Here is a 56,923-nt window from a genome sequence, read left to right on the forward strand (position 1 = left end):
GCGGGGTCGTCGAGCGGGCGGTGGCCGCGCCGGCCGGTCGTCGCGGTGTTCGGCGTCGGAGCGGGCGGAGGGCCGGCGTCAGGTCTTCTTCCGCGCACCCGCCCCGGTGCGCGAGGTTCCGGCCGCGGCGCTCTTGGCGGTCCGCCCGGACGAGCGGGCCTTGGCCGTGCTCGTGGTGCTCGCAGACTTGGGCGCACGGGTCTTCGCCGTCACCGAACCGGCCTTACCAGGACGGGACTTCGCCTTGCCGGGACGGGACTTCGCCTTGCCGGCGGGGGCCTTCGCCTTGCGGGTTGCAGTCGACGCCTTGGCCGACTTGGCGGTGCGTTTCGTCGACGCCCCCTCGGCACGGCTCTCGCCGGCCGTCCGGACCGCCGCGGCGTCCTTGGGACGCTGCTGCGTGAGCCACACGGCGGCGGCGCCCGCCGCGGCCACCGGCCATTCGACCACACCGACCACACCGAGCAGCCCGGCACCGGCGTACGCCGCGACGCGCCGTGCGTGGGGCGAGACGATCCCGACGGAGTCCAGCACACCGTCGACGAACTCCTTGGCCCGGTCGGCACCGGGAACCCTCTCCACCGCCGTCGTCGCCATCTGCATGGGGTGCGCCAGCGTCTCCTGAACGGGATGCCGCGCCTTCGTGTCCCCTGAGCCGTGCGCATGGGAACTGCCAGTCATGGTCGATCTCCCTCCGTAGGACAGGCGAGGCATGCGGCAATGCCGTGACATAGCTCACCTTTTCGACAACCTTGACCAGATCCGAAAATTTCGGCAACTTTGGAGATGTCCGTATCCGCTGGATGGCGGAGTCGGCCGTGCGGCCGCCGCGCCGCCCGTTTCTCTCCGCCGGACGAGTCCGAGGAGACGCCCGACCGGCGTTTCGGTTTCCGGACACGTGCGCGTGTCCCGGCCACGAGGAGGTGACGGCATGAGCGCCCGGTCCAGTCCCGACCCGTATTCCAGAAAGCCGACCCTCACCACCATCACCCCCCTCTCCGCCCCTCCGGCCTGACGCGCACGCCGGCCGGCCCGCCCCGCGTTCCTCCGCCGGGCCCAGGCTGTCCCGCTGTACGCGATGGCGACGCCCTCCGGGCCGCAGGCGCCGAGCCCCACTTCCGCGGAGGCCGTCTCATGCGCATCGAACTCACCTGGCCGCGCCCCGGTACCGACGACCGGACCCTGACCCTCGCACTCCCCGGCCCGCCCGCCCGGCTGTGCGCCCCTCCCGCCGCCCTGCTCCGCGCCGTCGTGTGTGCGGAGCCCGTGGTCCTGGCCGCGGCCGTCGCCGTCGGCGCGGGCCCGCTCACCCGGGCCGCACTGCCGTACGCCCTGCGGTTCGCCCGGAAGGCGCTCGACACCGGCACGACCGATCACCGCCCCGGCCCGGCACCCCGTGAATCCCTCGCCGACCCGACCGCCCATGGCCGCTGAACAATGCTCCGGGTAGTCGCCGCACAGGTGGAGCGGCGACGCCAGGACGGGGACGCCCGCGGCGCGCACGCGCACCGCCCGGGAGGGCGTGAGGAGCGGCGTGGCGGCATCACACAGGCCCGAGCCACCACCGCTGGACGTGAACGAAGCCACCGGGCACACGTCGGCCCCGGGCGCAGATGCGGGACGTCTCACACCCAGGGCCGCAAGACCGGTCAGCGACCGCCTTCAGGCTCCGGCCGCAACGAGGACACCGCCCGGTCGGACTCGCCGGTGAGGTCACCGGTCTCACCGGGCTCCACAAGCCGCCATTCACCGCCGAAGTTCTCATTCTGGTACAGGCACCGGTCCTCACTGGTGCTGTTGAAGGCACTGCGCGCCCTGTCGTCGAACCCCACGGCGCGGAGGCCGGATACGGCGTCGTGGGTGGAGAACGTCGCGCCTCGGCCCGCATGTCCCCCGTACAGGCACACGTACTCGTCACTGCATTCGTAGTCGTCCGAGGTTGGCGCGCCGGGACCACATCCACTCATTGCCGTCCCACCTGCTGCCGTCGTGCTGTCTCACAACCAGCCACGGCGGGCCGCGATCACTCCGGCCTGGAAGCGGTTGGCGGCGCCGAGGAGGTCGTGCAGGCGGCTGATGCGGCGGCGCATGGTGCGGACGGACCAGCCGAGCTGACGGGCTATCGCCTCGTCCTTGAGGCCGCTGACCAGGAGGGTGAGGACGAGGCGGTCCTCCTCACCGAGGGGGTCCTCGGCAGGGGCGTTGAGAGGCAGCGCCTGCTTCCAGCACATTTCCCAGTAGCCGGTGAGGGCATCGAGCAGGGTGGACGGGCGGATCACCGCAGCGCGCACGTCGTCGAGGTCGAGGGAGAGCGGCATCAGGGCGAGCTTGCGGTCGGCGATGGCGAGTTTGATGCCCAGGCCGGGCATGACGCGGGCCTGTTCGCCGTGCCGGACCAGCTCGCGGATGTCGTCGAGGACGCCCGGCCATTCCAGGGCCTCGGGGGCGTAGACCGCGCGGTACCGTACGCCGCGGCCGAGCGCCGTCGCCTCCACCGGGTTGGAGGTCGTCAGGGCGTACGGCGGCCGGTCCAGGGTCATCACGTCCTCGTGGGCCTCCTGCTGAAGGCGGACGAACCAGCGGCCGAGCGCCTCGCTGCCGGTGGTGATCTCCACCTCGTCCTCACAGGTCGCACCGGTTCGCGCGGCGACGAACAGCCGCGACAGCTCGTCGGCCGCCGAACGGACCCGCTCCAGCTCATTGCTTCTGGTCCGTACCAGCGCCTCGACGGCTGCGCCCGGCTCGATCGCGGCGTACCGGCGGCGGGAGCCGGCGAGCCGGCCGACCAGCCCGTGGTCGCGGAGCCGGTCCAGCGCCCTGGCAACGCGCTCGGCCGAACAGCCGAGATCCGCGGCGAGTTCGGCAGGCGCCGCCGTCCGCCGGGTCAGAACGGCGCGGTAGACGCTCTCGTCGAACGGATCGATTCCTGCCGCCGTGAGTTGCGGTGTCTCGGGAGTCATGGACGGATGGTGGCCCAGTTGTGCCAGCGACAGCAATGGGCCACGTAGATCAGTTGTGCGGCAAGTGCCTTCACCACTAGGACCTTTACGCATGGCAATGAAGTCACGAAGATCGCGTCATGCCGCCCTCGCCGCCGTTGTTCTCGCCGGTACGCTGGCGGCGACACCGGGTGCCGCCAGCGCGTCCACGCCCGCCCCGTCGCAACGAGTTCTCGTCGAACTGTCCGGGAAGCCGGCGGTCACCGCCGCGCCCGGTGGATCGCTGCTGTCCGCCGAGGCCGCCCGCGGCGTCGACGCCGCCCGCCGCGCGCTCGACGCGCGGCAGGAGACGTTCCTCGGCTCGGCGAGGAGCGCCGGGCTGCACCCTTCGGCGACCCGCAAACTGGGTCTGCTCATCGATGCCGTGGCAATGACGGTGCCCGCGTCCGAGGTGGGGCGGCTGTCCTCGCTGCCGGGCGTCACCGCCGTCCGCCCCGACACCCGGGTGCTGACGAAGACGGACGTGAGCGTGCCGCTGATCGGCGCACCCGGCGTCTGGCAACGCAAGGACCCGGCCGGAAGCCGCGTCACAGGCGAGGGAACCACCGTCGCGATCCTGGACAGCGGTGTGGACTACACCCACCCCGACCTGGGCGGCGGACTCGGCAAGGGGCACAAGGTCGTCGGCGGGCACGACTTCGTCAACGGTGACGAGGACCCGATGGACGACAACGGCCACGGCACCCACGTCGCCGGCATCATCGCGGGCAAGGCGGCTCAGAAGGGCGGCGTCACCGGCGTGGCGCCCGGCGCGAATCTGCTGGCCTACAAGGTGATGGACGCCGACGGCTCCGGATACACGTCGGACATCATCGCCGGAATCGAGGCGGCCTCCGACCCGGCCAACCCGCACCGCGCCGATGTCATCAACATGAGCCTCGGAGGCCCCGGCGACGGCACCGATCCGCTGGGCCGCGCCGCGACCGCGGCCGTGCGAGCCGGTGTCGTCGTGGTGGCCGCAGCCGGCAACGACGGGCCGGGCGCGGGTACGGTCAGCAGCCCCGGCACGGCCGACGGCGTCCTCTCGGTCGGCGCGTCGACGAGCAATCTACGGCTGCCCAGTGCCTATCTGGCGGGCAAGAAACCCGAGTTGATCCAGAGCTACCGCGGCGTCCTGTCCGCGAACCCGCCGAAGAGCCCGGTCACGGCGCCGCTGGTCGATGTCGGCGAGGGCACCCCCGAGGACTGGAAGCGGGTCGGCGACGTACGCGGAAAGATCGTACGGGCGCAGATGCTGGTCGCCTCCGACGCCCAGTACCTGACGGCGAACGCCGTCGAGTGGGCGCGGGAGGCGGAGAAGCGTGGTGCGATCGCCGTGCTGGCCGGCCTGCCCTCCAACGACGGCCCGGTGTTCGTCGCCGGTGCGCCGGGCGCGGTGCGGCCGCCGGAGGTGAACCCCGAGCCGGGAGTGACCGAAGTGCCGTCGTCGCCCGCGCGGATCGACGCCTCCGGCGACTCGCTGCGCATGGACCACCTGGTGGTCATGGGCATCGACTCGACCCAGTACACGGAGTTGAGCGCCCGACTCGCCGCCGGGAAGGTCTCGGTGACGCTGCGCGGCACCGACACCACCGACCGGATCGCCTCGTTCTCCTCACGCGGTCCCGCACAGAGCTTCGGTCTGAAGCCCGATCTGGTCGCACCGGGCGTGGAGATCCGCTCCACCGTGCCCAAGTCGCTGTACGGGCCCGGCCAGTACCGCATGTCGGGTACGTCGATGGCGGCCCCGCACGTCGCCGGCGCGGCGGCCCTGTTGCGTCAGCTGCACCCCGGCCGGACGCCCGCCGAGATCAAGGCCGCACTGGTCGGCACCGCGAGGCCGCTGAGCGACACCGGGCCCACGACTCGGGGCGCGGGCCGGCTCGATGTGGCGGCGGCCGCCTCGGCCACGGTCAGCTCCTCACCGGCCTCGGTGTCGTTCGGACTCGCCGACCTGTCCGGGCGTCAGGTCGGCGGCACCGCGAAGGTGACGCTGCGGAACTCCGGCGCGCGGCCGGTCACCACCTCGCTGCGGACCGACGGTCCGGCCGAGGCCTGGCCGAGGCGGGTCACCGTACCGGCCGGGAGGACCAAGACCGTCACGGTCTCGCTGCGTGTCGCCCGGCCTGCCGCCGACACCGAGATCAGCGGCCGTCTCACGGCGACCCCCGACCGGGGGCCGACGATCAACGTGCCCTATCTGCTCGCCGTCCGGCATCTGGCCGTCCAGGCCGCACCCGACCCGAGCGACGGTCACTCGACCGTGCACATCGCCCCGCCGACCCGGCTGGCCGCACCGCCGGTCGTCACCGTCACCCCGCCTCGCGGCAAGGCCGTCGATGTCACTTCCACGCTCGATCCCGCCAGCGGCTACTACCGGGCCGAGGTGACCGGCAGCGTGGCCGGCGCCTACCGGGTCTCGGTACGCGGCACCGCCGGCACCGGGCAGCGGCTCACCGGCGCCGGCGCCTTCGAGGTCACCCCGGTCGACAGTCGCGGGGACCGCTGGGAGCCGGTCGGCCCCAACAGCGAGGCCGGTTCGGTCGCCCTCTCGCCGAGTCGGCCGAAGCAGGCCGTCCTCACCCAGTACCAGAAGGCGGCCCCCTGGCTGACCACCGACAACGGTGCCTCCTGGCGCCAGTTGGGCCGGCTGCCCGTCGCGGACGGCACGGGTCCGCTCGTGGTGGACGCGAAGAATCCCGACCGCTGGTGGTACGCCGTGAACAGCGTTCACGACGGCAGCCGCCGGGGCGCCATCCTGCGCACCGATGACAACGGGCGGACCTGGCGCACGCTCGACGTCCCGGACACCCGCATCGCGGCGCTCGCCGCCGATGAACGGACCCGCACCCTGGTCGCGATCACCTCGGACGCACTGCTGGTCAGCACGGACGCAGGTGACCACTGGACGACGTATCCGACCGGTGTGACCGGCGCCGTCACCGCCGCCGCGGTCACCGGTGACACCCTCTACATGACGACGTACCACGGTGTATGGGCCCGCTCCGGCATCGGCTCGGGCAACCCCGGCGGGGCACGCCTGCTCTTCGAACCGTCCGGCGGGACCGTCGGTGGGCTGGCCGCCGACTCCTCGGTCGTGGCGGTGTACGTCCCGGGCCGGGGAGTTGTCGGTTCCCGTGACAGCGGGGAGACCTGGACCACCCTGCTGTCCATGGCGGACGGCGGCCTCCGCCTGACCGTCTCGGGTGACGACCTGTACCTGAGCACGCTGTCCGGCAGCGGCCGTCTCAGCCGCGACCACGGTCGGACGTGGACCACGGTCGCCGCGCCGTCGCGCGCAGCGCTACCGGTGGACTACGACCGTTGGGCCGACGGTTCCGTCACCGTCTCCAGCGAACAGGACGGTCTCTACCGGGGTGCGGCGGACGGCACCGGATATCGGCGGATCGGCGTGCAGGGACTGACCGTCAACGATCTCGCTGTCAGTGACGGCCACCTGCTCGCCGCCACCGACAGCGCGGTCTACCGCACCGCCCTTCCCGTCGCGAACCCGGAATGGGGCCAGTCGGGCGGCGAGGGCATGAGGGGCGTGACCGTCCCGCAACTCGCCGTGTCGGCAAAGGATCCGAAGGTGATCTGGAAGGTGCGGCGCACCGCGTTCGGCTCGTTCACCGTCGAGCGCAGCCGCGACGGCGGTGCCACCTGGAAGACCAGGGGCAGTTCGGCGGAGGTGCCGACGGCACTCCTGGTCCACCCCGCCGACCCGAACCGGGTCATGGTCAGCTTCCGAAGCCTTCTGGGCCACGGGCTGTTCGCCACCAGTGACGGCGGCGCGACGTGGAAGAACCTCTACCACGAGCGCTCCTTCGACACCCTCGCGGGCGACCCCGCGAATCCGCTGCGTCTGTGGCTCGGCAACACCGCCGGTCTCTACCGGTCCGACGACGGCGGGGTGACCGTCACCAAGGTCGCCGACGGCCCGGTGACCGCGATCGACCTCGACGGGCGGCGCCTGGTCATCGGCGGGGAGAGTGTCCGCGTCAGCACCGACGGCGGCCGGACCTTCCGCACCTCGGACACCGGCGCTCTGGCGATCCATGTCTCCGACCTGCTCCGGGTCGAGGACACGCTCTACGCGGCCACCACCAGATCCGGGGCCAGCGGCCTCCTGCAAGGCGGCCGCGGCGTACTCCGCAGTACCGACCACGGTCTGAGCTGGCACAACATCTCAACCGGCCTGCAGAACACCGACACCACCAAACTGGCCGCGAGCCCCGACGCCCGCACGCTCTACGTCGGCACCGTCGACGGCGGCGTGCACCGTCTCAAGCTGCGCCACTGATCACCACGGACCGGGTGCCCGGACGGAAACTCCGTCCGGGCGCCAGGTCCACGCGTCGACGCGGCCGGTGGATCAGCGCGACGACCACGACGGCCGGGCCGCTCGGCGCGGGCGTGTCGGACCGTTCGACCTCGGAGGTGAAGCCGAGCACGGCTTGCGTCATCACCGATGCGACGCGAGCACGGCTTGCGTCATCACCCATGCGACCAGTTCCCCGGCGAGCCGCGGGACGATCCCTGCGGCGGGCTCCGCGGTGCGAGAGGTGCCGCGATCCGGTTCGGCCAGCCCGCCTGCGGCCCTTCCTGCTCAGGGCCCACATGCCGCTCGGCGTCGGCTGCGCAGTCGTCTTCCTGCCGTCCACCCGGCTCTTCAGCCCCCAGGCCGTGGCGTATTCGGCCACCTCCGCCGCGTACGCGTCCGCCCGGCGGGCCACCGCCCCCGGCGGGCTCACCGGCCTCGGCCGCACCGGCGCGGTCGTCGTCGGCCCCTGGCTCGGCGGCGCCGTCGTCGAGGGCGGCGACGCCGGCCTCGGATTCACCGCCTTCGCCGTCACCGGCGTGCTGGGCGCGGCCGCGATCCGCCTGGTACCGATCGCGCGTCGCACCCGGCGCGGGCCCGCCGCGCAGCAGGCCCCGGCACCGTCCGGTGCCATCGACTGACGCCCCACCCCACCCCGCGACTGACGCGATCGGACGCGCCCGCGGAACCCCGGCCGACGCCGGGCGTTCCGCGGGCGCGTCCGTTCGACGCGGCGGGTACGCCTGGAAACCGAGACGTCCGGGGCCGTTGACGAGCCGGGTGCCATGGGATCAGAATGAAGCCACGATATGAACTTAAGTTCACCTGGCGAACATCAGAAAAGGCGGGCGGATGGACAAGGTGGTCACCTCGGCCGCAGAGGCCGTGGCAGATGTCCCCGACGGAGCGTCGTTCGCGGTCGGCGGCTTCGGCCTCAGCGGCGTACCGAACGCGCTGATCCAGGCGGTCTTCGACACCGGAGTCGGCGGGCTCGGCGTGGTCTCCAACAACTGCGGCGCGATGGACTCCGGTCTTGCGGTCCTGCTGTCGGCGGGCCGGATCGCCCGGGTGACGGGCAGCTACATCGGCGCGAACAAGGAATTCGCCCGGCAGTACCTCGCCGGTGAGCTGGAGGTCGAGCTCATCCCCCAGGGCACCCTGTCCGAGCGGCTGCGCGCCGGTGGTTGCGGCATCCCCGCCTTCTTCACGCCGGCCGGCGTCGGCACACAGGTCGCCGACGGCGGACTGCCCTGGCGCTATGACGGTACGGGCGGGGTCTCGGTGGCTTCGCCGCGCAAGGAGACCCGCGTGTTCGACGGTGTCGAGTACGTGCTGGAGCGGGGCATCACCACCGACTTCGCACTGGTCCGAGCAGCCAGGGGGGACCGGCACGGCAACCTGGTCTTCAACAAGTCGTCCCGCAACTTCAACCCACTGGCGGCCATGGCGGGCCGGGTCACGATCGCCGAGGTCGAGGAGCTGGTCGAGCCGGGCGAGATCGACCCGGACCAGGTCCATCTGCCGGGCATCTTCGTCCAGCGGGTGGTGGCGCTCACTCCCGAACAGGCCGTGGACAAGAAGATCGAGAAGCGCACGACCCGGGAGGTGTCGGCCTGATGGCCTGGACGCGAGACGAGATGGCCGCCCGCGCGGCCCGTGAACTCGGCGACGGCGAGTACGTGAACCTCGGCATCGGGCTCCCCACGCTGATCCCCAATCACCTGCCCGCCGACGTCCAGGTCGTCCTGGAGTCGGAGAACGGCATCCTCGGCACCGGCCCGTTCCCCTACGAGGACGAGGTCGACCCGGACCTGATCAACGCCGGCAAGGAGACCGTCACCGTCCTGCCCGGCGCCTCCTTCTTCGACTCGGCGCTCTCCTTCGGGATGATCCGCGGCGGCCACATCGACACCGCCGTGCTGGGCGCCATGCAGGTCTCCGCCCGCGGCGACCTCGCCAACTGGGCCGTTCCCGGAAAACTGGTCACCGGCATCGGCGGGGCCATGGACCTGGTGCACGGGGCCCGGAGGGTCATCGTGACGATGACCCACACCGCCAAGGACGGCAGCCCGAAGATCGTCGAGGAGTGCACCCTGCCGCTCACCGGCCGGACCTGCGTCGACCGCGTCATCACCGACCTCGGCGTCCTGGACGTCACCGCCGACGGCCTCGTTCTGGTGGAGCGCGCCCCGGGCGTCACCGCCGAGGAGATCCAGCGCCTCACCGCCGCCCCGGTCCGGATCGCCGCGGCCACCGAAGGGAGCGCGCGATGACCCGTCAGCTGCGTGACGTCTACATCGTCGACGCCGTCCGCACCCCGGTCGGCAAGTACGGGGGCGCCCTGTCCGGTGTGCGCCCGGACGACCTCGCCGCCGGGGTGCTGCGGTCCCTGCTGTCCCGTACTCCGGACCTGGACCCGGCCAGGATCGACGACGTCATCTTCGGCAACGCCAACGGCGCCGGTGAGGAGAACCGCAATGTCGCCCGGATGGCCGTACTGCTCGCCGGACTGCCCGTCACCGTGCCGGGCAGCACCGTCAACCGGCTGTGCGCCTCCGGTCTCGAAGCCGTGATCCAGGCCGCCCGCACCGTCGCGGTCGGCGACGCCTCGGTCGCGGTCGCGGGCGGCGTGGAGTCGATGAGCCGCGCCCCCTGGGTGCTGCCCAAACCCTCACGTGCCTTCCCGGCCGGCCATCAGGAGCTGTTCTCCACCACGATCGGCTGGCGCATGGTCAACAAGCGCCTGGAGCCGCAGTGGACCGTCCCGCTCGGTGAGGGCGCCGAACTGATCGCCGACCGGTACGGCATCACCCGCGAGCAGCAGGACGCCTTCGCCGTGGCGAGCCACGAGAAGGCCGCCCGCGCCTGGAAGAACGGCCTGTACGACGGCGAGGTCGTGCCCGTCGGGGGCGTCGGCCTCACCCGCGACGAGACCATTCGGGACAACACCTCGCCACAGTCGCTGTCCGGGCTGAAGCCCGTCTTCCGCCCGGACGGTACGGTCACCGCCGGCAACGCCTCGCCGCTCAACGACGGCGCCGCCGCGCTGCTGCTCGTGGACGAGGAGGGCCTGAAGGCCACCGGTCGTGAGCCGCTGGCCCTCGTCCGCGCCTCGGCCGTCACCGCCGTCGAGCCGCAGTACTTCGGCCTCGGCCCCGTCGAAGCCGTCAGGAAGGCCCTGGCCAGGTCCGGCCGCGGCTTCGGCGACCTCACCACGTTCGAACTCAACGAGGCCTTCGCCGCCCAGTCCCTGGGCTGTCTGGCCGAATGGCCCGGTCTCGACCCCGCGGTCGTCAACCCGCGCGGCGGAGCCATCGCCATCGGCCACCCGCTCGGTGCCTCCGGTGCCCGTATCGCCGGAGCCGTCGCCCACCAGCTCGCCGCCGCGGGCTCCGGAACCGGCCTCGCCGCCCTGTGCATCGGCGTCGGACAGGGCCTCGCCCTGGTCCTGGAAAGGTAGGAAACCCCGTATGACCACCCCTGTGACCCAAGGCCGGATCTCCGCGGAGATAGCCGAGCGGCGCGAGGCCCATGCCGCAGCCGTGGCCGCCGGCGCGCCCGCGCGCAGCCACCCCGAGCGCGGTTACGCCCCGTACCGCAGCAGCGTCCTGCGCCACCCCGGCAAGCCGCTGGTCGCCCTCCACGACCCCGAGGCCGTGGAGCTCTCCGGCCCGGTCTTCGGCGTCACCGACGTCACCGCGCTCGACCACGACCTCACCCGCCGGCACCAGGGCGAGCCGCTTGGCGAGCGGATCAGGGTCACCGGCCGGGTCCTGGACCGCGACGGCCGTCCGGTGCGCGGCCAACTGGTCGAGGTCTGGCAGGCCAACGCCGCGGGCCGCTACGCCCATCAGCGCGACGACCACCCCGCCCCGCTCGACCCCAACTTCACCGGCGTCGGCCGCTGCCTGACCGACGACCGGGGCGCGTACGAGTTCGTCACCGTCAAACCGGGCGCCTACCCCTGGCGCAACCACCTCAACGCCTGGCGCCCCGCCCACATCCACTTCTCGCTCTTCGGCAACGCCTTCACCCAGCGGCTGATCACCCAGATGTACTTCCCGGGGGACCCGCTCCTCCCCTACGACCCCATCCTCCAGTCCGTCACCGACGACTCCGCGCGCCGACGGCTCGTCGCAACGTACGACCACGACCTGTCCACCCCCGAATGGTCGCTCGGCTACCGCTGGGACATCGTCCTCGACGGTCCGGCCGCCACCTGGATCGAGGAGGGCCGCTGATGTCCATCACCCCGTCGCAGACCGTGGGCCCGTTCTACGGCTACGCGCTGCCCTTCGCCAAGGGCGGCGAGATCGCCCCCGCCGGACACCCTGACACCCTCACCGTCCACGGCTACGTCTACGACGGCGCCGGGGCCCCCGTACCCGACGCCCTCATCGAGATCTGGCAGCCCGCACCCGACGGCTCACGCCGCGGCGCGCCCGGGTCGCTGCGCCGCGACCCCGTCACCGGAGCGGTCATCGGCCGGGGCGACGTCGGCTTCACCGGCTTCGGCCGGGTCGGGACCGACGCGGACGGCCACTACGAGCTGCGCACGCTGCCGCCCGGCGGCGTCCCCTACCTCTCCGTGATCGTCTTCGCCCGTGGTCTGCTGCACCATCTGCACACCCGGATCTACCTGCCCGGCCTGAACGACGCCGTGGCCGACCCGCTGCTGTCCGGCCTGGAGCCCGAGCGACGCGCCACACTCCTCGCCGTCGCCCACGGGGAGCGACTGCACCGCTTCGACATCCGGTTGCAGGGTGACGGCGAGCACGAGGAGACGGTCTTCCTTGCCTTCGACTGACGCCTACGAGGACCTCGGCCTCCTCTCCCCGGGGCCGGCCGGGTCACCGGTCGAGGCCGCCACCGGCGACGCCGCCTACGTCCGCGCGATGCTGGATGCCGAAGCCGCGCTGACCCGCGCCCAGGCCGCACTGGGCCTCGCCCCCGCCACGGCGGCCCAGGCCGTCACAGCGGCGGCCGCCGAGACCGGCCGCTACGACGTCCGGGATCTCGCACTGCGCGCCCGCTCCGGCGGCAACCCCGTCATCCCGCTCGTCGCCGACCTGACCGCGGCCGTCGCCGATCGCGACCGGCAGGCCGCCGCCCATGTTCACCGCGGCGCCACCAGCCAGGACATCCTGGACACGGCCACCATGCTGGTCGCCGCCCGCGCCCTGGATTCCGTCCTCGCCGACCTCGGACGCACGGCCGACGCCCTGGCACGGCTCGCCGCCGGGCACCGCAACACACCGATCGCCGGTCGCACGCTCACCCAGCACGCCGTGCCCACCACCTTCGGCCTCAAGGCCGCCGGCTGGCGCTCGCTGGTTCTCGACGCCCACGAACGCCTCGCGGCCGTCCGGGCAACGCTGCCCGCACAACTCGGCGGAGCAGCCGGCACCCTGGCGGCCTTCCACGCGTTCGCCGAGGCCGGCGGCGCGACCGCCGGCCCGGATCCCGGCCCGGACCCGGGTCTGCGGCTGCTCGCGGGCTACGCCGCCGAGACCGGACTGGCCGAGCCCACACTGCCCTGGCACACCCTGCGCACCCCCGTCGCCGACCTGGGCGGCGCCCTCGCCTTCACCGCCGGGGCACTCGGCAAGCTCGCCGCCGACGTCCTGCTGCTGTCCCGTACGGAGATCGGCGAACTCGGCGAGGGCAGCGGCGGCGGATCCTCCGCCATGCCGCACAAGGCCAACCCGGTCCGCGCCACGCTGGTCGCCGCCGCGGCCCGGCAGGTCCCCGCCCTCACCTCCATGCTCTACGCCGGGCTCGCCGCCGAGGACGAGCGTCCGGCCGGCGCCTGGCACGCCGAGTGGCAGCCCCTGCGCCAGGCCCTGCGTCTCGTCGGCGGAGCCGCCCGCGATGCCGGCGAACTGGCCGAGGGCCTGCGCGTCCACCCGCGCCGGATGCGGGAGAACCTCGACGCCACCGGCGGCCTGCTCATCAGCGAGCGGCTCGCCGCGGTGCTGTCCGCGTCGATCGGCCGGGGCGAGGCCGGGCAGGCGCTCTCCCGGGCCTCCCGCCGCGCCGTCGAACAGGGCATGGAACTCGACGAGGCACTCCGGGAGGAGCCCGGCATCGCCCGTGTCCTTCCGCAGGACCAGCTGCGCGAACTGACCGACCCCACGCGGTACTCGGGCTCCGCGGGCGCCCTCGTGGACCGCGCCCTGCTCCGCACCATCCCCGCCGGAACGCGACTTGATGAAGCGTCAGATATCGATGCAGCCGAGCAGCCCCGCACCGGCCCGAGCCGTGAGCCGTCCGCGACCACCCAGCGTCCATCGGGCAGCCCCGCACACTCAGTACGAGGAGACCGCATGAGCACTTCCGCCCCCGCGCAGCGTCTGCTGCACCATCGCGTGGACGGCCGGGGCTCCGCCCCGCCGCTGATCCTGGGCCCCTCGCTCGGCACCTCGCTGGCCGTGTGGGACCCGCAGACCCCGTCACTGGCCCGGACCCACCGAGTGGTGCGCTGGGACCTGCCCGGACACGGCGGCTCCCCGGCCGGCCTGCTGCCCGACGGCGGCACCGTCGCCGACCTCGGGCGGCTGGTCCTCGGCCTCGCCGACGCGCTCGGCATCGAGGAATTCGGCTACGCCGGCATCTCGCTCGGCGGCGCCGTCGGCACCTGGCTCGCCGTGCACCACCCCGAGCGGGTCACCTCGCTCGCGATCCTCTGCTCCTCGGCCCGCTTCGGTCGGCCGGAGGGCTGGTCCGACCGTGCGGGGCTGGTACGCGCCGAGGGCATCGGCCCGGTCGCCGAGACCGCCCCCGCCCGCTGGTTCACCCCGCCCTTCGCGGCCTCCCCTGCCGCCAGAGCAATGGTCGACGACTTGTCCGCGGCCGACCCCGGGGCCTACGCCGGGCTCTGCGAAGCACTCGCCGGCTTCGACCTGCGCGCCGAGCTGCCCCGTATCACCGCGCCGACCCTGATCGTTGCGGGCCGCGAGGACCCCGCGACGCCCGTCGCGCACGCCCGGGAGCTGGCCGACGCCATCCCCGGCGCCGCCCTGACCGAGGTGGCGCACGCCGCACACCTGGCCAACGTCGAGCGTCCGGTGCCGGTCCTGGCCGCCCTGCTGGGGCACTTCGCGGCCGATGCCGCCCCGCCCGCCGACGACGCCTCCCGGCACCGCGCCGGTACGGCCGTGCGCCGCGCCGTGCTCGGCGACGAGCACGTGGACCGGGCGATCACCGGCACCACCGACTTCACCGCCGGTTTCCAGGACTTCATCACCCGCTACGCATGGGGCGAGATCTGGGCCCGGCCCGGACTGAGCCGCAGAACCCGCAGTTGCATCACCCTCACCGCGCTGGTGGCCCACGGTCACCACGAGGAGCTGGCCATGCATGTGCGGGCCGCGCGACGCAACGGTCTCACCCCCGCGGAGATCGAGGAAGTCCTGCTCCAGTCGGCCGTCTACTGCGGTGTGCCCGCAGCGAACGCCGCTTTCGCCATCGCGAACCGCATTCTCGAAGAGGAGAACTGACCGCCATGGACCACACCACCGTCGGCATCATCGGCGGCGGCCCCGCGGGCCTGCTGCTCGCCCGGCTCCTGCACAACTCCGGCGTCGACTGCGTCGTTCTGGAGAGCCGTGACCGCACCTACGTCGAGCAGCGCCAGCGCGCCGGCATCCTTGAGCAGAGCACGGTCGACGTGCTGCGGGAGTCGGGGGCGGGCGAGCGGCTGGACCGCGAGGGTCTGGTCCACGACGGCATCGAGCTGCGCTGGGACCGCCGGTCACAGCGCATCGACTTCCCGTCGCTCACCGGCGGCCGCAAGGTATGGGTGTACGCCCAGACCGAGGTCGTCAAGGATCTGATTTCCCTTCAGGTGGCCGACGGCGCACCGCTGTTGTTCCAGGCCCGGGTGAACGCGGTCGCCGGAGCCGACACGGACCGGCCCGTCGTCCACTACACCCACCGGGGCAAGGACAGGACTCTCAGCTGCGACTACGTCGTGGGCTGCGACGGGTTCCACGGCGTGACCCGCAGGACGGTCCCGGACGGTGTCATGAGCACCTTCGAGCGGGTCTACCCGTACTCGTGGTTCGGCATCCTGGCCGATGTCCCGCCGTCCTGCGACGAGCTGATCTACGCCCACTCGCCGCGCGGTTTCGCCCTGCACAGCATGCGCTCCCCCACGGTCAGCCGGCTCTATCTGCAGGTGCCGAACGGCACCGATCCGGCCGACTGGCCGGACGACCGGATATGGGACGAGCTCGACGCCCGTTTCGCGACCGACGGCGACTGGCGACTCGCACGCGGTCCGATCACCTCCAAGGCCGTGCTGCCGATGCGCAGCTTCGTCACCGAGCCCATGCGCTGGGGCCGGGTCTTCCTGGCCGGCGACGCCGCGCACATCGTGCCGCCCACCGGCGCCAAGGGGCTCAACCTCGCTGTCTCCGACGTCGTCGTGCTCGCCCGGGCCTTTGCCCATCTGAAGGACAGCGGCTCCGCCGAGCTGCTCGACGAGTATTCGGACACCTGTCTGCGGCGGGTGTGGCGCGCGGAGCACTTCTCGTACTTCATGACGACGACCCTGCACACCGACCCGGGTCAGAGCGCATTCCGGACCCGGCTCCAGGTCTCCCAACTGGACCGTGTCTCGTCGTCCCCACACGCGGCCGCGGAACTCGCCGAGAACTACGCGGGTCTGCGCATCGATTGAACTCCTTCGCACGCAGCGGCGGGTGCGGGGCCGGAGAAGGGCCGCACACCGCAGGCGCGGCCCGGGACCCGGCGCCGGTGAACCGGGAGCGTGGGCCCCGGCCGCCCTGCGAGGCCGCAGGGTCCGCCGGGTACGGTTTCCGCACACCCCGGATGCTCGACGAGGAGGACCGCATGCCGCATGCCACGACCGCATCCAAGGCGGACGCTGCAGCACCCGACGGCGACCCGGTCGGACCGCTGGAACGTGGTCTGGCCGTGCTGCGCGCCCTGGCCGCCCACCCCGGGCCGCGGATGCGTCCCGGCGATCTGGTCCGCGCCACCGGCCTGGCCCGCTCCACCGTCGACCGCATCGTCAGCACCCTCACCCACCTGGGATATCTGCGCATCGAGGACGACCGCGACGTGCTGCTCGCGCCGCGCCTGATGGAGCTGGGCAATGCCTACCTCGCCTGCTCCGGCCTCCCCGACGCCCTGGAACCGCTGGCCGTCGCGTTGGCCGACGAGCTGGACGAGTCGGTCTCCCTCGCGGTGCCGGACGGCGCCGGGGTGCGGTTCATCAGCCAGTCCACCCGGCGGCGCACCATGGCGCTGGCCTTCCAGATCGGCGACCTGCTGCCCGCCGAGCGCTGCGCCCCAGGTGCCCTCTTCGCCGCCGACTGGAGCCCCGAGCAGCAAGCGGCCTGGCGCGCCCGGCTGCGCGACGACCCCCGCGACGTCGGCTTCCCCGCGGTTCCACCCCGTCCGGCGCCACCGGCCCCCGACGAGGTGGAGTCCGCCTTCCGGCAACGAGTGGCCGACGCACGGGACGCCGGCCGGGCCGTCGACGACCAGCTGATCGAGCCCGGTCTGGTCGCCGTCGCAGTCCCCGTCCACGCGCCCGACGGCAGCACCGTGTGCGCGCTCAGCGTGGTCAGTCACACCAGCAGGCACAGCGCTCGGTCGCTGGCTGAACACGCCCTGCCCCGGCTGCGGGAGTACGGGGCGCGGATGGAGGCGGCCCTGGGTTCCCCCGCACCGACGGCCACGCCGCCCGCACCCGGCGGCCCGGACACCTCACGCACCGCCAAGGCGGAGCTGGGTCCGGAATTCCTGCAGTCGCTGACCCGCGGTCTGGCCGTGCTCACCGCCCTGGGTTCGGCACCCGGTGGGCTCACCCTCTCCGGTGCCGCGGAGGCCACCGGCCTGGCCCGTGCCACCGCCCGCCGGGCGCTGCTCTCCCTCCAGCAGCTGGGGTACGCGACCGCAGCCGGTGAGGGGCGTCGCTTCACACTGCTGCCCACGGTGCTGGAACTGGGCTACGCCCGCCTCTCCCGGCTGACCTTCGCGGAGATCACGCAGCCCCATCTGGCCCGGCTGGTGGAGCAGGTTCACGACTCGGCGTCCGTCGCGGTACTGGCCGACGACGACATCATGTATGTCGCCCGGGTGCACACCGTGCGCATCATGAGCGTCAACATCACGGTCGGCACGCGCTTCCCGGCGTACGCCACCTCCATGGGCCGGGTACTGCTGGCCGGTCTGCCCGAGCAGGAGGCGGTCGAGCGACTGGCCCGGGCCTCGGTGCGGCCGCTCACGCCGTTCACCCGGGTCGATGCCGCCGATCTCGCCGAGGCCGTGGCGCAGACGCGGCGGGACGGTCATGCCCTGGTGGACCAGGAGTTGGAGGAGGGCCTGCGGTCGATCGCGGTGCCGGTGCACGACCGCACCGGCCGGGTGGTGGCCGCCGTGAACGTCTCCACCCACGCCAGCCGGGGCACCCTGGACGATCTGCGGCAAGCAGTGCTCCCCGCGCTCACGGCGGCGGCTGCCGCGATCGAGGAGGACCTGACGGTCGTGACGGAACGGGCCCGGCTCGCGATCCCCTGACGGCTCGGGCCCGCTATCCCCTTCGTGTCGCCGCGGCCTCGACCACACCGCTTCGACGCAACTGATGGATCCGGTGAAGCGGTCCGTCCGAGGAGGGGGCATGGAGATCATTTGCCGTCTTGGCGGCCGCGTCGGTGTCCGGAAGGGAGCCTGGTGGCGAACTCCTCGAACCCGGCCAGCACCTCGGGGTGGGTGACGGCACCCTCGGCGGTCACATCAGCGGCGCGGGCTCCCTGGATGATGCGCTTGACGGGGACCTCCAGCTTCTTCCCGGTCAAGGTGCGCGGCACGGCAGCCATCGGAACGATGACATCCGGAACGTGCCGAGGTGAGAGCGTGTGTGATCGACGTCGTGATGGCACTCCGAACTGTGTCGTCGACGGATTCCCCTTCGGCGAGGACGACGAAGAGCGGCATCACGTACCGGCCGTCCGGCGGTTCGGCGCCGATCACCAGGCTGTCCGCGATCCGGGGAGGCTGCTCCACAACGGCGTAGATGTCGGCGGACCCCATCCGCACGCCCATACGGTTGAGTGTTGAGTCCGAACGTCCCGCCACCACGACCGACAGATCCGGTTCGACCGTCACCCAATCGCCGTGCCGCCAGACGCCGGGATAGACACGAAGTAGCTCGCCAGATGGCGCTGGTTCTCAGGGGCGTTGACCAAGTGCAACGGCATCGAGGGAAGCGGTGCCGCCACCACCAGCTCCCCCTGCGCCCCGACAAGCGGCTGCCTGGAGACGTCCCAGGCGGCGACGGCAACACCGAGCGCGGGACACTGGATCGGCGTGCGAGTGGGGACCGGTGCGCGGAGGTCGGTCAGGGGAAGCGCCCACGAGACTCAGCGGCATGTCGGCAATGAGGGGCGCTCGACGGCACGCGGCTCTCTCCTGTCCGGCGTGGGCAGGAGAGAGCCGTGAGGGAAGGCCGTCGCCGGTCAGGCGGACATGTCGGACGGGGCCCGGCCGAGCTCGCGGATGAACTCCTCCGCCCGGGGCCATGAGCCGTAGCCGGAGGCGGGGTTGAGGTGTCCGACCGGGCCGAGGTCCACGAGGCGGCTCCCCCATGCCCGGGCGAGATCGACGACGTGATCGACATCGGCCAGGGGGTCGTTCGTGCTCGCCGCGACGATGCTGGGGAAGGGCAGGGGCGTTCGCGGCGTCGGCGTCCAGCCGTTTTCGCGCAGGACTTCCAGGGTGGGATAGCCGTCCGGCAGCGGGGTGACGAAGTCGGGCGGCGTGGCCAGCAACGCCCCCTCGACCGGACGCCGGTGTCCTTGTGCCCAGTGCACAGTGGTCATCACCCCTGCACTGTGGGCGACCAGCAGGACGGGGCCGCGGACGTCCGACAGCGCCTCGTTCAGTGCGGCAACCTGGGCATCGCGGCTCAGCCTGTCCTTCTCCAGCGGGGGAACGGTTCGGGCGTCGGCGATCTTGTTGGCGAGGACCGTCTGCCAGTGGTCCGGCACATGATCGCGCAGCCCAGGGACGATGACGAGCGTCGGCAGTGCGCTGAGACTCATGACTGCAACTCCGGGATCCTGAGCGCCAGGTCGGGGAGCAGGCCCAGTCGGCGCAGATCGTTTTCGTAGGAGAACTTGCCGATGGTGAAGGCCACGCCGCCCGCGAGCGCGACGAGCGGGATCACCCGCAGTGCGCCGAGCAGGCCCAGGTGGTCCGCGAGCATGCCCGTCACCGCGGGCCCGGGAGCCAGCCCCAGCAGGCTGTTGGCCAGTGTAAGGGTGGCGAAAGCCGTCGCCGCGATGGCGGCGGGGGTCAGATGGGCCACCATGGCGGCCGCCGGACCGGCCGTACCGCCGGCCACCAGGGTCCCGGCCGCGATCAGCACGAGCTGCAGCGGGCCGGCCGGCAGGTGGAATCCCGCCATCAACAGCACGAACGACCCGAGAGCGCAGACGATCGCGACGATCCACTTCCGGGCCGCGGCCTTCCGGCTGAGGCGGTCCGCGACGATCCCGCAGAGGATCATGCCAATGCCACTGATCAGTGCGAAGACCCCGGCGGCCAGGCCGGCCTTCGCAGGAGGCATGGCGTAGTACCGGTTGAGGAAACTGGGTATCCACGCGAGCAGGGCCATCGCGATGAACATCTGCAGCCCGCTGCCTATGTAGGCGCAGACCACGGAGACCGAGGAGAACAGTCGTGGCAGCTGGGTCCGGATGGGGGCGCGTTCGCCGGACACGGCGCTGTCACGGATGGACGCCCGGCCCAGCCTCTTCTCGGTGACCACGAGGCCGTAGACCGCGGCCAGGGCCAGCCCGAGGATTCCCATCGCGCCGAACGCCCAGCGCCAGCCGTGCTCCTGGGCGATCACACCGCCGATCGACACACCCAGCACGGATCCGAACGATCCCCCCGCCATGAAGGCTCCGGAGAGTGTGGCCCGCAAACCGATGGGGAACACGCTGAGGACCACCGCGATGCCGACGCTCCCGTAGGCCGCCTCTCCGACGCCCACCATGAACCGGCCCAGGAACATCTGGCCGTAGCTCGCGGAAATGGCGCAGCCCAGCGTCGCCAGGCTCCAGGCCGTCGCGGCGATGACCAAGATCCTGACCCGGCCCCAGCGGTCCGCCAGAAGCGACAGGGGGAAGGTGAGCACACCGACCATCAGGGCCACGATGCCGCTGAGGGAGCCCAACTCGGCATCGGAGAGCAGCCATTGCGCCTTCAGCAGGGGAAAGACCGCGTTGAGGACCTGTCGCGACATGTAGTCGGACAGCAGCAGCCCAAAACCGAGGGCGAACACCAGCCAGGCATAGCTACGGGATACGGCCGGTGCGGCGGGAGACGTCCCTGGCACCGTTGTGCCGGCAGTGTGCAGTCCCATTGGCATCACCTCTTCGTCTCTGGTCGGGGCTCAGAAAGGTTGGTCGCCGACAATCCCCGCGCGCTCCATCCTGCGGACGGCGGGCCAGTAGTCCTGGACGGCGTAATGCTGGGTGGAGCGGTTGTCCCAGACGGCGACGCTGTTCTTCTGCCAACGCCAGCGCACCTGGTACTCGGGGACGGCCGCCTGGCTGATCAGGTAGTTCAGGAGACTGCCTGCTCCGGGCGCGTAGTCCTGGCCGAAACGCACGTTCTCGGGCGTGTGGTAATTGACGAAGTGCGTGGTGAAGGCGTTGACGAAGAGAATCTCCTCGCCGGTCTCCGGGTGGGCACGCACCACCGGGTGCTCCGGGTCCGGGAAGCGGGCCTTCAGCTCGTGGCGTTGCTCCATCGGCATCACGGCACCGAAGGTCGCCTCGATGCTGTGCCGCGCGCGCAGGCCCGCGATCTGCGTCTTGATGTGCTCCGGCAGCCTGCGGTAGGCCTCGGCCATGTTGACCCAGATCGTGTCACCGCCCACGTCTGGTGTTTCCACGCAGCGCAGCACTGCGCCCATGGGCGGGCACGTGCGCCAGGTTGCGTCGCAGTGCAGCGCGTTCTCGTAGTGCTCGGGTTTGCTGTCCATATCCTTGTAGATGCGGACCAGCCCCGGGTGGTCGGGGTCGCTGCCGACCACCGGATGGTCCTCCAGCGGGCCGAAGCGCCCGGCGAAGGCGGTGTGTTCGGCACGCGTGATGTCCTGGTCACGCAGAAACAGGACCTTGTACTGCAGCAGCAGCGCCTTGATCTCTGAGAACAAGTCGCCGTCGCGCGCTGCGTCGCCGAGGTTCACACCGGACAGCTGGGCGCCGATGGTGCAGGTCAGCGGCTCAACCTTGATCGAGGTACGGAGGGCGCCCGGACGTACCAGGGCGGGCGTGTCTTCCTTCGGGCGGACAGTCTGGGGCATGTGCTCACTCCTGGGGGTCACGTGCGGGGCGCGGCGAGCTCAGAGGACGAAGACGGAAGATCCCATGGTCCGGCCCGCTTCCAGGTCACGATGCGCCTGCACCGCGTCCTGAAGGGCGTAGCGCTGGTTGGTCTCGATCTTGATGCGGCCGGCCGCGACGTGCCCGAACAGCTCAGCGGCCAGGGAGTCCCGCTCCGCCGGATCGGCGATGTAGTCGGCCAGCGCGGGGCGGGTCACGAACAACGAACCGTTGATGGCCAGTTGCATGGCGTCGAGCGGCGGGACTCCGGATGCCGTGCCGAAACACACCAGCAGGCCGCGGCGTTGCAGCGAGGCCATGGACCCGGCGACGGTGTCCTTGCCGATACTGTCGAAAACGACCGGGACGCCCTTGCCGTCGGTCAGTTCACGCACCCGCTCGGCCACGTTCTCGCGCCGGTAGTAGATGATGTGTTCGCAGCCGTGGGCGCGGGCGACCTCGGCCTTCTCCTCGCTGGAGACCGTGCCGATCACTGTGATACCGAGGAGCTTCGCCCACTGGGAGACGATCAGACCGACGCCGCCGGCCGCCGCGTGGAGCAGCACGGTGTCGCCGGGATTCAGCGGGTGGATCCGGCGCAGCAGGTACGCCGAGGTGAGTCCGCGCATGGTCATCGCCGCGGCGGTCTCGCATCCGATCTCGTCCGGCAGCCTGATGAGTGAATCCGCGGGCATGACCCGCTCCGTGCTGTAAGCACCCAGCGGACTGCCGGTGTACGTCACACGGTCGCCCTCGGCGACATGCGACACGCCCTCGCCCACGGCCTCGATCACGCCCGAGGCCTCCACGCCGAGCCCCGCAGGCAGTGGAGCGGGGTACAGGCCCGTGCGGAAATAGGTGTCGGCGAAGTTGAGTCCTACGGCGACGTGCCGGATCCGTACCTCGCCCGGACCCGGGTCGCCGACGGTGACCTCTTCCCACCGCATGACGTCAGGGCCACCGGTTTCGTGGAATCGAATGGCGTGTACCAAGGTGCGCTCCGTCTACTCGTGTGTGTGGCTGTGTGTGTGGGGGGCGGCGGCGGGAACCCGCGCCGCCGCCAGTGGGGTCGGGTCAGCTCTTGAGGTCGCGCAGCATGGAACCGCGGCGACCGGGGCGGCGGTTGGGCACCATGCCGAGCTGAGCCAGGGTCTCGTCGGCGTCCGAGTACACTTCGCCGAGCTTGTAGATCTTCTTCGCCTCCTGCCCGGTGGCGATCTCGCGCCCGAGCCCATGGGCGATCTTCACCATCTGCTCGACCTGCTCCACGGAGGACATCCGCTCGCCCTTGTGCCGCCACAGGTTGTCCTCGTTGCCCACCCGCACATGCGTGCCGAGGGCGATGCCGATGGCGTTCATCGGCGCCACCGCGCGCATGGATGCCTCGATGGTGAGCACGGCGCCGTCCGGGACACGGCGGATGAACTCGATCAGGTCGGCCGGGTGCCGTCCGGCGAAACCGCCGCCGATGGCAACGTAGTTGAGCACCAGCGGCCCGCTGTAGATGCCCTTGCGGATCAGCCGCTCCACGGTCTCCAGCTGTGCCATGTTGGCGAGTTGGAAGTGCGGCTGGATGCCATTGGCACGGAGCCGCTCGAGGTGCTCTAGGTAGAAGTCCGGCCCCGCCTCGACCACCATGTCCCGATAGGCCTTGTAGTAGCCGGACTTGGCGATCGACGTGCCCTCGATGTCCTCGTCGTCGAAGAGCTCGACGATGTTCATCTGGTTGGTGTTGATCGCGATCGTCACCTGGTCGGGCCTGGGAGTGATCTCGGCCAGCATGTGGCGAGTGTCGTAGCTGAGCCACTTGGCGTCGCCGCCCTCGTCCTCGGGGGCGAAGGAGATCGACCCGCCGATCTGCAGGACCATGTCCGGCACGGCCTCCCGCAGGCGGGCCATCAGCTCGTTGAACATGGAGATGCGCTTGGATCCGTGACCGTCGAGCTCGCGCACGTGTATGTGCAGCACCGTGGCACCGGCGTTGTAGCAGTCGACGGCCGCCTGCACGTGCTCGTCCATGGTGAGCGGTAGGTCGTCGGCGTCACCGGGCAACCATTCCGGCCCGTAGGGCGCGGCCTGGATGACCAGCCTCTCCTGGTTCTCCGGATACAGGGAGTCGTCGAAGAAGTGCACGGTCCATCTCCTTTGTCGGATGGGTCTTCACTCGCCGCACGCATCACTGCCTTCGATGCGAGGCCCAAAGGGCTTGCGAGGGGCAGACGCGGGAATGCAGACGGGGTTCCCGGGCTCGCCGGGGGCTCGGATACGATCAGCAGGCCCGGGAGGGAACATTCGGCTGCGGGCAGGATTTCTGCCCGCTCTCGTGGGATCGGCCATGTCCCTTGCGGTGAAGCAACGTTAAGGGCGGGCCAGGGCGCGCGCTTGACCAAAGGGGACAGAAGACTTGCCGCTTGGGGACATGCCTACCCTTGCGGCCGTCGTCCCCGGACTCGGACAGGGGCATGCCGGGGTACGGCGTGAACTGCCGTTCCGTTCCCCTGCGCAGAAACCTTGGTGGTCACTTCTCGCCTGAAGGCTGCTGCCCGGTACCGCGGATCCGCCACTCCCTCGGGCTGCAGCCGAACCGCTCGCGGAACCAGCGCGAGAAAGCACTCGGTGCCGAGAATCCCAGGAGCCCGGAGATCTCCGTGAACGAGCGGCGTGGGTTCGCCACCAGCTGCTGCGCGAGCTGGGTACGTGTGGCGTTGAGAACCGCGGAGAACGTCTCGCCCGAGGCCGCGAGGTGCCGGTGGATCGTCCTCCGGTCGATGCCGAGGCTGTCTGCGACCTGCTCGATCGAACAGCGCCCGGTGGGCAGCAGGACTTCGATCAGCTCACGCACGCGGTCCAGCACGGTGGTGTCCTTCGAGACCGCGATGGACTCGAAATACTGCCGGGCGTAGGTCCGTAGCAGCGGGTCCGACATGGGGTTGGGAGCCTTGAGCTCGCCGGCGTAGAAAACGATACCGTTGAACTCCCGGTCGAATTCCACCACGGGGCCGAAGAGGCGCCGGTGGGTACCGGGGTCCGCCGGCGCGTCGTGCGTGAAGCACACGGACAACGGCTGCCACCGGGCACCGAGAAAGCTGCGCAGGACCCCGTGGAAGGCACCCACGGCCAGCTCCGTGGCCTGGCGGGCGGCCAACGCCTCACCCAGTTCGAGGCTCACCTTGAGGGTGGCCAGGCCGTTCGCCCCGGAGAGCCGGCTGCGGAGCATCTCGTTGTACATGTGCTCATGGCGGACGAGAAGTTCGAGGGCGCTGCGGACATCGGGCTCGTCGCGCAGGACCAGACTGATGGGGCCGAGATTGGAGAAGCTGCGCCGCTCGGCGAGGAGCAGGCCGAAGTCCCCGCGCCGCGAGGCCGCCGCGGAGAGTTCGAGCAGCTGGGCGACCGCCGCGCCGGGTATCCATCTGTCCTGGACCGCGAGGCCGACGGGGTCCAGGCCCACGCGCTTCATCAGGGCCCGCGGATCGATGCCCAGCGACTGGCTGACCTCGACGTAGCTGTTCAGCGCTGCATTGCGGACAAGAGGCTTCATGGGCGCGCTCCAGAGGGGCTTCGCCCCCAAGTGATAAGTGAGATGTCCCGTCACGTCAAGCCATCGGCCGCGTCGTGACCTAGCGTTGCACCACCGCGACGGACCCCTCCGCCTGGGTTCGGTGTCCCGGCCGATCGGAAATCGAGCGGAGAACACCATCGCAAACAAGTTCAGCTGCCGACCAGCCCTGGAAGGGCGGCACGGAATTTCCTGCAGATCAATACATTCGAGGAAATGACACACACCGAAACCGTCAGAAATATTCCACAAGGAAGGAAGACCGTACGCGCATTTTCCGTTCCGGCCGGCAATGAGCTGCACACGAGATCGAAGAGAAATGTACGACCAGAGGGAGGTCACCATGACGCGCGTGGTCAACGTGCTGCGTCGGCCCTGCACCGGGCCGGCCGTGTGGGCGGGTCCGGACCTGGCGGACTCCGATGAATGGGTCCTGCGGCTCTCGCCGGCACAGATCGACGGACTCGAGGTGACCCTTCGCGCGGTGCGTACGCGGGGCCTTCCGCTGCTGAAGACGACCGCCGACGACTTTCCGCTGCCGACCCTGGCCGGCGAGCTGGAGCGCATCGCCGACATACTGGAGAACGGACGCGGATTCGTGCTCGTCAAACGTATTCCGGTCGAGCCATACAGCCTGGCAGAGGCGGGCGCCATATTCTGGGGAGTGGGCCGGCATCTGGGCGTTCCGGTGTCGCAGAACGCATCGGGCCACATGCTGGGCCACTCACGGGACACCGGCCGTAGCCTTGCCGACCCGGGAACGCGCGGATACCAGACCAGAGCGAGGCTGCCGTTCCACACCGACGGATCCGATGCCCTCGGGCTGTTGTACCTGCGAGCGGCCCGCGCCGGCGCACAGACCTCCGTCGTCAGCTCGGCAGCGGTCTACAACGCCGTCTGGCACGGCGCTGTGGCCGGCCATCGGCAGGGACGCGACCTGCCGCCCGACTTCTGGGGAGATCCGCAGAGCACCGGCGGCGGTCCCGATCGCGGCGGGGTTGCCCCCCGCGACGTGATCGCGACACAGAACTCCGTGGGCCTCGGCGCCTGGCGGCATCAATGATGACCGCCGCAGACCCAGATCGAGGAGGAACCCGAATGAACAACCTCGCCACGCTCCTGACCGAATCCGCCAGAACCGACGGCGACCGCGTCGCCGTTCGCCACGACGAGATCTCCCTCACGTATGTCCAACTGGACGACAGGAGCGCCCGGTTCGCCACACTGTTGCAGCAGACCAAGGGCGTCCGGCCGGGCGACCGCGTCGCATTGGTCATGCCCAACGCCACCAGTTTCCCGGTCGCGTACTACGGCATCCTCCGCTGCGGTGGCGTGGTGGTACCGATGAATCCGCTGCTGAAGGCCCGTGAAATAGCCTTCGCTCTCCGAGATTCCGGATCGCGCATCGTGGTGACACTTCCGCAGTGCGCGGATCAGGTCGCAAAGGCCGCGGCGGAAGTCGGGGCCGACTGTCTGGTCACCGACTCGACGGAGTTCGACACCCAGGTGCGGGCCACCGAACCGATGCCCCGCGTCGCCGATCGGGCCGAGGACGACACTGCCGTGATCCTCTACACGTCCGGCACGACAGGAACCCCGAAGGGCTCCGAGCTGACCCACCGCAACCTGATGACCAACGCGGCCACCACGACCGCGACGCTGCTCCACGTCAGGCCGGACGATGTACTTTTCGGGGGCCTGCCGCTGTTCCACGCCTTCGGGCAGACCTGTGCTCTCAACACCGCCGTCGCCGCGGGCGCCACTCTGACCTTGCTGCCGCGGTTCGCGCCCGCCAAGGCGCTGGAGATCATGCATCACGACGGGGCCACCATCTTTCTGGGCGTCCCCACGATGTACACAGCCCTGCTCCACACCCAGGTCCCCGACGGCTACGACCTCTCACGGCTGCGCCTGGCCGTTTCCGGCGGTGCTTCCTTGCCGGTCGAGGTACTGCACGATTTCGAACAGGCATTCGGTGTCACGGTGCTGGAGGGCTACGGGCTGTCGGAGACTTCGCCTGTCGCGTCGTTCAACCCCCCGGACAGGCCACGCAAGGCCGGCTCGATCGGCCTCCCGATCCGCGGGGTCGAGCTCAAGGTCGTGGCGGACGACGGCACCTCGGTGGGCCCGGGCGAGGTGGGTGAGATCGCAATCCGCGGCGACAACGTGATGAAGGGCTACTGGAATCGTCCGGATGCGACCGCGGATGCCATTCGGGACGGATGGTTCCACAGCGGCGACCTGGCCCGTGCCGACGAGGACGGCTACTACTTCGTCGTCGACCGGAAGAAGGACCTCATCATCCGCGGCGGATACAACGTCTACCCACGTGAGATCGAGGAGGTGCTCTACGAACACCCGGCCGTCGCCGAGGCCGCCGTAGTCGGTGTACCGCACGAGACCCACGGAGAGGAGATAGCCGCCGTCGTGACCCTCCGGGACGGTGCCCGGATCACGGCCGATGAGATACGCGACCATGTCAAACAACGAGTGGCGGCGTACAAGTATCCGCGGATCGTCACATTCACCGACTCGCTCCCCAGGGGAGCAACGGGCAAGATCCTCAAGCGGGAGATCGTCGTCGAGAAGAAGTCCTCCACGGACTGAACCGATCCGGTTCGACGGTGCCAACCACGGGAACACGCTGCGTGCGTAGCGGCGTGCGCAGCTCGGTGGGGCTTGTGGTCGACGGTGTGGCAGCCGCCTGACGTGATGCATCCGCCGGGGAGAAGACAGGGAGCCGGCATGCCGGTCTCGGCGTGCTCCTTGTCAGGTCCGGTCCGTGCACCGTCCTTGCCGTGGTGCGGCACGGTGTTCACGCGGTTCCAGTCCTTTACGACCTGAAGCCCGCCATGGGTCTCCGTGCGCAGGTCCAGGCCCGACCGGGCAGTTGCAGGCGAGGGTCGTTCGGACCACGCGTCCCAGCTCTTCGAGCGCGGTTGCCCCACCCGTGGTGATCACGGGTGGGGCAACAGGCGGGTGGCCGAGCGGGCCCCTGTTGCGGGAGACCGCCCGGCCCGTACCGTGTGGCTACCGGACGTCGTAGGCGCGGGTGATGGTCTGGGTGACCGCGTTGCCGTTGGCGTCGGTGAAGGTGGCCTTCATCGTGACCTGCTTGCCGGAGGCTCCGGTGTGGTCGAGGACGGCCGTCCACTTGCCGTTCTGCAGCTTGGTCGGCGCCTGGGTCCAGGTGGTGCCGCCGTCGTAGGAGTAGGACAGCGAGGCCGCCGTGATCGCGCCCGGGGTGTACCCGGCGTGGCCCTCGACCGACAGGCCGACCTTGATGCCGCTCCGCGCGGGCAGGGTGTTCATGCCGTCCACCGGCAGGTCGTACGCCGGGTGGAGGATCGGCAGGCCGCGCGAGTAGACGTCCGGCTCCCGGTGCGAGCGGAAGCTCCAGGTGGTGTCGGCAGCGGTGGAACGCAGCCAGTTGCGGTCCCCGGAGTAGATCTTCTCCAAGTGCTGGGTGAGCTCGTACGCGGAGTCCTCGTCGGCCACCTCGAACACGCCGTAGGGGTAGGCGAGCCGGCCGATCTGCTCACCATTGCGCTTCAGCGTCAGGTTGCCGATGTCGCCGAAGGAACCGCCGTAGGTCCAGTGGTCGCCGGAGCCGTCGACCCAGAGGGCGTTCTGGATGCCGATCAGGTTGCCCTGTCGCTCGGCGGCCAGCATCAGGTTGCCGTCGGCGTCGCGCGCCGCGGCGGGCCGCAGGGGGCCGCGGTACCACTCCTCGGCGCTCCGCTGCCCGGCCCGGTAGGTGCGATCGTGGTCCGACATGAACGCGGCAAACGGGAAGCTGGTCATCGCGCCGTGGGACCAGGCGTCGTCACCGGTCGTGTAGTAGGCGGTGCGGGCGCCAGGCGCGTGGACCGTCTGGTACAGGCTCACGGGGATCTGGGTGCCGCTGCTCCCGGAGGGACGGAGGAACAGCGCGTCGATGTAGTCGGCCTCCTTGCCCATGGCATGCCACGTCTCGGTGACCTGGGCCAGCCGGGCGTCATTCGGCCGGTAGGCCTGGTCGGAGTGCAGCGGGCCCTCGGTCGGGAACGACAGGTTGTAGACGTAGGACGAGCCGTCCTCGGAACCGGTCGCGCGCCAGGTGGGCCGGAACTCGAAGGTGCCCTTCTGAGCGCGCCCGTCGATGTGTGCGTAGAACTTCTGCACGGCGCCGCCGGCCATGAGTGTTCCGCTGAGCTGCCAGGTGTCGTCCCACGTGCGGGCGTAGTTCAACGTGGTGCCCTGCAGCGTCGAGGGGCGGTTGGTGTGCAGGCTCAGCTGGTGGGCCTTGCGGGCGTCGAGGACGACGGTGGTGTCCTTGGTGATCCGCAGCTGCGGGTGGGCGAGGTAGCTGACCGATTCGGGCGTGTTGCTCGCATCGGGCGTCGCCACGAAGCTGCTGAGGGCGTAGTCGCCCGGGCGCACACGGTAGGTCTGCTCGGGCGCACCCGCGTTGGTACGGCGCTCGCCCTCGTCGGAGTCGAGGCTGGCGACGTCCAGGGAGGAGGAGCCGGTCGCGGGCTTGCCGTTGCGGTCGACGACCTTGACCCGAAGGGTGACCGTCTCCGGCTGGACGTAGAGGGTGACGGGCACGGAGACGTGCACATCGCCGCCGGTGGCCAGGATCCGGCCGGTGACCGCACCGTACTGGGCGGGCTTCAGACGGGCGGTGGGGTCGATCTGCAGCGGCACCTGAGCGGTGGCCCCCGCCGGGACCGTCACCTTGTTCTCCTGCGGCTTGATGATTCCGGAGGTGACGTCGCTGCCGTCGTTGCCGTGTACACCGCTGAGCTTCAGATGAAGCGTCAGGTCGCTGTCGCTGGTGTTGGTGAAGGGCACCTGCACGATGGTGCGGTCCGACGCGTCCTGCGGCCAGTTGTAGCTGCCGGCCTGGACAGCCGGCGCGGAGAGCGCCTTCTGGTTCACCGCGCCGAACACGTCAAGCACCCCACCGCCGGTCTGGTCGGCGCCGGCGACCTTGCCGCCGGTGCGGGCGGAGGAGACCAGGGCAGCCTTGACCTGCTGCGCGGTCCAGTCCGGGTGCGCCTGGCGGACGACGGCCGCAGCGCCCGCGACGTGCGGGGTTGCCATGGAGGTGCCCGACATCGTCCGGTAGGCATAGACGCCGCGGCCGCCCGCACTGGCCGCCGAGATGTCGACGCCGGGGGCGGCGATCTCGGGCTTGAGAGTGTGGGTGACGGCCACCGGACCGCGGCTGGAGAACTGCGCGGTGGTGTCGTCGCGGTCGACGGCGCCCACGGTCAGCACGCCGGGCACACACCCGGGCGAGGAGACGGTCTCGGCACCCGGGCCGGAGTTGCCGGCGGCGACGACGAACAGGGTGTGCTTGTTCTTCGACAGCTCCTGCGTGGCCTGGGCCATCGGGTCGGCGCAGTCGCCGATCGCGGGGTTGCCCAGGCTCATGGAGACGACGTCGGCCTTCTGGTCGACGGCCCACTGCATACCCGCGATGATCCAGGAGTCCAGGCCGTAGCCTGCGTCGTTGAGGACCTTGCCGACGAGGAGGGAGGAACCGGGGGCGACGCCCTTCTTCCGGCCGTCACTCGCCGCTCCGGACCCGCCGACCGTGGAGGCGGTGTGGGTGCCGTGGCCCACCCGGTCGTCGGTGGTCTTGGAATCCGTGAAGTTCTTGGACGCGGCGACCCGGTTCACCAGGTCCGGGTGCTCGGCGTCCACGCCCGTGTCCAGCACGGCGACCTTGGTGCCCTTGCCGTCGTAGCCGGCCGCCCAGGCCTCCGGCGCGTGCACCTGCGCGGTGGACCGGTCCAGTGTGGCCTCGACCTTGCCGTCCAGCCACAGCTTCTTCAGCGTGGAGCCAGAACGCGAGCGGGTGCTGGTGATGTCCTGCCAGAAGGCGGCAGCGGTGCCCTTGCCGGCCCTCAGCGCGACGCCGTCCACAGCCGGGAGGCTCAGGCCCCGCTCGGACCCGCGAGGGGCCACCGGCGCGCTGTCGGCAACGTTCACACCATTCCGGTAGGTGGCGATGAGCGGCAGCGTGTCGGTGTGCGCGTCGTCGTATCCCTGGCGGATGAGCCCGGTCACGTTGAACAGCTGCTCGTCGACCTTGCCCTCGGCGATCGCCTGGGAGGCGCCCTCGGGATAGACGTAGAGGTCCTTGCCTCTCTGATAGGTCTGGACCATAGGCTGCGTGCCGTCCTCGCGAGGCAGCACGGCCGCAGAGCCGCGGCCCGACGCATCCGTGGCAACCAGCACCTTGTCGCCGGTGACGAGCGTGACCGACACCTGCTTGCGGCCCGTTGCCGCGGTCTTGCTGCCGACGATGGGCCTCTTCCCCGAGGCACCGTCAGGCGGCGTATCCGCCGCCCCGGAAGGCGCGACCGCGGTGACGGCCAGGACGGCGGCGGTCGCCGTGCCCAAGGCCATACGCGTTATGGAACGCATGAATCTCCCTATTTGAGCCATGAACATATGCCGAACTGCGGCTGCAGCCTGGCAGACATGTGGATTGAGTGGGGATGCCGTGCGTGACGGGTTTCCCGCATGGCGGATTTCCGTCACGCGGTCACTTCCATCGGCTCGGTGGGAGTTCGGACCTGACGGGTGGGGTACGCCCGGCCGGGACGGCGATCCCGGTCGGGGACGGCCGGCCCGCCCGCGCCCTGCACCCCGCCGAGGTCACCACCAACCGGTCGCCGGCGTCGTCAGCGGGCTCGCCGTCGTCGTACCCGCCCGCCGCACCGATGCATGCCTTCAGCCGGAAATGACGCCCCATCGGCGTGAAGCAGTAACCCGCCAGGAGTTGGCGGCCGCCCTCGTCCGGCGACCGTCAACAGACAAAGGCTCCCCGGCCCTCGGGCCGAGGAGGAAGTCAAAGCCAGCCCGCACGTGCGGCGTGCCATCCGAGCTGCAGGCGCGAATCCGCTCCGGCCAGATCCATCAGACGGCGGGTCCGCCGCTCCACGGTACGTATGGACAGGCCGAGTTGGGAGGCCGCCCGCCGGTCGGAGATCCCTGCCAGCAGCAAAGCAAGAACCTCCAGCTCCCCCTCGGTTGGCTGCTGATCACCTGCCGGCTCCGCACGCACACCCGTGGCGGTGGTGTACAGCGGCCGGGCCTGGGACCATTCCTTCTCGAACAGATGGACCAGGGCCGTCAGCAGGCCGCTGCGGTGCACCACGATCGCGCTGGGCTCGCCACCGGAGTCCGCCATGTCCAGTGGCACCATGGCGCGCTCCCGGTCCGACACGAGCATCTTCAGCGGCAGCGAGTCGACCAGGCGAAGCTCGATGCCCGCGGTGATGCCCGCCCGTGCGTCCTGCGCCATGCCGGGACCGTCGAGATAGTCCTTGGCAGCCACGACGCGGAAGTCGACTCCGCGGTCCAACGCGGAACTCTCCGACATGTCGGCGTCCTCGCGCGGCACCGCGATGGGCGCGCCGACGAGGAAGACCAGCAACTCCTGCTGGGCGCCGCGCTGCAGTTGGTGGAACCGGTGTGCGACCTGCTCCACGCCGACGACCACCTCCACGACACTGCCCGCAGGGTGTGCGGCGGTACTGCGGTACTGCTCGGTCAGCATCGAGAACGCGGTCTCCGCCCGGTGCAGTGCGTTGCGCTGCTCGACGAGGAACGGGGCCAGAGCCACTGAGGGGGGTGTGAGCCGGTAGCGGGCGGGCCGACGACCGGCCTCACGGTCAGCCGAGTCGGGTGCCCCGCTCCCGGCCTCGTCGGCGATCGCCACCAGGCCACGTGCCGTCAGGTCAAGCAGGATGCGGGTGGTCTCGGTCTTCACGAGTCCGGTCTGTCGGGCGAGGTCCTGCGCGGAGGCTGTCGGGCGGGCCAGCAGTGCCGTGTATATGGCCTCTTCGGCCGGGCCCAATCCCAGCGCCTGCAGCATCCGGTTCCTCCTCAGGCGGCCACCGTGTCCGGCCCTGGCGCAGTTCCCGTGCACCGAGCGGATTCTTCTCAGCCGAACCCTATCCCTCTGTCAGGTTGGCGCCATTGGCTGTGTGCCTGGTTCGGCACCCCGCCACGATGCCGATCACCCGGGCTCCAACCTGCTCGAAAGTCGACGTGCGCGAGGTCCTGATGGTGCCCTCGCCCGCGAACCTGGCACCGGCCGCGCGGACTCCTACTGTTCAGCGGCAGGACGGGCTCGCTCCCCCACCGAGGCCGCGACGTCCGGCACCGCCTTCCTCCTAGCGCTGCTCGGCTCCGAGGACGCTCTCACCCGCGGGCGGGCGGTCCGCTTCGGGGGCCCGGCCGCCACCCCGCCTACGCCGTGGCCCGGCAGTCTTGGAGGAGGACACGCCGGGCCGTCGACGACGGGGGGCGGCAACCGTGGTCAGGTCTCCGTACCCAGCCAGGTCTTCCGTACGGAGCGGAGCGGGTCGCGCTCCGTGCGGGACTCGGTGTTCCAGATGCGTGTCTCGCGCCGCTCCGTGGAGTAGGGGGGGGCCAGTCAGCGCCGGGGTCGAGGTCGCGGACGAAGGCGACCCAGGCCGTGTGCACGGCGTCGGCGAGGTGCTGGGGGGCGCCTCCCCCAACGCCTTGTCGACCCCTTCGGCGCCCAGAAGGTCGAAGGCGAAGGGTAGGTCGATGCAGTGGCGGGCAAGGCCCTCGAACGCGGGTGCGATCACGGTCCAATCGAACTGGTAGATCCACGTGGGGAGATCGCGGCTCGCACGGGACTCGGCGAGGGCAAGGACGGGTGCGCGGAAGATCTCGTCGGTGAGGGTCCGACCGGTCTCGCCCTCCGCGACTGCGTTGAACTCGTGCGCAGTGCAGCCGGTCATCAGCGGGATGTCCTGGCCCGCCGCACCGACGATGAGTGCGTCCGGTACGGGTTCGGGGATCAGCGCTCCGTCGGCGAAGGGGGCGAGAACCAACATCGGAAGGGCATCGCGATCGGAACCGGGGGCGTGCAGCTCGTCCTGGAGGGCGAGGATCTCTTCGTCCGTCAGGCCCCGGAGCGCCGCGGCCGTGGCGGGCACTCCGGTGCGCGCGGTGAAGAACTCGGAGACGGTCGCCGCGAACTCGGGGCCCTGCGGCCGCATGACCGCGCCCGAAGCCGAGATCGCTGCCCGGAACAGGCCTGCCGCGGCCGGCGTGGCCAGGAGTGTCTGGACCGCACCGCCGCCTGCCGACTGCCCGGCGACGGTCACCTTGTCCGGGTCCCCGCCGAAGGCGGCGATGTTCTCCCGCACCCACCGCAGGGCAGCGATCCAGTCGAGCACCCCGCGGTTGTCGGGCGAGTCCTCCAAATGCAGGAAGCCCTCGATGCCGAGCCGGTAGCCGAGTGGTACCAGGACCACTCCGTCGCGGTTGAAGGCGGTGCCGTCGTACCAGGGGCTGGCCGAGCAGCCCGCGACGAAGCCGCCGCCGTGGATCCGCACCAGGACGGGGAGGCCGGCCTGCCCGGCGGCGCCGACCGGGGTGAACACATTGAGGTTCAGGGTGGATTCGCCGGGTACGCAGGGCTCGGGGATGGTGGTTGTCTCGGCGAACGGACGGCGCTGCGCGGTGGGTCCGTACACGCGGGCGTCGAGGACCTCGGCCCACGGTTCCGGGGGGACGGGCGCGGCGAAGCGCAACGGTCCGATCGGCGGCCGGGCGTAGGGAATGCCGAGGAAGCGGACGCCTGTCCCGGTCCGTTCGCCACGCACCGGTCCGTGGCTGGTGCGGATGATGTCTTCCGTCATGCGGGTCCCCTCCGAGGGGGTCGGTCAGTGGGCGAAGCACTTGGTGCGCGATGCGGTGGCGGGTACGCGATAGTGGCGGGTACGCGCCGGGACCTTCGCGTCCTCGGCCGTGCGTCCGGCGGTGACGGATGCGACGGCGATACACCCATCGTGGAACAGCGCCGTGGCGTCGGCGCCGAAGCGCGTGACACCGAAGCCGAGTCCGGTGCAGTCGGCGGCGTAAGCGGCCTTCCCGCGGTGACGCGTACCGAAGATCACGCAGAAGCCGGTGCTCGTGTCGCCCCAGGGTGAGATGAGAGGACCCATGAAGCGGCTCCTTCGGATTACGGAGGAACGAGCCTCCCAAGTACCACTATCAGACCGTTTGGGGAATATGACGTCAATGGTGTTGTCATAAGAGATCGACCGGCCCCCATCGATGAAGGGGCGGTAGCGCCGCACGACCACCCCGAGGACCGTCCTTGACGATCAGTCGCTCCGACAGCACGGCACCCCGCGGCCGCATGCGCCCCGCCACTCCGCGGAAGCCCCTCACTGAACGCACCTTACGACAACAGCATTGACATGAAGACGGAAACCTCGGTTGCATGACCGTTCGACGCACCCTCCCTCCCGCCTCGGAGCACCTCATGGCCAAACCCGATCTGATCTTCACCCGTGGCCCCATCCACACCGGCGATCCCGCGCGCACCCGGGCGAGCAGCCTGGCCGTCACCGGGGAGCGCATCACCGCCGTCGGCCATGACGAAGTGCGTGAACTGATCGGCCCGGACACCGAAGTCATCGACCTCCAGGACAAGTTGCTCCTCCCCGGTTTCCAGGACTCCCACATCCACGCCGTGTTCGGCGGGAGGGAACTGGCCGAGTGCGATCTGACCGGCACGGTGGGCGTCGAGGACTACCTCACCCGCATACGCTCCTACGCCGACGCACACCCGGACCACTCGTGGATCACGGGCGGCGGCTGGTCCATGGAGAGCTTCGACGGCGGACTGCCCACCCGGCAACTCCTCGACTCGGTGATCCCGGACCGCCCCGTCCTTCTGACCAACCGCGACCACCACGGCGCCTGGGCCAACACCCGTGCGCTCGAACTGGCCGGTGTCACAAGGGAATCCGCCGATCCTTCCGACGGCCGGATCGAGCGCGAGCCGGACGGCACCCCGAGCGGAATGCTGCAGGAGGGCGCCACTGCCCTGGTCTCCCGGATCGTGCCGCCGAGCACGCCGGCGGACCGCCTCGCCGGTCTGCTGCGGGCCCAGAAACTGCTGCATTCCCTCGGCGTCACCGGCTGGCAGGACGCCCTGCTGGGGGTGTTCGGCGGCAATCCGGACCCGTCCGACGCCTATCTGACGGCCGCCCGTGAAGGCACGCTCACCGCCCGGGTGACCGGGGCGCTGTGGTGGGACCGCGAGCGGGGGGCCGAGCAGATCCCCGAACTGCTGTCCCAGCGGCAGAAGTTGAGCCACGGACGGTTCCGGGCCCGTGCGGTGAAGATCATGCAGGACGGCATCGCCGAGAACTTCACGGCGGCCATGACCACCCCCTACCTCGACGGCTGCGGCTGTGCCACCGCCAACTCGGGTCTGAGCTTCGTCGACCCCGTCGCCCTTCGCTCGTACGTCACCGAGCTCGACGCCCACGACTTCCAGGTCCACTTCCACGCGCTCGGCGACCGGGCGGTGCGCGAGGCCCTGGACGCGGTCGAGGCAGCCGTCGAGGCCCATGGGCGGCGTGGCAACCGCCACCATCTCGCCCACCTCCAGGTGGTCCACCCCGACGATCTGACTCGCTTCGCACGGCTCGGCGCCATCGCCAACATCCAGCCGCTCTGGGCCGCACACGAACCCCAGATGGACGAGCTGACGATCCCCTTCCTCGGACCCGAACGGGCTTCCTGGCAGTACCCGTTCGGCTCCCTCCTGCGCGCTGGAGCCACCCTGGCCGCAGGCAGCGACTGGCCCGTGAGCAGCCCCGATCCGATCGCCGGAATCCATGTCGCGGTGAACCGGACGGAGCCGGGGGCCACCGACGGGCGGGTCTTCCTCCCGGAGCAGCGCCTCGACCTCGCCACCGCGGTCGCCGCCTACACCGCCGGCTCGGCGCATGTGAACGGGCACGACGACACCGGCAGTCTGCTCCCGGGCAACCTGGCCGACCTGGTGGTGCTGGACCGGGACATCTTCACGCTGCCCCCGGAGGAGATCGCCGAGGCCCGGGTCCTGCGCACCTACGTGGGCGGCACGCTGGTGCACTCCGCCTGAGGACGGCTCAGGACGGCCGTCGCGAGGACTCCCGGACCAGCAGGCGCGTCGGCACGAGCACGCCCGAGAGCCCTTCGTCGCCGTTCTCCAGGGCGGCGACGAGGAGTTCGATCCCGGCCTCGGCGACCTTCCGGGGCTGAAGGCTCAGCGTCGAGATCGGAGGTTCGGTGTGCTCGGCCGTGTCGTCCTCGCTCACGCACACCACGAGAAGGTCGCCGGGTACGTCGTAGCCGTGGCGGCGTGCCGCCTCCAGGACGAGCGGCGGGCTCAGCTCCGCCACCACGAAGAGGGCGTCGGGCCGCTCGGCAGCGGTCAGCGCGCTGTCCACGGCCCGGACCACGGGGCCGTTGCCGGCGTCGGCGGCGAAGGTCACCCGGGCCGTGTGGCCGCGTGCGGCACACCAGCCCCGGTAGGCGGCCAGAACCCCCCGGTGGAAGCGGGTGGTGCTGTCGGGCAGCACGAGCGCCGTCCGCCGCGCACCCTGCGATCCCAGATGCTCCAGGGTTCCGCGGACCGCCTCCTCGGCATCGACGTCCACCCAGTGCGCTCCAGGTCTGCCGTCCACCGATCCGTCGCTGAAGACGGGGATACGGGCGGCAAGCAGATCCTCCACCACCCGGTCGTCGGCAACCGGATCGGCGACTATCACCGCTTCGAGCGGCAGGTCGGCCCACTCGCTGTGCAGCGATCCCGCGGGCAGCATGACCAGTGCGTATCCGCGTTTGAGCGCCGAGGCCGCCGTGGCGCTGGTCAGCTGGGCGAAGTACGGCGAATCCAGATACGTCCACGGGGTCCCTGCGAACTCCCCCACGACGTACCCGATCAGCCGGGCCCGCCCCGCACGTAGCTGCCGGGCGGTGGCGTTGGGCCGGTATCCCATCCTGCGCGCGGTCTCCCTGGCCTTCTCCCGCACGGCCGGGGAGAGCCGTCCCGTGCCGTTGAGAGCCGCCGAGACGGTGGTCTTGGAGAGGCCCGCCTCGCGGGCGACATCGACGAGACGGACGCGGGGCGGCGCAGTCCGCGGAGTGTGGCCACCGTGTCGGGGAGCTGAGGTCATGCACTGATGCTGCCACCCTCGCGACCTCAGCAAAACCGTTCCCGCAAAGTCTTGCGCGGGAACGTTCCCGCATCAATACTCGCTCCATCTCCCAGCGCCCGTCACTACACCCGTAAAGGGGTGGGTCTCCTTGCGCATGTCCAGAGCCACCGCGCTGCTCGTCTGTTCCGCCGTCGCCGCGGCCGCCACCGCCGGCTGTTCCGGAGCGACCGGGTCCCGGCCCGGCGGCGGCGCTCCCGCCTACACCGTCACCCCCAACTCCCCGGCAGCGAAGGGCTCCCTCGACTCCTTCACCTGGTCGCTGTACGCCGAGCCCTACACGCTCGACTACGCCCTCGCCTACGACTACCCGCCGAACACCGTGCTCGCCAACGTGTGCGAGCAGCTGCTGCGGGTCACGCCCGACATGAAGATCGAACCCGGGCTGGCCGTGAAGTACACGAACCCGGACCCGAAGACCTGGGTGTACACCCTTCGACCGGGTGTGAAGTTCCACGACGGATCGACCATGGCGGCGGACGACGTGGTCGCCTCCCTCAAGCGCCACATGGATCCGGCCACCGGCTCCCCGTGGGGCTCGTCCTTCAAGAACGTCGTCTCCATCAAGAAGAGCGGCCCGCTGGAGGTGACGATCCGGCTCAGCAAGCCCGACGTGCTCCTGAACGAACTCATGGCGGCCTCCCCCGGCACCGTCGAGAGCGCCGCCTTCCTGGCCGAGGCGGGCAAGGACTACGGCGGTCCCAAGGGCAAGGTCGACTGTACCGGCCCCTACTCGCTCGACAGTTGGGCCCAGGGCGACAGCCTCACCCTGAAGAAGAACAACGCTTACTGGGACCGGTCGCTGACTCCCGAGACCGACACCGTGAAGTTCACCTTCATCGAGGACCCGTCCGCCCGTACCAACGCCTTCCTGTCCGGCACGGCCGACGGCGGATACCTCGTTCCCTCCTCCTCTCTCGCCCAACTGCGCGCCAGTTCCAAGGGCAAGGTGTACTTCGGCCCCAACACGGCGGCCGCCGATCTCGCCGTGCTCGACCTCAAGGGCCCGCTCGGAGACCTCAAGGTCCGTCAGGCCCTCTCCATGGCCCTCGACCGCAGGAACATCATCAAGGCTGCCGCCGGCGGCATCGGCGTTCCCGCGAAGGCGCCCGCCGCGCGCGGCGCGTGGGCGCTGGCGCCCGAGAAGGCCGACGACTACTTCAAGGCGCTGCCCGAGCCCGTGTACGACGTGGCCGGTGCGAAGAAGCTGATCACCGAGGCCGGTGCCACGGGGCGCAGGGTCACCGTCGTCACCAGTTCGCTCGCACCGGAGATCAGCGTCGTGGCCAATGCCGTCCAGGCGGCCGGCAAGAAGATCGGCCTCGACGTCCAGCTGAAGGCCGTTGCCCCGGAGGCGTACACGAGCGTCTTCGTCGACCCCGGCGCCCGTAAGGGACTGGACCTCGTCATCACCAACGGGTACGACAACACGCCCGACCCGCTGGAGTTCTACCAGTCCCTGCGCACGGGCGACTTCGGTAACTACGGCAACTGGTCCGACGCCGAGTTCGACGCCCTCTTCGACAAGGCGAACGCGGAGCCCGATGCGGCGCGCCGCGCGGAGCTGACCGCCGAACTCCAGCGCATCGCCGTGCGCGAGCTCCCGATCATCCCGCTGTACGAAGCCCCTTGCTCGGTCTTCCTGGGCAGCCGGGTGACGGGCGCGCCGACCGGCATCGCCCAGCTGTACTACCCGTGGGCCGCGACGATCGGGGCCGCGCAGTAATGACGCGTTATCTGATGAGCCGTCTGTTCGGCCTGACAGCGGTGCTGCTCGTCACCTCCTTCATCGTCTTCGGCACCGTGCATCTCGCGCCGGGCGACCCGGTGACCTTCCTGCTCCACGGCCGCCCCGCGACCCCGGACGCGGTCGCGGCGCTGCGCGCGCAGTACCACTTGGACGACCCGCTGCCGGTCCAGTACGCGAAGTGGCTCGGTGGCGTCCTGCACGGCGACTTCGGCCGCTCCACCCAGTTCCACCAGGATGCCGGCTCCCTCATCGCCTCCCGTCTGCCGGGTACCGCGCTGCTCGTCGGCTACGCTGCACTGTTGGTCGCAGTCCTCGGCGTGACGGGCGGCATCATGGCCGCGCTGCGCCCCGGGGCCGTGGACCGCGCAGTGCTCCTCGGCACCGGCGTCGCCACGGCCACTCCCTCGTTCGTCAGCGCCATCGCGCTCGTCTCGCTCTTCTCCGTCCAGCTGGGCTGGTTTCCCGGGCCCGGTGGCACCCCCGAGGGCCTCGGCGACCGCCTCCACCATCTGACGCTGCCCGCCTTCGCCCTGGCGATCACGTTCGCCGGACTGCTGGCCCGGGTCACCCGGTCGGCGATGCTCGACGAACTCGGGCGCGATCACGTCGAGGTGGCGCGCGCCCGCGGTGTCGCGAGAGGCGCCGTGGTCCGTCGGCATGTGCTGCGCAACGCGCTGGGCCCCATCGTCACCGTCGGCGGCACCATGCTCGCCGGCCTGCTGATCAGTACCTCGATCGTCGAAACCGCCTTCAACGTGTCCGGTATCGGCTCCCTGCTGGTGCAGGCGGTGACGGCCAAGGACTTCGCCGTCGTTCAGGCGATCACCCTGCTCAGCGTGGCGGCGTTCGTCGTCGTCAACCTGATCGTCGACCTGCTCGTGCCGGTCGTCGATCCCCGGCTGTCCCTCTACGGGGAGGCTTCCCGATGACCGCCACCGTCTCCACCGCGTCCCCCTCCCCGGGTGCGCTGCGCCGCCGCCGGGGCCTGCGCGGACTGCGGATTCTCGGCCAGGGCCCACTGTTCACGGCGGGCATCGCCGTACTCGCGGTGCTCGTCGTGATCGCCGTCCTCGCCCCCGTGATCGCACCGTACGACCCCGACGCGCTCGACCTGTCGGCGAGCCTGACGGGCACCAGCGGTGACCATCTCCTCGGTACCGACCAGTCGGGGCGGGACATCCTGTCGAGACTCATCCACGGCGCGCGGACAGGCCTGCTCGGGCCGCTCCTCGTGGTCGGCGTCTCGACCCTCCAGGGCACGCTCATCGGCATGGTCGCCGCCTGGCGCGGTGGCTGGGCCGATGCCCTGCTGTCCCGGTCGATGGACCTGGCCTTCGCGATCCCCGGACTGCTGCTGGCCATCCTGCTGGTGGCTGTCCTCGGCTCGGGCATGGCCGCGCCCGTGATCGCCATGGCGGTGGCCTACACCCCGTACGTCGGACGCCTGGTCCGAGGTATCGCCCGCCAGGAGAAGGCTCGCGCCTACATCGAGTCGTACCGCGTGCAGGGCTGGTCGGGCTGGACGATCTGCCTGCGTCATCTGCTGCCGAACATCGCACCGACCGTGTTCGCGCAGTCCGCGATGAACTTCGGCTACGTACTGATGGACCTTGCCGCACTGTCCTTCCTCGGGTTCGGAGTTCAGCCGCCCACGGCCGACTGGGGAGCCATGATCAACGAAGGCCAGTCGGCGATCCAGCAGGGGGCCATGCTGCCCGCGCTCGCGCCGTCCGCGTGCATCGTCCTCGCCGTGGTCGCCTTCGGCATCGTCGGCGAAGGGCTCGCCGACCGAATCGCGAAGCGGGAGCGGTGAGTGCCATGACCGAGTATGAGACCCCCGCGCTGGAGATCGACGGGCTCGGCGTCCGCCTGCCCGGCGAGCAGGCGGCCCGGCCCATCCTCGACGGCGTCACACTGCGGGTCGACGCCGGCGAGACCGTGGGCCTGGTCGGCGAGTCCGGCTCGGGCAAGTCGGTCGCGTGCCGCAGTGTGCTCGGGCTGCTACCGCCTCGGGCGCTGACGAGTGGTGAGGTGCGGGTCGCGGGCCGCGACGTCCTGTCCATGAACCGTGCCGAACTGGCCGGGCTGCGTGCCGGACAGGTCGCGATGATCTTCCAGGACCCGCGCGCGTCAGTGAACCCGCTGCGCCGCGTGGGCGACTTCCTCACCGAGGGACTGCGCGGTGCGGGCACGCCCGCCGCCGTGGCCGAGAAGCGGGCCGAGGAACTCCTCGACGCGGTGGGCCTCCGCGATCCGCGGGGCGCGCTGCGCCGCTACCCGCACCAGTTCTCCGGCGGGATGCTCCAGCGTGTGGTCATCGCGGCCGCCCTCGCTGGAGAACCCGCGCTGCTGGTCGCCGACGAGCCGACCACCGCCCTCGACGTCACCACCCAGGCGGAGATCATCGCCATCCTCACGCGCCTCCAGGCCGCGCGTGGCACCGGAATGCTCTTCGTCACCCACGACCTCGAACTGGCCTCGGCGATCTGCGATCGCGTGTATGTCATGTACGCGGGCCGGATCGTCGAAACCAGCGGCACCGACGCGCTGTTCGACCGTCCACGCCACCCGTACACGGCGGGACTCCTCGCCTGCACGCCCCGTATCGAGGCCGGAGCCGCCGCCCCACGCCCCATCCCGGGCCGGCCCGTCTCCCTCGCCGAGGCCCCACCAGGGTGCGCCTTCGCAGCACGCTGCGCCCATGCGCAGCCGCGCTGTTGCGAGGAGACACCCGAACTTGCGCACAACGGCGACGGACTCACCGCGTGCCACCGCGCCGACGAAGGGATCGAACTGTGACCGCGGCGACGGAGGAACTCGTCGTTCAGAGGCTGCGCAAGCGATACGGAGACCACACGGCGGTGGAGGACGTGTCCTTCACCCTGTCGCCGGGCTCCTCTCTCGGCATCGTCGGCGAATCCGGCAGCGGCAAGACCACGACGGTTCGGATGCTCGTCGGCCTGGAGCGCCCCGACGGCGGCACCATCCGCGTCGGCGGACGTGACCGCTCGACGCCCGCCCGGGGCAGAGCCGAGCGACTCGCCCGCGCCCGCGAGATCCAGATGGTCTTCCAGGATCCGTACCTGTCCCTCGATCCGCGGGTGACCGTGGGCCGGTGCGTCGAGGAGGTCCTGCGTCTCCACTTCCCGATGGAGACGACGGCCCGGCGGGAACGCGTCGCCGAGCTCCTCGACCAGGTCGGCCTCGGGGAACGGGAGGCGGCCGCCCTGCCCGGCAAGCTGTCCGGCGGCCAGCGCCAGCGCGTGGCGATCGCCCGCGCGCTGGCCGCCGAACCGCGCGTCCTCGTCCTCGACGAGGCCGTGGCGGCCTTGGACGTGTCCATTCAGGCGCAGGTCCTCGAACTCCTCGACACCATCCGGCGCGAGGTCGGCATCGGCTTCCTCTTCGTCACTCATGACCTCGCCGTCGTCCGGCACATCACCGACAAGGTGATGGTCCTCAAGGAGGGACAGGTGGTGGAGGCGGGCCCCACGGCCGAGATCCTGGACGCGCCTCACCACCCCTACACGCGCCTCCTGCTCAGCTCCGTCCCCCGACGCGGCTGGAACCCCGCCGACGCCGCGGCCGCCCGACGCGCCCTCGGCTGACCCACCCGGTGGATGTCCGGAGTGACGTCCCGGGCCCTGCGGCACTTCGGCAACGCAAAAGGGACCGGGCCGGCCTGCCCGGGGTGCCTCTGCGGCAAGGAACCTCGACATCCACACATCGTCACCGTGTACAACTTCGGGTCCGGCCTGCACACTGGGCAGCCCTTGATCCGTCTCGTCATGGTGTCCCCGGTACAAGGCAGCGATCCGGCAGCTTGCAAACAGAGCCATCCTCTTACGGCCTGATCCGCTCGCTGTCGTGCACCAGGCCGTCATCCGTTCACTGTCCTCTGGAGGACGCAGTGAGACGAACACTGTTCCCGGCACTGCTGTCAGGGGCGCTGCTCCTCGGTGCGCTCGGAACCGCCACGGCGGCTGCTTCCACGAGCACGCTGCCCACGACCCGCATGGCGGCCGCGGACAGCGCGGACAGCCTGGCCCATGCGTGGACCGCACCCCTGAGTACCCGTGGCCGGTACGTCGTCGACGCCTCCGGCAACCGCTTCAAGCTCAAGTCCGCGAACTGGCAGGGCGCACAGGGGTCCTGGAACGGGTCCGGAGACATCAACGACCCGGCGAACCATCATGACGGCGAGAAGGCCGACCAGATGCCGCTCGGTCTGGATCGCGCGCCGCTCCAGGCGATCCTCGCCGATTTCCACGAGCTGGGCATCAACAGCATCCGCCTGCCGTTCTCGAACGAGATGCTGCACGATCAGCGGCCGGTCTCCGACGCCTCGGTCGCCGCCAATCCACCACTGCGGGGCAAGACCCCGCTCCAGGTCTTCGACGCCGTCATCGCCGCCACGACGGCTGAGGGCTTCGCAGTGGTCCTCAACAACCACACCAATACCTCGCGCTTCTGCTGCGGCCTGGACGGCAACGAGCGCTGGAACACGAGTCAGTCCACCGCGCAGTGGGAGAACGACTGGATCGCCCTCGCCCGCCGCTACAAGGACAACAAGCGCGTCGTCGGAGCCGACCTCTACAACGAGGTGCGCCGTACCGTCACCGACGACGCCAACTGGAACAGGGGCGACGACCACGACTGGTGGACCGCCTCCCAACGCCTCGGTGACCGGCTCCTGACCGAGGCCAACCCCGACCTGCTCGTGATCGTCGAAGGTATCAACTGGCAGGGCGTCCCCCTCGACGGGTTCCCTCATGGGCGCCCCACGCTGGAGCCGGTACGTACCGTGTCGCACACCCTGGTGGCTTCGAACAAGCTCGTGTACTCGGCGCATTTCTACGGGTACACGGGTCCCAACCACACCGGCGCCACCGGGCTCGGCGAGACCCACGATCCGCGCTATCAGGAGTTGTCCCGCGAAGAACTGTTCGCGACGCTGGACCGCCAGGCATTCTTCGTCGCCGGTGAGACCGACCGTCACTTCACCGCGCCGGTGTGGATCAGCGAGTTCGGTATCGGCAGTGACGAGAAGAATCCGCAGGCTCGCGCGTGGTTCGGCGAATTCGTGGACTATTTGATCGACAGGGACGCCGACTTCGCCTACTGGCCGCTGGTCGGATGGACCGGACACGGTACCTGGTCGATCCTGAACTACGACGCGCAGGGGCGCCGGTCGGGGATTCCCGGCGGCAGCGACTGGCGCGCGCCGGACTGGAACCGCCTCGTCGGCGCGGCGCAGAAGAGCGGCCCGGTCGCAGTCGCCGATACATGGGACATGCTCAACCTCGATCACGCGGACGCGGTCCAGTCACTCCGGACCCGGGCCCGGGGAGACTGGGATCCGGGAGCCCGTAAGGGAGTGTGCCCCGACGGCCGACGTCTCGCCGGTCTGGCCCACCGGGATGGGCGGGGGCTGTGCACCGACGCCGGAATTCCCCTGACGGTCCCTGCCGGTGCGCAGTCGACCGTGGTGCGCGACGAGAGCAATGTCGAGCAGGGAGACTGGGCCGGCGGATACACCAAGTACCAGTGCGGAGCAAACCAGTTCATCTCCGGCTACAGCCTGCGAGGGCAGGAGGTGTCGGCGGTGCTGTGCACTCCCTCGGACCGCCCACTCGGGACGAACGGCCGGACCGTCTGGTTCGACCGTGGAGACAACCGGCCTGCCGGAGAGCCGGGCGGCGAGTTCGCCCTGGGCAACTTCAAGGGCCAGTGCCGCACCGATGAGTACGTGGCGGGTGTCGCCTTCACCGGCGCCTGGGCCAAGGGGAAGACCCCGGACGCCCTTCTGTGCCGAACAGCTTGAGAGGTGAGGCTCTCGATCACGGAGTGGGCAGGCCGCGGATGTGCGAACCACGAGCGACGCGCGTTCGTGCGTGGAGGTCGACGGCGCCCCGCGGGTGCGGAACCAGGGCAGCGATCTGTCCCACACCCACCTGGCGGGCGGAGAATCCAAAATCCATTGGACACGTTTTCGGCCGGCAGCGTAAGCGCCGTTCGGGGCGAGCCGATGCGCACCGGCCACGTCCACGGCATCGTCTTCGACCGCTCCTCCCTTCTGGCGGCCCCCGAGGTAGTACTGCCGAGTGCGGCTTCCTGCGCGACATCGTGGTGGACCGGCCGGATTCGGCGCAGTCGCCTCGCCCGGCCGACGAGGAGGGAGGCCGGCCTTGACGGAGACCGCGAACCAACGGCCCACGGGTAACGACGAAGGCTCTGGCAGCCCCGCGGCGTGCAAGTCCCCGCAGGCCTACTGGGAACCGCTGTGGACAGAGGGACGCCGATACCGGCAGCTCGACAACGCCGAGACCCAGCTGCTGGCCGAGCACCTCGGCCCGGGCCGGGGGCGCCCCGCCCTCGACATCGGCAGCGGGGAAGGCACCCTGGCCCGTCACCTCCACCACAGCCTCGGCCACCGCACCACCGGCATCGACTGCTCCCCCAGCGCCATCGCACTCGCCGCGGCCCAGGACACCGGGCCCGGCCCCTGTCCGGCCTGGCGGTGCATGGACATCACCGCCGATGACCCCGGTTCTTGCCCGACCCGGCGTACGCGGTCGTCACCTGCCGCCTGGTCTACCGATGGATCGCCGACCAGCCCGCCTTCGTCCACCGCGCCCGCCGCCTCCTGGCCCCCGGCGGGATCTGGGTCGTCGCCGAAATCGCCGGCCGCCGCGAGGACACCAGCCCCCTCCAGCACCTCGGAATCACCGCCGCCCAGGCCGAGACCCTCACCGCGGGCTGGTCCGTCGTCCGAACCGCCGACCTCGATGTCCTGCGCTGCTACACCCTCCGCCCCTGACCGTCCGCTCCCTGTCGTTTCAAGTCCCTGATCAGTGATCGTCCGTGCGTCGGATCCACTGACCGGGCGCGCCGAGCGTGCTGGCAGACTGCCTGGTCATGAGCGGACATGAAATTGGCCGGTGTGGCGTCGACGTCGGCGTGACTCTCGGGTTGCTGGCTGCGTGGGCAGTGCATGACGCGGAGGAAGTGGTCCTGGTGCCACGCTGGACGCGTGACCGGGTGCCCGAACTGCGGCGACAATTTCCTCAGGTTCCGGATCGGATATGGCGGCGTCTGGAGTCCACTGATGCACGCGAGTTCGCGACCGCTGTCGCCGGCATGGCCTTCGTGGTTGCCGCGGCGGCTGCCGACGGGCACCGCACCGGCGGGCGCTCCGCCTTCTACCAGGGGGCCCTCAACGGTTTCGGGCTGCACGGCCTGGTGCATATGGCACAGGCCGCGGCGGTCCGCGGATACACACCGGGTTCCGTCACCTCACCGTTGGTGGTCATTCCCTTCACGCTGTGGGCCCGCCGTCGACTGCGGCGGGCCGGGGTGCTGCGTCCCGCGCGCCCGCGCGATGCCGTGCAGGGCCTCGCACTTGCCGCAACAGCCACGGTCGGGGCACATCTGATGGCGCGACGGGTCGTCCGCCGGTGCCGAACACCGTCTCGAACTTGAACACCGATCGGGGATTCGTCGAAGGCGGCCACGGCCTTCACCTGGTCCCGCGCTCTGACCAAAGGTACGCCTGACCAGTATGAAGGCCGTGGGAACCGAGGTCCCAGCGGCTTCCGGTCCAGTTCGCCCCGTCCCTCAGGCACCGCGCCGAGACTCGCGCGGTCCCAGCGTCGGCACCCGTGCCGTCCGCCGCCGGTTCCGGCCGCCGCTCCCGCCGGGCGCGGTCCGGGGTCCGTAACCGCACTCCCACGCCGGAGTGGATGATTCGGGAGGCACTGAAGCGAGCAGGCGAGAACCATGGACTCCACTGCGCGAACCATCACGCCACCATCCGCACGATCCTTCCGTCCGCACGGGCGCGTACCGACCGGCAGGAGGCGCGGCCTGCGCCGGTACGCCCTCGTCCCGGTGGCGGTCGTGTCCTTCACCGTGGGCGCCGCCGGCTGCAACGACGGCGCCTCCCCGTCGACCGAACCCGCCGGATCGAGCAGGTCGGCCCGCGACAGCACCGCCCCGGACGCGCCCATCGCCCCCGGCGAGCCCGCTCCCGCCGAAACCACCACGCCGAGCGCCTCGGCCGCCACGTCCGCCCCGCCCCCAAGCAGCGGTCCGGGGCGCTGCACGGCCGAGGCACTGACCATGAGCCTCAAGCAGGGTGACGCGGGCGCGGGCCAGATCCACTACCGGCTCACGCTGGTGAACAGGTCCTCCGGCTCCTGCACCCTCACCGGCTTCCCCGGGGTCTCCCTGATCAGGCGCGACGGCAGCGTGATCGGCGAATCCGCCGAACGGGAGGGTGCCGCCGGCCGGGTCACCGTCATCGGGGCCGGAGACTCGGCCGAAGTCACCCTGCACACCCTCAACCGCGGGATCAAGGGCTCGGAGTGCTGGGAACGACCCGACTACCTCCGGGTCTACCCGCCCGGTTCCCGGGAAGCCCTGACCCTGCGCACCTCCCAACCCCTCGTCTGCGGCGGCCTCTTCAGGACGACAGCGGTGAGCGGCTGACGAAAGGGCGACCGGCCGGGGTGGCGACATCGCGACGCCCTCTCGGCCGACGCCGCGGCCACCGGCCGCGACGGCATCGCGGGATCCGAGGGTCCACCGCTGCGCGAGGCGAACCCTTCGGCACGCCGGGTCGGGCTGCGCCCCGGTCCCTTCGCGGCCACGTCGGGATCGGCGCCGCCCGATCTCACTCTGCGGTCCAATTTGACATTAGCTCGCCTTATGGAGGATAAAGAGGATCCTTTGGGTTGAAGTTCACGCAGCGTGACATTCGTGGCGTGGCTGCCGACGAACGTCTATGTGAATGAGTAATGCCGTGTCCCACGCCGCCGCAGTCCCTGACCAGCCGACCGACCCCGCCGCGGACTGGGAGGCGTGGCGCGCCGAGCGGCGGCGCTCCGTCACCTCGGCCACCGGGAATCTCGCCCTCGTCGAGACCCGCTGGGCCCCGGCCGGCGAGCGCCCCGACCTCGACGCGGCACGTGCGGGACAGCCGGATTCCGTGACCGTCACCACAGTCGAGCGCACCGACTTCGTCACCGGCCGGCCCGAGTACGGTCTCCGCTTCTGGGACGCACAGTCCCCCGCGATCCAGAACTTCGACAGCACCGATGTCTTCCCGTACGACCCGGCCTGGGTGCTGGAGGCCTCGTACACCCCGGTGCCAGGTGCCAGGCGGGTCGGATTCGAGCACATCCGGGACAACGGCGGCACCCGGGATCTCGTCGTGCCGGGAGACATCGAGCTCACCCTGGACGGCCGGGACTACACACTGAGCGCCTTCGACGACGCCGGCACCCTGCTGCTCGTCTTCGGTGACCCCACCAACGGCGACATCACCTACGGTGCCGGGCGCTTCCTCTTCGTCACCCGCACCGGTGGGGGCCGCGTCCTGCTCGACTTCAACCGTGCCTTCGTGCCGCCCTGCGGATTCTCCGACCAGTACAACTGTCCGATGCCGCCGCGGCAGAACCGTTTCCACCTGTCGGTCGAGGCCGGAGAGAAGCGCCCCGTCTTCCGCGACGGCTTCGCCGCGCAGCACTGATCGATTCCGCACTCCCCCGCCTCGTAGCACGAAAGCGCGTACTCCTCATGAGCATCAAGAAGACCTCCCTGTACGGCGGAGCCACCGCCGCCGCCCTCGCCCTGACCCTCACGGCCTGCGGCGGAGGCTCCCACACGGGCGGCGCCGCCACCGGGGCGCACGACAAGAACGCCACGATCAACATCGGTTCGCTCTACGAGCCGCAGAACCTCGACAACACCGCGGGCGGCGGCCAGGGCGTCACCGAGGCGCTCAACGGAAATGTGTACGAAGGGCTGTTCAAGCTCACCGACGGCGGCAAGGTCGAGAATCTGCTCGCCCAGGACTACAAGGTCAGCGGCGACGGGCTCACGTACACCTTCACCCTGCACGACGGTGTGAAGTTCCACAGCGGCAAGAAGCTCACCAGCCAGGACGTCAAGTACAGCCTGGAGAAGGTGATCGCGAAGGACTCGCAGTCCGCGCGCAAGAGCAATCTTGAGGTCATCAAGTCCGTCGATACTCCCGATGCGCGCACGGTGAAGGTCCAGCTGTCGAAGAAGTCGATCTCCTTCGTCTACAACCTCTCCTACGTCTGGATCATCAACTCCGAGGCGAAGGGCCTCAAGACGACCGAGGACGGCACCGGCCCGTACAGGCTCAACAAGTGGACTCGCGGTTCCGCACTCAGCCTCGACCGGTTCGCCGGCTACTGGGGTGACGCCGCCGCCAACAAGCAGGTCGTCTTCCACTACTACAAGGACGCGACCGCTCTGAACAACGCGCTCCTGACCAACGCCGTGGATGTCGTCACGAGCGAGCAGTCGCCCGATGCCCTCGACCAGTTCAAGAGCAACCAGAACTACAAGGTCAACGACGGCGACTCGACGACCAAGCTGCTGCTCGCCTTCAACGACAGGGCCAAGCCGTTCACGGACGTCAAGGTCCGCCAGGCCGTCTCCTCGGCCATCGACGACAAGAAGCTGCTGGAGTCCGTCTGGGGCGGCTACGGCAAGCCCATCGGCTCCATGGTGCCGCCCACCGACCCGTGGTACGAGGACCTCACCGGGGTCAACGCCTACGACACCGCGCGGGCCAAGAAGCTGCTCGCCGAGGCGGGATACGCGAAGGGCTTCTCCTTCACGCTCGACACCCCGAACTACGACCCGCACCCCACCGCGGCGACCTTCATCAAGTCGCAGCTCGCCAAGGTCGGCATCACCGTCAAGATCAACACGATCACTCCGGACGAGTGGTACACGAAGGTCTACAAGAACCACGACTTCACGGCCACGCTCCAGGAGCACGTCAACGACCGCGACCTGGTCTGGTACGGCAACCCCGATTTCTACTGGGGCTACGACAACAAGCAGGTCACCCGGTGGGTCGAGGAGGCCGAGCAGGCGTCCACCACCGCTGAGCAGACCGAACTCCTGAAGAAGGTCAACCGCAAGACCGCCGAGGACGCGGCCAGCGACTGGCTGTACCTGTACCCGCAGATCGTCGTGGCCAACAGCAAGCTGTCCGGCTACCCGGTCAACGGTCTCAACTCCCAGTTCTTCGCCTACGACATCAAGAAGGGCTGATGGGCCGGTACCTCCTGCGCCGCCTCGCCTTCCTGCTGGTTTCGCTGGCGCTCGCGAGCGTGGTCCTGTTCGTGCTGCTGCGGATGCTTCCGGGCGACCCCGCGAACGCGCTCACCTCGGTGGGCGCCAGTCCCGAGCAGATCGCGGCGGCACGGCACTCCATCGGCTCCGACAAGCCGCTGCCCGAGCAGTTCATCCACTGGATCGGGCAGTTGGCGAGCGGTGACCTCGGTACGTCGTTCGTCAGCTCGCTGCCGGTCGGGCCCGAGATCAGCTCCCGGCTGAACGTCACCGTCCCGCTCACACTGGCCGCGTTCGCCCTGGCGGTGCTCATCGCCGTTCCGGTGGGCTTCGTGGCCGCACACCGACGCCGGACCTGGTACGGCGCCCTGCTCAATGGAGTGTCCCAACTGGGCATCGCCGTACCCGTGTTCTGGCTCGGCATGATCCTCATAGCCGTCTTCGCCCTGAACGCCGGCTGGCTTCCCGCAGGCGGCTTCCCGCAGGACGGCTGGGCGCAGCCGGCCGAGGCGATCCGCTCGCTCACCCTGCCCGTCGTCACCATCGCCCTCGTGATGAGCGCCTCCCTGATCCGCTACGTCAGGTCGGCCGCACTCGACGTACTGGGCAGCGACTATCTGCGTACCGCACGAGCCATGGGCTCGTCGTTCGGCCGGGCCATGTGGCGGCACGGGCTGCGCAACGCCTCCGTACCGGTGATCTCGATCCTCGGCATCGAGCTGGCGTCCACGCTGCTGGGCGCGGTCGTCGTGGAGTCCGTGTATGCGCTGCCGGGTCTCGGCTCGCTGCTCGCGACCGGCATAGCGCAACACGACTATCCGGTGGTCCAGGGTGTGCTGTTCGTCTCCACGCTCGCGGTACTGATCATCGGCTTCGCGGCCGACTTCACACAGCGAATCATCGATCCGCGGCTGCGCGGCAGGCTCTCGGGAGGTGCCCGATGAAGCGGTCGGCGAAGCGTTCGTACACATTGACCATCGGATGCGTCCTGGCCGGTCTGATCGCCGCCCTCGCGCTGGTCTCGCTCTTCTGGCTTCCGTACGCCGCCGACGACACGTCCGGCGGACGGCTCACGGGCCCCGGTGCGGGCCATCTGCTCGGCACCGACAAGCTCGGCCGCGATCTGCTCACCCAGCTGATGACCGGCTCACGTATCGCCTTCGAAGCGGGCCTGGGATCGGTCCTCATCGCGGCCACCCTCGGTGGCGCGTTGGGTGTGCTCGCGGCGTTCGCGCAGGGATGGCTCGACGATACGCTCTCCGCGTTCCTCGACATCCTGATCGCCTTCCCGACGCTGCTGCTGGCGATGCTCATCGTCGCCGCCCGTTCGGCCACCCTGGGGTCCGCCGTGCTGGCGATCGGCCTCGCCCAGAGTGCGGTCGTGGCACGGCTGGTGCGGATCCTGGTCAAGCGGGTCCTGGCTCAGGACTACATCACGGCCGCGCGCACGTCGGGCACGTCGTGGGTGCGGATCGTGGCCGGGCACGTACTGCCCAACATCTGGCCGACGCTCGTGGTGAACCTGGCCCTCCAGTTCGGGCTCGCCGTGCTGGCCGAGGCCGGCCTGTCCTACCTCGGGCTGGGAGCGCCGCCGCCCAACGCCTCGTGGGGCCGCATGCTCCAGGAGGCACAGGCCACCTTCACCACGGCCCCGGCAGGCGCGCTGGCCCCCGGCATCCTTCTCGTCCTGCTCGTCATCGGCGTGAACCTCGTCGCCGACGGACTGCGCGACACCCTCGACCCTGCGACCCGGCGGAGGCGCGCATGAACGTCCTCGACGTACGCGACCTCACGATCCGTGCGGCCGACGGGCGCACCCTGGTCGAAGGTCTCTCGCTGACCATGGCCCCCGGTGAACGCCTGGGCCTCATCGGTGAGTCGGGCTCCGGGAAATCGCTGACCACGCTCGCCGTGCTCGGCCTGCTGCCCGACGGCATGACGGTCACGGGCAGCGCGGAACTCGTCGGCACCCAGATCGTGGGCGCGAGCGAGAAACAGCTCACTGGTGTACGGGGCCGGGACGCCGCCATCGTCTTCCAGGAGCCACTCACCGCACTCGATCCGCTGATGCGCGTCGGCAGGCAGATCGCCGAACCGCTGGCCAGAAGGCGAGGGCTGAAGGGCGCCGAGCTGAAGCGGGCTGTCGCGCAGGCGCTGGAGCAGGTGCGGCTGCCCGAGCCCGACCGCATCGCCCGCGCGTTCCCGCACGAGATCTCCGGCGGACAGAGGCAGCGCATCGCACTCGCCATGGCACTGGCGTGCGACCCGAAGCTGCTCATCGCGGACGAGCCGACCACCGCTCTCGACGTCACCGTGCAGTCCGACATGCTCGACCTGCTCGACACCCTCGTACAGGAACGCGGCATGGCCGTCCTCTTCGTCAGCCACGACCTCGCGGTCGTCTCGAAGGTCACCGATCGCGTCCTGGTCATGAAGGACGGTCGCGCCGTCGAGGAGGGCGACGTCCGCGAGATCGTACGTACCCCGCGCGAGGAGTACACCAAGGCGCTGGTGGAGAGCGCGCGGCAGCTGGAATCAGCTCTGGACCTGAGGAGTGCGCGATGACGCCGGTACTGCAGCTGAACGGAGCCTCCTTCAGCTACCGAGGGCACACCGCGCCCGTCGTCGAGGACATCTCCCTCGCCGTCGAGACCGGGCAGAGCCTCGCGCTCGTCGGCGAGTCGGGCGCCGGCAAGACGACTCTGCTGCGGCTGCTGCTCGGGCTCGCCCGAGCAACCTCCGGCACCGTCCGGTTCGACGGCGAGGAGCTGAAACCGCGCGACAGCGAGCAGATGCGGCGGTTCAGGCGCAGTGTGCAGTGCGTCTTCCAGGACCCGTACTCGTCGCTGGACCCGCGTCAGCGCGTCGGCAGCATCGTGTCCGAACCGCTCCGTTCCCTCGGTATCGACAGCCGGGTCACCGCCGTTCCCAAGGTGGCCGACGCCCTGGAGCGGGTCGGGCTCCCGGCCGACACGGCGGAGCGCTATCCGCACGAGTTCTCCGGCGGCCAGCGCCAGCGCATCGCGATCGCCCGCGCGACCGTGTGCGACCCCCGAGTGCTGCTCGCCGACGAGCCCGTCAGCGCTCTCGACGTCACCACACGTGTCAAGGTCGTCGAGCTGCTCAACGAGTTGAAGCAGGAGCAGGGCCTGACTCTCGTCATGGTCTCCCACGACTTGTCGGTGGTCGCCTCGTTGTGCGAACGCACCGCCGTTCTGGAGCGCGGTCACATCGTCGAACAGGGCAGTACCGCACAGGTGCTGGGCACTCCCGCGCACCCGTACACGCGTCGCCTCGTCGAAAGCGTGCCGCGACTGCCCGCTTGACCGGTCGGTCCGCGCCCGCGCGCTCCACGCAGCCGACCGCAGATCCGCTTCACTCTCGCAATCGGGATCCTGGAACCCCGGCCGGGCGGACCGCGGCTGCAACGCGTGAACCACTGGGGCCGGCCGCACATCAGTCCCCGTCGTCACCGACCATGCCGACCTTGACGACCCCGTCGAGGTCGGCGAGTGCGGTCACCAACCGGCCCAGGTCGGTGCGCCCGGCCAACTCCAGCCGTACCGTGGAGACACCACCGGAGTCCGGGCCCGGCTCCGACGCGCCCTCTACGGTCACAGCTACCACCCGCAGTCCGCGTGACGTCGTTTCCTCAAGGATGCAGGGCAGCAGCCCTCTCCCGGACCGGTACGCGAGCAGCACGTCTCCGCTGTTCTCGGCAAACGTCATCGACAGCCGATCCGTGATCAGCGGATAGCCTCGGACGACGAGAAAGTGGATGACGGTGGCGCCCAGCGCGAGCAGCAGCAGACCGCCGCCGCAGGCCATGCCGATGGCGCAGGTGAGCCAGACGGTGGCGGCCGTGGTCAGCCCGCGCACCGAGTTCCGACGCACGAAGATCAGGCCGCCGCCGATGAAGCCGATGCCGGAGACGATCTGGGCGGCGACCCGCGACGGGTCGAACGCGATGCCCTCCACGCCGAGCATCCCGTCGAAGCCATGCTGCGACACCTCCATGAACAGGGCGCTGCCCACGCCGACCAGCGTGTGGGTACGCAGCCCCGCACTCTTCTGCTGCACTGCTCGTTCAAGGCCGATGGCGGTGGAAAGGAGAAGCGCCATTGCCAGCTCGGTGAACTGGCGGCCTCCCTGCCCCCTCCCGAACTCCCACAGTCCAGCGGCCAGACCGACCGTCCCGTTGTGCATAGAAACCTCCCGGGACGCCACCGTATGGCACACGGCATGGCGGTGAGGAGCCCAGCATGAGCCACTTGAGCCTGGAACCGGCCGAGCGCCGGATCACCGTGGCCCGGTGTCACTGGTTTGCATCAGGCCGGGCTCGCCTGCCCCGCAGATGGTGCTCACGTGATGTACCCCGATGTGCGGGCCCTCTTCAGACCTGGCGCACCACGGGCACGGAGCCGAAGCCGCGGAGACCGGCGTCCTTGCGGGCCTGTCCCGGCGATGCCCCTGAGCCCACCACCCGACCGTCGATGACGGCCAGCCAGTCGCCCTCGGACGGCTGTGCGATCAACTTCTCCGCTCCGGCGGGTTCGAGTGCCCGGAGGAGTTCGGGGTCGGGTTCCGTCGACACGGCGGCCGATGCCGGGCGCGGTATTCCGGCCCGCCACTCGGCGACGGTCCGCTCGCCGCCCTTGGCCCGCACCCAGAACAGGTGTTGCAGCACGATCAACGGCCCCAGCGCCGTCAGCAGCGGGAAAGCCCCGGTCAGCGCTCCCAGTCCGAACAGCAGACTGACGGCTCCGGACACCGCCAGCCCGACCCCGGCCGCGACCAGTCCGGCGACCCGCCCGAACGCCTTGACCGCCGTGAGCGGGAAGAGCACCAGGAGCAGCAGGTCACCCAGCCCCAGCGCCACGGGGGGCTCTCCCCGTGTCACGGCCAGCAGCGGGGCGAAAGGCAGCCCCATGACCTGGTCGGCGAACCGGTCCATGAGCGAGGTGAGGCCGGTGGCCACCAGGTCGTAGCAGGCGAGTGCGCCCGCGAACCACGCCGCGTGGGCGGACCGCATACCGCTCTGCACCCACATGTTGGCCACCCCCACCACGGCCACCGCGAGGAGTACGTCGGTGAGCACCATCACGGCGAGCGGCCGGTTCGCCGACGCGAGTCCCGCGGTGGTCGCGACCGAGGCCGACGCGACCGCCCAGGCCCAACCCCCGCCGGTCAGCGGTGAGAGGGTGAACTGCAGTGCCGCGCAGAGGACCAGGCCGAAGACGAGCGCCACCGCGGCCCGGGGCAGTACCAGATAGAGCAGCGGAGCGACCACCACCACGGCGTACATCACGGCGACATCGGGCAGTTCGTACCTGCCGACCGGCGGGCGCGGCATCCGCACCCGGCCGAAGTAGGCGGCGCCCGCAGCTGTCACCGCCAGGACGCAGGAATTGAGGCCCACCAGGGCGGCGGCGTTCACGCCGGGCTCGCGACGCGCACGGCGACCGGGCGGGCCGACTCGAAGGTGTGCTCCCGCAGGTCGGCGCGGACCGGCCCGGTCGGTGGAAGCCCGGCTGGATCGTCGTGGAGCACGATCGCGGCCAGGGCCAGGCCGGCCGCGGTGGCCCGGTCCTCCAGCCTGCCGAGCAGGGCGGTGCCGGGCAGTCGACGGACCAGGACATGGAGCGACGGACCTTGCCGGCCTTCCTCCAGGACGTAGCGGGCCGGCAGCGGGATGTCCGGCTCCGCTTCGAGCAGGTCCAGCACCGAACGGGTGGGCACCGAGCGGCTCAGCGGCCCCGACCAGCGGCCGAGGACGGGCGAAGTCGCG

48 protein-coding genes and 2 pseudogenes (1 of these 50 running past the window's edge) are annotated in these 56,923 nt (G+C 70.5%); 31 read left to right on the plus strand and 19 right to left on the minus strand.

Annotated elements, in window-relative coordinates; translation table 11 throughout:
* Window positions 1-78: 78 nt before the first annotated feature.
* Window positions 79-681 (minus strand): hypothetical protein, encoded by a 603-nt coding sequence (locus ACIOHC_RS34640; protein ID WP_365691279.1) that lies wholly within the window; start codon window positions 679-681, stop codon window positions 79-81.
* Between the two features lie 453 nt (window positions 682-1,134).
* On the opposite strand from ACIOHC_RS34640, the gene ACIOHC_RS34645 reads away from it, so the two are divergent.
* Window positions 1,135-1,434 (plus strand): hypothetical protein, encoded by a 300-nt coding sequence (locus ACIOHC_RS34645; protein WP_351081725.1) that lies wholly within the window; start codon window positions 1,135-1,137, stop codon window positions 1,432-1,434.
* 215 nt (window positions 1,435-1,649) lie between these two features.
* Here ACIOHC_RS34645 and ACIOHC_RS34650 read toward each other — a convergent pair whose 3' ends face one another.
* Both ACIOHC_RS34650 and ACIOHC_RS34655 read right to left on the minus strand, forming a co-directional pair.
* Window positions 1,650-1,967 carry a peptidase inhibitor family I36 protein gene (locus ACIOHC_RS34650; protein ID WP_351081723.1) on the minus strand — a complete coding sequence of 106 codons (318 nt, stop codon included), beginning with the start codon at window positions 1,965-1,967 and terminating at the stop codon, window positions 1,650-1,652.
* 30 nt (window positions 1,968-1,997) lie between these two features.
* Window positions 1,998-2,960 (minus strand): helix-turn-helix domain-containing protein, encoded by a 963-nt coding sequence (locus ACIOHC_RS34655; protein ID WP_351081721.1) that lies wholly within the window; start codon window positions 2,958-2,960, stop codon window positions 1,998-2,000.
* A 91-nt stretch (window positions 2,961-3,051) separates the two neighbouring features.
* Between ACIOHC_RS34655 and ACIOHC_RS34660 the strand changes: the two genes are divergently transcribed.
* Complete coding sequence (locus ACIOHC_RS34660; RefSeq protein ID WP_365691283.1) at window positions 3,052-7,281, plus strand: S8 family serine peptidase; 4,230 nt, start codon at window positions 3,052-3,054, stop codon at window positions 7,279-7,281.
* Here ACIOHC_RS34660 and ACIOHC_RS34665 read toward each other — a convergent pair.
* On the minus strand, window positions 7,265-7,483 hold the full coding sequence (locus ACIOHC_RS34665; RefSeq protein ID WP_365691285.1) for a hypothetical protein: 219 nt from the start codon (window positions 7,481-7,483) through the stop codon (window positions 7,265-7,267). The genes ACIOHC_RS34660 and ACIOHC_RS34665 overlap by 17 nt on opposite strands.
* Before the next feature lie 115 nt (window positions 7,484-7,598).
* Between ACIOHC_RS34665 and ACIOHC_RS34670 the strand changes: the two genes are divergently transcribed.
* From ACIOHC_RS34670 to ACIOHC_RS34715, 10 genes and pseudogenes are all read left to right on the plus strand, one after another.
* A complete protein-coding gene (locus tag ACIOHC_RS34670) occupies window positions 7,599-7,940 on the plus strand; it encodes a hypothetical protein (RefSeq protein ID WP_401845399.1) in 342 nt (113 codons plus the stop codon).
* A gap of 211 nt (window positions 7,941-8,151) precedes the next feature.
* Complete coding sequence (locus ACIOHC_RS34675) at window positions 8,152-8,916, plus strand: CoA transferase subunit A (RefSeq protein WP_351074199.1); 765 nt, start codon at window positions 8,152-8,154, stop codon at window positions 8,914-8,916.
* Window positions 8,916-9,572, plus strand: a complete 657-nt coding sequence (locus tag ACIOHC_RS34680; protein ID WP_351074198.1) for a CoA transferase subunit B — start codon at window positions 8,916-8,918, stop codon at window positions 9,570-9,572. The genes ACIOHC_RS34675 and ACIOHC_RS34680 overlap by 1 nt, the downstream gene beginning before the upstream one ends.
* Window positions 9,569-10,759, plus strand: coding sequence for a thiolase family protein (locus tag ACIOHC_RS34685; protein ID WP_351074197.1), 1,191 nt, complete (start codon window positions 9,569-9,571; stop codon window positions 10,757-10,759). The genes ACIOHC_RS34680 and ACIOHC_RS34685 overlap by 4 nt, the downstream gene beginning before the upstream one ends.
* 10 nt (window positions 10,760-10,769) lie before the next feature.
* Window positions 10,770-11,540, plus strand: a complete 771-nt coding sequence (gene pcaH / locus ACIOHC_RS34690) for a protocatechuate 3,4-dioxygenase subunit beta (RefSeq protein ID WP_351074196.1) — start codon at window positions 10,770-10,772, stop codon at window positions 11,538-11,540.
* Window positions 11,540-12,106: a protocatechuate 3,4-dioxygenase subunit alpha gene (gene pcaG / locus ACIOHC_RS34695; RefSeq protein WP_351074195.1), complete on the plus strand. Its 567-nt coding sequence runs from the start codon at window positions 11,540-11,542 to the stop codon at window positions 12,104-12,106. Before pcaH ends, pcaG begins: the two co-directional genes overlap by 1 nt.
* Window positions 12,093-13,484, plus strand: a pseudogene (pcaB, locus tag ACIOHC_RS34700) (3-carboxy-cis,cis-muconate cycloisomerase); the annotation flags it as partial. The gene pcaG and the pseudogene pcaB, both read left to right, overlap by 14 nt.
* A gap of 141 nt (window positions 13,485-13,625) precedes the next feature.
* On the plus strand, window positions 13,626-14,798 hold the full coding sequence (pcaD, locus tag ACIOHC_RS34705; protein ID WP_401845444.1) for a 3-oxoadipate enol-lactonase: 1,173 nt from the start codon (window positions 13,626-13,628) through the stop codon (window positions 14,796-14,798).
* Window positions 14,799-14,803: 5 nt separating this feature from the next.
* The gene (locus ACIOHC_RS34710) at window positions 14,804-15,982 is read left to right on the plus strand and encodes a 4-hydroxybenzoate 3-monooxygenase (protein WP_401845401.1); all 1,179 of its coding nucleotides are present in this window, start codon (window positions 14,804-14,806) and stop codon (window positions 15,980-15,982) included.
* Between the two features lie 173 nt (window positions 15,983-16,155).
* A complete protein-coding gene (locus ACIOHC_RS34715; protein WP_401845403.1) occupies window positions 16,156-17,850 on the plus strand; it encodes an IclR family transcriptional regulator C-terminal domain-containing protein in 1,695 nt (564 codons plus the stop codon).
* 107 nt (window positions 17,851-17,957) lie between these two features.
* Here ACIOHC_RS34715 and ACIOHC_RS34720 read toward each other — a convergent pair whose 3' ends face one another.
* The 7 genes from ACIOHC_RS34720 to ACIOHC_RS34750 all read right to left on the minus strand — a co-directional run bounded on the left by ACIOHC_RS34720 (window position 17,958) and on the right by ACIOHC_RS34750 (window position 25,209).
* Window positions 17,958-18,149, minus strand: coding sequence for a hypothetical protein (locus tag ACIOHC_RS34720; protein WP_351074192.1), 192 nt, complete (start codon window positions 18,147-18,149; stop codon window positions 17,958-17,960).
* A gap of 639 nt (window positions 18,150-18,788) precedes the next feature.
* Window positions 18,789-19,373: an RBBP9/YdeN family alpha/beta hydrolase gene (locus tag ACIOHC_RS34725; RefSeq protein ID WP_401845404.1), complete on the minus strand. Its 585-nt coding sequence runs from the start codon at window positions 19,371-19,373 to the stop codon at window positions 18,789-18,791.
* A complete protein-coding gene (locus ACIOHC_RS34730; RefSeq protein ID WP_351074190.1) occupies window positions 19,370-20,701 on the minus strand; it encodes an MFS transporter in 1,332 nt (443 codons plus the stop codon). Before ACIOHC_RS34730 ends, ACIOHC_RS34725 begins: the two co-directional genes overlap by 4 nt.
* A gap of 30 nt (window positions 20,702-20,731) precedes the next feature.
* Complete coding sequence (locus tag ACIOHC_RS34735) at window positions 20,732-21,649, minus strand: TauD/TfdA family dioxygenase (protein WP_351074189.1); 918 nt, start codon at window positions 21,647-21,649, stop codon at window positions 20,732-20,734.
* A 39-nt stretch (window positions 21,650-21,688) separates the two neighbouring features.
* Complete coding sequence (locus ACIOHC_RS34740; RefSeq protein WP_365691298.1) at window positions 21,689-22,660, minus strand: quinone oxidoreductase; 972 nt, start codon at window positions 22,658-22,660, stop codon at window positions 21,689-21,691.
* Between the two features lie 82 nt (window positions 22,661-22,742).
* The gene (locus ACIOHC_RS34745; protein ID WP_351074187.1) at window positions 22,743-23,801 is read right to left on the minus strand and encodes a 3-keto-5-aminohexanoate cleavage protein; all 1,059 of its coding nucleotides are present in this window, start codon (window positions 23,799-23,801) and stop codon (window positions 22,743-22,745) included.
* 385 nt (window positions 23,802-24,186) lie between these two features.
* On the minus strand, window positions 24,187-25,209 hold the full coding sequence (locus ACIOHC_RS34750) for an AraC family transcriptional regulator (RefSeq protein WP_351074186.1): 1,023 nt from the start codon (window positions 25,207-25,209) through the stop codon (window positions 24,187-24,189).
* Window positions 25,210-25,570: 361 nt separating this feature from the next.
* Between ACIOHC_RS34750 and ACIOHC_RS34755 the strand changes: the two genes are divergently transcribed.
* Both ACIOHC_RS34755 and ACIOHC_RS34760 read left to right on the plus strand, forming a co-directional pair.
* Entirely contained in the window at window positions 25,571-26,290 is a 720-nt protein-coding gene (locus tag ACIOHC_RS34755) for a TauD/TfdA family dioxygenase (protein ID WP_401845409.1), read from the plus strand.
* 35 nt (window positions 26,291-26,325) lie between these two features.
* Complete coding sequence (locus ACIOHC_RS34760) at window positions 26,326-27,834, plus strand: long-chain fatty acid--CoA ligase (protein WP_365691302.1); 1,509 nt, start codon at window positions 26,326-26,328, stop codon at window positions 27,832-27,834.
* A gap of 423 nt (window positions 27,835-28,257) precedes the next feature.
* Here the strand turns inward: ACIOHC_RS34760 and ACIOHC_RS34765 are convergent, their stop codons facing one another.
* The 4 genes from ACIOHC_RS34765 to ACIOHC_RS34780 form a co-directional block, all read right to left on the minus strand.
* Entirely contained in the window at window positions 28,258-31,647 is a 3,390-nt protein-coding gene (locus ACIOHC_RS34765) for a S8 family peptidase (RefSeq protein WP_401845411.1), read from the minus strand.
* Window positions 31,648-32,074: 427 nt separating this feature from the next.
* Window positions 32,075-33,103: a helix-turn-helix domain-containing protein gene (locus ACIOHC_RS34770; RefSeq protein WP_351074182.1), complete on the minus strand. Its 1,029-nt coding sequence runs from the start codon at window positions 33,101-33,103 to the stop codon at window positions 32,075-32,077.
* 301 nt (window positions 33,104-33,404) lie between these two features.
* Window positions 33,405-34,907 (minus strand): carboxylesterase/lipase family protein, encoded by a 1,503-nt coding sequence (locus ACIOHC_RS34775; RefSeq protein ID WP_401845414.1) that lies wholly within the window; start codon window positions 34,905-34,907, stop codon window positions 33,405-33,407.
* 24 nt (window positions 34,908-34,931) lie between these two features.
* Window positions 34,932-35,213 (minus strand): hypothetical protein, encoded by a 282-nt coding sequence (locus ACIOHC_RS34780; RefSeq protein ID WP_351074209.1) that lies wholly within the window; start codon window positions 35,211-35,213, stop codon window positions 34,932-34,934.
* 323 nt (window positions 35,214-35,536) lie between these two features.
* Here ACIOHC_RS34780 and ACIOHC_RS34785 point away from each other — a divergent pair, with 323 nt between their 5' ends.
* Window positions 35,537-37,171: an amidohydrolase gene (locus ACIOHC_RS34785; RefSeq protein ID WP_351074207.1), complete on the plus strand. Its 1,635-nt coding sequence runs from the start codon at window positions 35,537-35,539 to the stop codon at window positions 37,169-37,171.
* A 7-nt stretch (window positions 37,172-37,178) separates the two neighbouring features.
* Here ACIOHC_RS34785 and ACIOHC_RS34790 read toward each other — a convergent pair whose 3' ends face one another.
* The gene (locus tag ACIOHC_RS34790; protein ID WP_351074180.1) at window positions 37,179-38,228 is read right to left on the minus strand and encodes a LacI family DNA-binding transcriptional regulator; all 1,050 of its coding nucleotides are present in this window, start codon (window positions 38,226-38,228) and stop codon (window positions 37,179-37,181) included.
* 136 nt (window positions 38,229-38,364) lie between these two features.
* Between ACIOHC_RS34790 and ACIOHC_RS34795 the strand changes: the two genes are divergently transcribed.
* From ACIOHC_RS34795 to ACIOHC_RS34870, 16 genes and pseudogenes are all read left to right on the plus strand, one after another.
* The gene (locus ACIOHC_RS34795; RefSeq protein ID WP_401845446.1) at window positions 38,365-39,993 is read left to right on the plus strand and encodes an ABC transporter substrate-binding protein; all 1,629 of its coding nucleotides are present in this window, start codon (window positions 38,365-38,367) and stop codon (window positions 39,991-39,993) included.
* Window positions 39,993-40,946, plus strand: a complete 954-nt coding sequence (locus ACIOHC_RS34800; protein ID WP_365691304.1) for an ABC transporter permease — start codon at window positions 39,993-39,995, stop codon at window positions 40,944-40,946. Before ACIOHC_RS34795 ends, ACIOHC_RS34800 begins: the two co-directional genes overlap by 1 nt.
* On the plus strand, window positions 40,943-41,830 hold the full coding sequence (locus ACIOHC_RS34805) for an ABC transporter permease (RefSeq protein ID WP_351074178.1): 888 nt from the start codon (window positions 40,943-40,945) through the stop codon (window positions 41,828-41,830). Before ACIOHC_RS34800 ends, ACIOHC_RS34805 begins: the two co-directional genes overlap by 4 nt.
* Window positions 41,831-41,835: 5 nt before the next feature.
* Window positions 41,836-42,816 carry an ABC transporter ATP-binding protein gene (locus tag ACIOHC_RS34810; protein WP_365691305.1) on the plus strand — a complete coding sequence of 327 codons (981 nt, stop codon included), beginning with the start codon at window positions 41,836-41,838 and terminating at the stop codon, window positions 42,814-42,816.
* Entirely contained in the window at window positions 42,813-43,625 is an 813-nt protein-coding gene (locus ACIOHC_RS34815) for an ATP-binding cassette domain-containing protein (RefSeq protein ID WP_365691306.1), read from the plus strand. The genes ACIOHC_RS34810 and ACIOHC_RS34815 overlap by 4 nt, the downstream gene beginning before the upstream one ends.
* Before the next feature lie 302 nt (window positions 43,626-43,927).
* Window positions 43,928-45,841, plus strand: coding sequence for a glycoside hydrolase family 5 protein (locus ACIOHC_RS34820; protein ID WP_401845418.1), 1,914 nt, complete (start codon window positions 43,928-43,930; stop codon window positions 45,839-45,841).
* Window positions 45,842-46,121: 280 nt separating this feature from the next.
* Window positions 46,122-46,496: pseudogene (locus ACIOHC_RS34825) on the plus strand (SAM-dependent methyltransferase); the annotation flags it as partial.
* Window positions 46,497-46,570: 74 nt separating this feature from the next.
* Window positions 46,571-46,837, plus strand: coding sequence for a hypothetical protein (locus tag ACIOHC_RS34830; RefSeq protein ID WP_401845449.1), 267 nt, complete (start codon window positions 46,571-46,573; stop codon window positions 46,835-46,837).
* A 98-nt stretch (window positions 46,838-46,935) separates the two neighbouring features.
* Entirely contained in the window at window positions 46,936-47,499 is a 564-nt protein-coding gene (locus ACIOHC_RS34835) for an HXXEE domain-containing protein (RefSeq protein WP_351074174.1), read from the plus strand.
* Between the two features lie 297 nt (window positions 47,500-47,796).
* The gene (locus tag ACIOHC_RS34840; RefSeq protein ID WP_401845420.1) at window positions 47,797-48,507 is read left to right on the plus strand and encodes a DUF4232 domain-containing protein; all 711 of its coding nucleotides are present in this window, start codon (window positions 47,797-47,799) and stop codon (window positions 48,505-48,507) included.
* 301 nt (window positions 48,508-48,808) lie between these two features.
* Window positions 48,809-49,549: a DUF1684 domain-containing protein gene (locus tag ACIOHC_RS34845; protein ID WP_365691311.1), complete on the plus strand. Its 741-nt coding sequence runs from the start codon at window positions 48,809-48,811 to the stop codon at window positions 49,547-49,549.
* A gap of 47 nt (window positions 49,550-49,596) precedes the next feature.
* A complete protein-coding gene (locus tag ACIOHC_RS34850) occupies window positions 49,597-51,114 on the plus strand; it encodes an ABC transporter substrate-binding protein (RefSeq protein ID WP_351074171.1) in 1,518 nt (505 codons plus the stop codon).
* Window positions 51,114-52,079, plus strand: a complete 966-nt coding sequence (locus tag ACIOHC_RS34855; protein ID WP_351074170.1) for an ABC transporter permease — start codon at window positions 51,114-51,116, stop codon at window positions 52,077-52,079. Before ACIOHC_RS34850 ends, ACIOHC_RS34855 begins: the two co-directional genes overlap by 1 nt.
* A complete protein-coding gene (locus ACIOHC_RS34860) occupies window positions 52,076-52,903 on the plus strand; it encodes an ABC transporter permease (RefSeq protein ID WP_351074169.1) in 828 nt (275 codons plus the stop codon). The genes ACIOHC_RS34855 and ACIOHC_RS34860 overlap by 4 nt, the downstream gene beginning before the upstream one ends.
* Window positions 52,900-53,700 carry an ABC transporter ATP-binding protein gene (locus tag ACIOHC_RS34865; RefSeq protein WP_351074168.1) on the plus strand — a complete coding sequence of 267 codons (801 nt, stop codon included), beginning with the start codon at window positions 52,900-52,902 and terminating at the stop codon, window positions 53,698-53,700. The genes ACIOHC_RS34860 and ACIOHC_RS34865 overlap by 4 nt, the downstream gene beginning before the upstream one ends.
* The gene (locus tag ACIOHC_RS34870; RefSeq protein WP_351074167.1) at window positions 53,697-54,461 is read left to right on the plus strand and encodes an ATP-binding cassette domain-containing protein; all 765 of its coding nucleotides are present in this window, start codon (window positions 53,697-53,699) and stop codon (window positions 54,459-54,461) included. Before ACIOHC_RS34865 ends, ACIOHC_RS34870 begins: the two co-directional genes overlap by 4 nt.
* A gap of 130 nt (window positions 54,462-54,591) precedes the next feature.
* Here the strand turns inward: ACIOHC_RS34870 and ACIOHC_RS34875 are convergent, their stop codons facing one another.
* The 3 genes from ACIOHC_RS34875 to ACIOHC_RS34885 form a co-directional block, all read right to left on the minus strand.
* Window positions 54,592-55,341 (minus strand): MgtC/SapB family protein, encoded by a 750-nt coding sequence (locus tag ACIOHC_RS34875; protein WP_351074166.1) that lies wholly within the window; start codon window positions 55,339-55,341, stop codon window positions 54,592-54,594.
* A 187-nt stretch (window positions 55,342-55,528) separates the two neighbouring features.
* A complete protein-coding gene (locus tag ACIOHC_RS34880; RefSeq protein WP_351074165.1) occupies window positions 55,529-56,572 on the minus strand; it encodes a hypothetical protein in 1,044 nt (347 codons plus the stop codon).
* Window positions 56,569-56,923, minus strand: partial view of a phenylacetate--CoA ligase family protein gene (locus tag ACIOHC_RS34885; protein WP_401845426.1) — the final stretch only. Its footprint extends 1,112 nt past the window's final position; 355 of the gene's 1,467 nt are visible here — the last part of the coding sequence; its start codon lies beyond the right edge, outside the window — the gene reads right to left on this strand; it ends in the stop codon at window positions 56,569-56,571. Before ACIOHC_RS34885 ends, ACIOHC_RS34880 begins: the two co-directional genes overlap by 4 nt.

Origin of the sequence: Streptomyces sp. NPDC088252 (assembly GCF_044740965.1) — a bacterium.
GTDB lineage: Bacteria > Actinomycetota > Actinomycetes > Streptomycetales > Streptomycetaceae > Streptomyces.

Excerpts from the sequence above, each read along its gene's own strand:
- ACIOHC_RS34655 (WP_351081721.1), bottom strand. The coding sequence starts at position 2,960 with ATGACTCCCGAGACACCGCAACTCACGGCGGCAGGAATCGATCCGTTC.
- ACIOHC_RS34710 (WP_401845401.1), top strand. The coding sequence starts at position 14,804 with ATGGACCACACCACCGTCGGCATCATCGGCGGCGGCCCCGCGGGCCTG.
- ACIOHC_RS34685 (WP_351074197.1), top strand. The coding sequence starts at position 9,569 with ATGACCCGTCAGCTGCGTGACGTCTACATCGTCGACGCCGTCCGCACC.
- ACIOHC_RS34770 (WP_351074182.1), bottom strand. The coding sequence starts at position 33,103 with ATGCTGCAGGCGCTGGGATTGGGCCCGGCCGAAGAGGCCATATACACG.
- ACIOHC_RS34800 (WP_365691304.1), top strand. The coding sequence starts at position 39,993 with ATGACGCGTTATCTGATGAGCCGTCTGTTCGGCCTGACAGCGGTGCTG.
- pcaD (WP_401845444.1), top strand. The coding sequence starts at position 13,626 with ATGAGCACTTCCGCCCCCGCGCAGCGTCTGCTGCACCATCGCGTGGAC.
- ACIOHC_RS34735 (WP_351074189.1), bottom strand. The coding sequence starts at position 21,649 with ATGCCCCAGACTGTCCGCCCGAAGGAAGACACGCCCGCCCTGGTACGT.
- ACIOHC_RS34810 (WP_365691305.1), top strand. The coding sequence starts at position 41,836 with ATGACCGAGTATGAGACCCCCGCGCTGGAGATCGACGGGCTCGGCGTC.
- ACIOHC_RS34755 (WP_401845409.1), top strand. The coding sequence starts at position 25,571 with ATGACGCGCGTGGTCAACGTGCTGCGTCGGCCCTGCACCGGGCCGGCC.
- ACIOHC_RS34665 (WP_365691285.1), bottom strand. The coding sequence starts at position 7,483 with ATGGGTGATGACGCAAGCCGTGCTCGCGTCGCATCGGTGATGACGCAA.
- ACIOHC_RS34855 (WP_351074170.1), top strand. The coding sequence starts at position 51,114 with ATGGGCCGGTACCTCCTGCGCCGCCTCGCCTTCCTGCTGGTTTCGCTG.
- ACIOHC_RS34780 (WP_351074209.1), bottom strand. The coding sequence starts at position 35,213 with ATGGGTCCTCTCATCTCACCCTGGGGCGACACGAGCACCGGCTTCTGC.
- ACIOHC_RS34835 (WP_351074174.1), top strand. The coding sequence starts at position 46,936 with ATGAGCGGACATGAAATTGGCCGGTGTGGCGTCGACGTCGGCGTGACT.
- pcaH (WP_351074196.1), top strand. The coding sequence starts at position 10,770 with ATGACCACCCCTGTGACCCAAGGCCGGATCTCCGCGGAGATAGCCGAG.
- ACIOHC_RS34865 (WP_351074168.1), top strand. The coding sequence starts at position 52,900 with ATGAACGTCCTCGACGTACGCGACCTCACGATCCGTGCGGCCGACGGG.
- ACIOHC_RS34775 (WP_401845414.1), bottom strand. The coding sequence starts at position 34,907 with ATGACGGAAGACATCATCCGCACCAGCCACGGACCGGTGCGTGGCGAA.
- pcaG (WP_351074195.1), top strand. The coding sequence starts at position 11,540 with ATGTCCATCACCCCGTCGCAGACCGTGGGCCCGTTCTACGGCTACGCG.
- ACIOHC_RS34715 (WP_401845403.1), top strand. The coding sequence starts at position 16,156 with ATGCCGCATGCCACGACCGCATCCAAGGCGGACGCTGCAGCACCCGAC.
- ACIOHC_RS34760 (WP_365691302.1), top strand. The coding sequence starts at position 26,326 with ATGAACAACCTCGCCACGCTCCTGACCGAATCCGCCAGAACCGACGGC.
- ACIOHC_RS34670 (WP_401845399.1), top strand. The coding sequence starts at position 7,599 with ATGCCGCTCGGCGTCGGCTGCGCAGTCGTCTTCCTGCCGTCCACCCGG.
- ACIOHC_RS34850 (WP_351074171.1), top strand. The coding sequence starts at position 49,597 with ATGAGCATCAAGAAGACCTCCCTGTACGGCGGAGCCACCGCCGCCGCC.
- ACIOHC_RS34730 (WP_351074190.1), bottom strand. The coding sequence starts at position 20,701 with ATGGGACTGCACACTGCCGGCACAACGGTGCCAGGGACGTCTCCCGCC.
- ACIOHC_RS34785 (WP_351074207.1), top strand. The coding sequence starts at position 35,537 with ATGGCCAAACCCGATCTGATCTTCACCCGTGGCCCCATCCACACCGGC.
- ACIOHC_RS34805 (WP_351074178.1), top strand. The coding sequence starts at position 40,943 with ATGACCGCCACCGTCTCCACCGCGTCCCCCTCCCCGGGTGCGCTGCGC.
- ACIOHC_RS34870 (WP_351074167.1), top strand. The coding sequence starts at position 53,697 with ATGACGCCGGTACTGCAGCTGAACGGAGCCTCCTTCAGCTACCGAGGG.
- ACIOHC_RS34750 (WP_351074186.1), bottom strand. The coding sequence starts at position 25,209 with ATGAAGCCTCTTGTCCGCAATGCAGCGCTGAACAGCTACGTCGAGGTC.
- ACIOHC_RS34645 (WP_351081725.1), top strand. The coding sequence starts at position 1,135 with ATGCGCATCGAACTCACCTGGCCGCGCCCCGGTACCGACGACCGGACC.
- ACIOHC_RS34725 (WP_401845404.1), bottom strand. The coding sequence starts at position 19,373 with ATGAGTCTCAGCGCACTGCCGACGCTCGTCATCGTCCCTGGGCTGCGC.
- ACIOHC_RS34650 (WP_351081723.1), bottom strand. The coding sequence starts at position 1,967 with ATGAGTGGATGTGGTCCCGGCGCGCCAACCTCGGACGACTACGAATGC.
- ACIOHC_RS34765 (WP_401845411.1), bottom strand. The coding sequence starts at position 31,647 with ATGCGTTCCATAACGCGTATGGCCTTGGGCACGGCGACCGCCGCCGTC.
- ACIOHC_RS34720 (WP_351074192.1), bottom strand. The coding sequence starts at position 18,149 with ATGGCTGCCGTGCCGCGCACCTTGACCGGGAAGAAGCTGGAGGTCCCC.
- ACIOHC_RS34795 (WP_401845446.1), top strand. The coding sequence starts at position 38,365 with ATGTCCAGAGCCACCGCGCTGCTCGTCTGTTCCGCCGTCGCCGCGGCC.
- ACIOHC_RS34680 (WP_351074198.1), top strand. The coding sequence starts at position 8,916 with ATGGCCTGGACGCGAGACGAGATGGCCGCCCGCGCGGCCCGTGAACTC.
- ACIOHC_RS34790 (WP_351074180.1), bottom strand. The coding sequence starts at position 38,228 with ATGACCTCAGCTCCCCGACACGGTGGCCACACTCCGCGGACTGCGCCG.
- ACIOHC_RS34660 (WP_365691283.1), top strand. The coding sequence starts at position 3,052 with ATGGCAATGAAGTCACGAAGATCGCGTCATGCCGCCCTCGCCGCCGTT.
- ACIOHC_RS34845 (WP_365691311.1), top strand. The coding sequence starts at position 48,809 with ATGAGTAATGCCGTGTCCCACGCCGCCGCAGTCCCTGACCAGCCGACC.
- ACIOHC_RS34675 (WP_351074199.1), top strand. The coding sequence starts at position 8,152 with ATGGACAAGGTGGTCACCTCGGCCGCAGAGGCCGTGGCAGATGTCCCC.
- ACIOHC_RS34840 (WP_401845420.1), top strand. The coding sequence starts at position 47,797 with ATGGACTCCACTGCGCGAACCATCACGCCACCATCCGCACGATCCTTC.
- ACIOHC_RS34640 (WP_365691279.1), bottom strand. The coding sequence starts at position 681 with ATGACTGGCAGTTCCCATGCGCACGGCTCAGGGGACACGAAGGCGCGG.
- ACIOHC_RS34875 (WP_351074166.1), bottom strand. The coding sequence starts at position 55,341 with ATGCACAACGGGACGGTCGGTCTGGCCGCTGGACTGTGGGAGTTCGGG.
- ACIOHC_RS34860 (WP_351074169.1), top strand. The coding sequence starts at position 52,076 with ATGAAGCGGTCGGCGAAGCGTTCGTACACATTGACCATCGGATGCGTC.